51 protein-coding genes (2 of these 51 running past the window's edge) are annotated in these 57,004 nt (G+C 70.9%); 15 read left to right on the top strand and 36 right to left on the bottom strand.

Going from position 1 to position 57,004, the window contains the following annotated elements:
* Positions 1–1,185, bottom strand: partial view of a M14 family zinc carboxypeptidase gene (locus G569_RS0142605; protein WP_028067929.1) — the 5' end (the start) only. The gene continues 2,001 nt to the left of window position 1, outside the view; the window shows 1,185 of its 3,186 coding nt (coding positions 1–1,185); the start codon lies at positions 1,183–1,185; the stop codon falls past the left edge of the window.
* Positions 1,185–3,518, bottom strand: a complete 2,334-nt coding sequence (locus G569_RS0142600) for an Ig-like domain-containing protein (protein ID WP_157592697.1) — start codon at positions 3,516–3,518, stop codon at positions 1,185–1,187. Before G569_RS0142600 ends, G569_RS0142605 begins: the two co-directional genes overlap by 1 nt.
* Positions 3,519–3,701: 183 nt before the next feature.
* On the opposite strand from G569_RS0142600, the gene G569_RS0142595 reads away from it, so the two are divergent.
* Genes G569_RS0142595 through aceB form a run of 5 tightly spaced genes read left to right on the top strand, consistent with a single transcriptional unit; the run spans position 3,702 to position 10,588 of the window.
* Positions 3,702–5,369, top strand: a complete 1,668-nt coding sequence (locus G569_RS0142595) for an L-lactate permease (RefSeq protein WP_028067927.1) — start codon at positions 3,702–3,704, stop codon at positions 5,367–5,369.
* Positions 5,354–6,802 carry an FAD-linked oxidase C-terminal domain-containing protein gene (locus tag G569_RS0142590; protein ID WP_028067926.1) on the top strand — a complete coding sequence of 483 codons (1,449 nt, stop codon included), beginning with the start codon at positions 5,354–5,356 and terminating at the stop codon, positions 6,800–6,802. The genes G569_RS0142595 and G569_RS0142590 overlap by 16 nt, the downstream gene beginning before the upstream one ends.
* On the top strand, positions 6,799–7,824 hold the full coding sequence (locus G569_RS56410) for an FAD-binding oxidoreductase (protein ID WP_169542378.1): 1,026 nt from the start codon (positions 6,799–6,801) through the stop codon (positions 7,822–7,824). Before G569_RS0142590 ends, G569_RS56410 begins: the two co-directional genes overlap by 4 nt.
* Positions 7,821–9,047 (top strand): (Fe-S)-binding protein, encoded by a 1,227-nt coding sequence (locus G569_RS0142580; RefSeq protein ID WP_028067925.1) that lies wholly within the window; start codon positions 7,821–7,823, stop codon positions 9,045–9,047. Before G569_RS56410 ends, G569_RS0142580 begins: the two co-directional genes overlap by 4 nt.
* The gene (gene aceB / locus G569_RS0142575; protein ID WP_028067924.1) at positions 9,044–10,588 is read left to right on the top strand and encodes a malate synthase A; all 1,545 of its coding nucleotides are present in this window, start codon (positions 9,044–9,046) and stop codon (positions 10,586–10,588) included. The genes G569_RS0142580 and aceB overlap by 4 nt, the downstream gene beginning before the upstream one ends.
* Here the strand turns inward: aceB and G569_RS0142570 are convergent.
* Positions 10,570–13,857 (bottom strand): P-loop NTPase fold protein, encoded by a 3,288-nt coding sequence (locus G569_RS0142570; protein WP_028067923.1) that lies wholly within the window; start codon positions 13,855–13,857, stop codon positions 10,570–10,572. The two genes, aceB and G569_RS0142570, sit on opposite strands and share 19 nt — an antisense overlap.
* Positions 13,858–13,938: 81 nt before the next feature.
* Here G569_RS0142570 and G569_RS0142565 point away from each other — a divergent pair, with 81 nt between their 5' ends.
* Positions 13,939–15,372, top strand: a complete 1,434-nt coding sequence (locus G569_RS0142565) for an outer membrane protein assembly factor BamB family protein (protein ID WP_028067922.1) — start codon at positions 13,939–13,941, stop codon at positions 15,370–15,372.
* Between the two features lie 33 nt (positions 15,373–15,405).
* Here the strand turns inward: G569_RS0142565 and G569_RS0142560 are convergent, their stop codons facing one another.
* The 6 genes from G569_RS0142560 to G569_RS56400 all read right to left on the bottom strand — a co-directional run bounded on the left by G569_RS0142560 (position 15,406) and on the right by G569_RS56400 (position 19,040).
* Positions 15,406–15,747 (bottom strand): hypothetical protein, encoded by a 342-nt coding sequence (locus G569_RS0142560; protein WP_028067921.1) that lies wholly within the window; start codon positions 15,745–15,747, stop codon positions 15,406–15,408.
* A 276-nt stretch (positions 15,748–16,023) separates the two neighbouring features.
* On the bottom strand, positions 16,024–16,833 hold the full coding sequence (locus tag G569_RS0142550; RefSeq protein WP_028067920.1) for a hypothetical protein: 810 nt from the start codon (positions 16,831–16,833) through the stop codon (positions 16,024–16,026).
* Between the two features lie 2 nt (positions 16,834–16,835).
* A complete protein-coding gene (locus G569_RS0142545; RefSeq protein ID WP_028067919.1) occupies positions 16,836–17,261 on the bottom strand; it encodes an SRPBCC family protein in 426 nt (141 codons plus the stop codon).
* A gap of 11 nt (positions 17,262–17,272) precedes the next feature.
* Entirely contained in the window at positions 17,273–17,995 is a 723-nt protein-coding gene (gene cysE, locus G569_RS56405) for a serine O-acetyltransferase (protein WP_037503079.1), read from the bottom strand.
* The gene (locus tag G569_RS0142535) at positions 17,992–18,837 is read right to left on the bottom strand and encodes a HesA/MoeB/ThiF family protein (protein WP_084286323.1); all 846 of its coding nucleotides are present in this window, start codon (positions 18,835–18,837) and stop codon (positions 17,992–17,994) included. The genes cysE and G569_RS0142535 overlap by 4 nt, the downstream gene beginning before the upstream one ends.
* Positions 18,834–19,040, bottom strand: coding sequence for a sulfurtransferase TusA family protein (locus G569_RS56400; RefSeq protein ID WP_169542377.1), 207 nt, complete (start codon positions 19,038–19,040; stop codon positions 18,834–18,836). Before G569_RS56400 ends, G569_RS0142535 begins: the two co-directional genes overlap by 4 nt.
* A gap of 22 nt (positions 19,041–19,062) precedes the next feature.
* Here G569_RS56400 and G569_RS0142525 point away from each other — a divergent pair, with 22 nt between their 5' ends.
* Positions 19,063–19,605 carry an RBBP9/YdeN family alpha/beta hydrolase gene (locus tag G569_RS0142525; protein WP_028067917.1) on the top strand — a complete coding sequence of 181 codons (543 nt, stop codon included), beginning with the start codon at positions 19,063–19,065 and terminating at the stop codon, positions 19,603–19,605.
* Here G569_RS0142525 and G569_RS0142520 read toward each other — a convergent pair.
* Genes G569_RS0142520 through G569_RS0142500 form a run of 5 tightly spaced genes read right to left on the bottom strand, consistent with a single transcriptional unit; the run spans position 19,592 to position 24,088 of the window.
* Positions 19,592–20,629, bottom strand: a complete 1,038-nt coding sequence (locus tag G569_RS0142520) for an alpha/beta hydrolase (RefSeq protein WP_211233241.1) — start codon at positions 20,627–20,629, stop codon at positions 19,592–19,594. The two genes, G569_RS0142525 and G569_RS0142520, sit on opposite strands and share 14 nt — an antisense overlap.
* A gap of 8 nt (positions 20,630–20,637) precedes the next feature.
* On the bottom strand, positions 20,638–21,585 hold the full coding sequence (gene cysK, locus G569_RS0142515; protein ID WP_028067915.1) for a cysteine synthase A: 948 nt from the start codon (positions 21,583–21,585) through the stop codon (positions 20,638–20,640).
* A gap of 8 nt (positions 21,586–21,593) precedes the next feature.
* A complete protein-coding gene (locus G569_RS0142510) occupies positions 21,594–22,463 on the bottom strand; it encodes a GNAT family N-acetyltransferase (protein ID WP_028067914.1) in 870 nt (289 codons plus the stop codon).
* A complete protein-coding gene (locus G569_RS0142505) occupies positions 22,464–23,192 on the bottom strand; it encodes an ABC transporter permease (protein WP_028067913.1) in 729 nt (242 codons plus the stop codon). It lies immediately after the preceding gene.
* Positions 23,189–24,088, bottom strand: a complete 900-nt coding sequence (locus G569_RS0142500; RefSeq protein ID WP_028067912.1) for an ABC transporter ATP-binding protein — start codon at positions 24,086–24,088, stop codon at positions 23,189–23,191. Before G569_RS0142500 ends, G569_RS0142505 begins: the two co-directional genes overlap by 4 nt.
* 82 nt (positions 24,089–24,170) lie before the next feature.
* On the opposite strand from G569_RS0142500, the gene G569_RS65060 reads away from it, so the two are divergent.
* A complete protein-coding gene (locus tag G569_RS65060; protein WP_053227821.1) occupies positions 24,171–24,986 on the top strand; it encodes a collagen-like domain-containing protein in 816 nt (271 codons plus the stop codon).
* A gap of 6 nt (positions 24,987–24,992) precedes the next feature.
* Here the strand turns inward: G569_RS65060 and G569_RS0142490 are convergent, their stop codons facing one another.
* The 3 genes from G569_RS0142490 to acpA all read right to left on the bottom strand — a co-directional run bounded on the left by G569_RS0142490 (position 24,993) and on the right by acpA (position 27,726).
* On the bottom strand, positions 24,993–25,265 hold the full coding sequence (locus G569_RS0142490) for a hypothetical protein (RefSeq protein ID WP_028067911.1): 273 nt from the start codon (positions 25,263–25,265) through the stop codon (positions 24,993–24,995).
* Between the two features lie 118 nt (positions 25,266–25,383).
* Entirely contained in the window at positions 25,384–25,497 is a 114-nt protein-coding gene (locus G569_RS65830) for a glutaredoxin domain-containing protein (RefSeq protein WP_157592696.1), read from the bottom strand.
* A gap of 99 nt (positions 25,498–25,596) precedes the next feature.
* Positions 25,597–27,726 (bottom strand): acid phosphatase, encoded by a 2,130-nt coding sequence (gene acpA / locus G569_RS56390; protein ID WP_211233240.1) that lies wholly within the window; start codon positions 27,724–27,726, stop codon positions 25,597–25,599.
* A gap of 210 nt (positions 27,727–27,936) precedes the next feature.
* Here acpA and G569_RS63550 point away from each other — a divergent pair, with 210 nt between their 5' ends.
* Positions 27,937–28,146, top strand: a complete 210-nt coding sequence (locus G569_RS63550; RefSeq protein WP_157592695.1) for a hypothetical protein — start codon at positions 27,937–27,939, stop codon at positions 28,144–28,146.
* A gap of 518 nt (positions 28,147–28,664) precedes the next feature.
* Positions 28,665–29,903, top strand: a complete 1,239-nt coding sequence (locus G569_RS56385; protein WP_169542376.1) for a L,D-transpeptidase — start codon at positions 28,665–28,667, stop codon at positions 29,901–29,903.
* Between the two features lie 588 nt (positions 29,904–30,491).
* Here the strand turns inward: G569_RS56385 and G569_RS56380 are convergent.
* The 8 genes from G569_RS56380 to gltX form a co-directional block, all read right to left on the bottom strand.
* Entirely contained in the window at positions 30,492–32,063 is a 1,572-nt protein-coding gene (locus tag G569_RS56380) for an aldose epimerase family protein (RefSeq protein WP_084286320.1), read from the bottom strand.
* Between the two features lie 631 nt (positions 32,064–32,694).
* Entirely contained in the window at positions 32,695–32,844 is a 150-nt protein-coding gene (locus G569_RS63545) for a hypothetical protein (RefSeq protein WP_157592694.1), read from the bottom strand.
* A gap of 331 nt (positions 32,845–33,175) precedes the next feature.
* Positions 33,176–33,580: a PIN domain-containing protein gene (locus G569_RS0142445; protein ID WP_028067908.1), complete on the bottom strand. Its 405-nt coding sequence runs from the start codon at positions 33,578–33,580 to the stop codon at positions 33,176–33,178.
* The gene (locus tag G569_RS56370) at positions 33,568–33,825 is read right to left on the bottom strand and encodes a type II toxin-antitoxin system Phd/YefM family antitoxin (RefSeq protein ID WP_053227819.1); all 258 of its coding nucleotides are present in this window, start codon (positions 33,823–33,825) and stop codon (positions 33,568–33,570) included. Before G569_RS56370 ends, G569_RS0142445 begins: the two co-directional genes overlap by 13 nt.
* A gap of 39 nt (positions 33,826–33,864) precedes the next feature.
* Positions 33,865–34,026, bottom strand: a complete 162-nt coding sequence (locus tag G569_RS60285) for a hypothetical protein (protein WP_157592693.1) — start codon at positions 34,024–34,026, stop codon at positions 33,865–33,867.
* A 177-nt stretch (positions 34,027–34,203) separates the two neighbouring features.
* Positions 34,204–34,596 carry an RrF2 family transcriptional regulator gene (locus tag G569_RS0142430; RefSeq protein ID WP_028067906.1) on the bottom strand — a complete coding sequence of 131 codons (393 nt, stop codon included), beginning with the start codon at positions 34,594–34,596 and terminating at the stop codon, positions 34,204–34,206.
* 55 nt (positions 34,597–34,651) lie between these two features.
* The gene (locus G569_RS56360) at positions 34,652–35,749 is read right to left on the bottom strand and encodes an HDOD domain-containing protein (RefSeq protein ID WP_053227818.1); all 1,098 of its coding nucleotides are present in this window, start codon (positions 35,747–35,749) and stop codon (positions 34,652–34,654) included.
* Between the two features lie 132 nt (positions 35,750–35,881).
* Positions 35,882–37,210: a glutamate--tRNA ligase gene (gltX, locus tag G569_RS0142420; RefSeq protein ID WP_028067905.1), complete on the bottom strand. Its 1,329-nt coding sequence runs from the start codon at positions 37,208–37,210 to the stop codon at positions 35,882–35,884.
* Positions 37,211–37,225: 15 nt separating this feature from the next.
* Here gltX and G569_RS0142415 point away from each other — a divergent pair, with 15 nt between their 5' ends.
* Entirely contained in the window at positions 37,226–38,101 is an 876-nt protein-coding gene (locus G569_RS0142415; protein WP_028067904.1) for a deoxyribonuclease IV, read from the top strand.
* Between the two features lie 69 nt (positions 38,102–38,170).
* Here G569_RS0142415 and dnaE read toward each other — a convergent pair whose 3' ends face one another.
* Positions 38,171–41,692 (bottom strand): DNA polymerase III subunit alpha, encoded by a 3,522-nt coding sequence (dnaE, locus tag G569_RS0142410; protein ID WP_028067903.1) that lies wholly within the window; start codon positions 41,690–41,692, stop codon positions 38,171–38,173.
* A 75-nt stretch (positions 41,693–41,767) separates the two neighbouring features.
* On the opposite strand from dnaE, the gene G569_RS0142405 reads away from it, so the two are divergent.
* Together G569_RS0142405 and G569_RS56355 are read left to right on the top strand one after the other, a co-directional pair.
* The gene (locus G569_RS0142405; protein ID WP_157592692.1) at positions 41,768–42,847 is read left to right on the top strand and encodes a hypothetical protein; all 1,080 of its coding nucleotides are present in this window, start codon (positions 41,768–41,770) and stop codon (positions 42,845–42,847) included.
* Positions 42,848–43,096: 249 nt separating this feature from the next.
* Positions 43,097–43,753, top strand: a complete 657-nt coding sequence (locus tag G569_RS56355) for a GntR family transcriptional regulator (RefSeq protein ID WP_169542375.1) — start codon at positions 43,097–43,099, stop codon at positions 43,751–43,753.
* 190 nt (positions 43,754–43,943) lie between these two features.
* Here G569_RS56355 and G569_RS0142395 read toward each other — a convergent pair whose 3' ends face one another.
* Genes G569_RS0142395 through G569_RS0142385 form a run of 3 tightly spaced genes read right to left on the bottom strand, consistent with a single transcriptional unit; the run spans position 43,944 to position 46,924 of the window.
* A complete protein-coding gene (locus tag G569_RS0142395) occupies positions 43,944–46,157 on the bottom strand; it encodes a hypothetical protein (RefSeq protein ID WP_028067901.1) in 2,214 nt (737 codons plus the stop codon).
* Between the two features lie 52 nt (positions 46,158–46,209).
* On the bottom strand, positions 46,210–46,377 hold the full coding sequence (locus G569_RS63540) for a hypothetical protein (RefSeq protein ID WP_157592691.1): 168 nt from the start codon (positions 46,375–46,377) through the stop codon (positions 46,210–46,212).
* A 22-nt stretch (positions 46,378–46,399) separates the two neighbouring features.
* On the bottom strand, positions 46,400–46,924 hold the full coding sequence (locus tag G569_RS0142385; protein ID WP_157592690.1) for a hypothetical protein: 525 nt from the start codon (positions 46,922–46,924) through the stop codon (positions 46,400–46,402).
* 50 nt (positions 46,925–46,974) lie between these two features.
* On the opposite strand from G569_RS0142385, the gene G569_RS0142380 reads away from it, so the two are divergent.
* Positions 46,975–47,868: a hydroxymethylglutaryl-CoA lyase gene (locus G569_RS0142380; RefSeq protein ID WP_211233239.1), complete on the top strand. Its 894-nt coding sequence runs from the start codon at positions 46,975–46,977 to the stop codon at positions 47,866–47,868.
* Here G569_RS0142380 and G569_RS60280 read toward each other — a convergent pair.
* Positions 47,827–48,669: an AraC family transcriptional regulator gene (locus G569_RS60280; RefSeq protein WP_053227816.1), complete on the bottom strand. Its 843-nt coding sequence runs from the start codon at positions 48,667–48,669 to the stop codon at positions 47,827–47,829. The genes G569_RS0142380 and G569_RS60280 overlap by 42 nt on opposite strands.
* A gap of 43 nt (positions 48,670–48,712) precedes the next feature.
* On the opposite strand from G569_RS60280, the gene G569_RS56345 reads away from it, so the two are divergent.
* On the top strand, positions 48,713–50,011 hold the full coding sequence (locus G569_RS56345) for an MFS transporter (RefSeq protein ID WP_053227815.1): 1,299 nt from the start codon (positions 48,713–48,715) through the stop codon (positions 50,009–50,011).
* 15 nt (positions 50,012–50,026) lie between these two features.
* On the opposite strand, the gene G569_RS0142365 is transcribed toward G569_RS56345, so the two are convergent.
* The 6 genes from G569_RS0142365 to G569_RS60275 form a co-directional block, all read right to left on the bottom strand.
* Positions 50,027–50,698, bottom strand: a complete 672-nt coding sequence (locus G569_RS0142365) for an isochorismatase family protein (RefSeq protein ID WP_028067898.1) — start codon at positions 50,696–50,698, stop codon at positions 50,027–50,029.
* The gene (locus G569_RS56340; protein WP_037503065.1) at positions 50,691–52,580 is read right to left on the bottom strand and encodes a hydantoinase B/oxoprolinase family protein; all 1,890 of its coding nucleotides are present in this window, start codon (positions 52,578–52,580) and stop codon (positions 50,691–50,693) included. Before G569_RS56340 ends, G569_RS0142365 begins: the two co-directional genes overlap by 8 nt.
* Positions 52,580–54,553 carry a hydantoinase/oxoprolinase family protein gene (locus G569_RS0142355; protein ID WP_028067897.1) on the bottom strand — a complete coding sequence of 658 codons (1,974 nt, stop codon included), beginning with the start codon at positions 54,551–54,553 and terminating at the stop codon, positions 52,580–52,582. The genes G569_RS56340 and G569_RS0142355 overlap by 1 nt, the downstream gene beginning before the upstream one ends.
* Positions 54,554–54,563: 10 nt before the next feature.
* Positions 54,564–55,760 carry a CaiB/BaiF CoA transferase family protein gene (locus G569_RS0142350; protein WP_028067896.1) on the bottom strand — a complete coding sequence of 399 codons (1,197 nt, stop codon included), beginning with the start codon at positions 55,758–55,760 and terminating at the stop codon, positions 54,564–54,566.
* A complete protein-coding gene (locus G569_RS0142345; RefSeq protein ID WP_028067895.1) occupies positions 55,742–56,347 on the bottom strand; it encodes a GntR family transcriptional regulator in 606 nt (201 codons plus the stop codon). Before G569_RS0142345 ends, G569_RS0142350 begins: the two co-directional genes overlap by 19 nt.
* A gap of 63 nt (positions 56,348–56,410) precedes the next feature.
* Positions 56,411–57,004 carry the 3' portion of a sigma factor-like helix-turn-helix DNA-binding protein gene (locus G569_RS60275; RefSeq protein WP_028067894.1) on the bottom strand. Its footprint extends 807 nt past the window's final position, so only the last 594 of its 1,401 coding nucleotides appear in the window; its start codon lies beyond the right edge, outside the window; the stop codon is at positions 56,411–56,413.

Below are 57,004 nucleotides of genomic sequence, written 5' to 3'. Positions count from 1 at the left end.
GGTGTTGATCGTCGTGTCGATCGCCAGGTAGTGGTCGTAGATCTGGCGCGCGTAGATGTTCGCGTTGCCCTTCTCGTACGTCATGCCGGCCGCGCCCATCAGCAGCGACGGGACGGTGTCGCCGTACTCCGGCGTGAACAGGTCGTACTGGCTGTAGTTGGTGTAGTAGTCGCCCTGGGCGTTGAACGCGTTCTGCAGCGCCGGGCCGATCGTGTCCTGGATGAAGTTCAGCGCGAAGCGGCTGATCTCGTGGTGGACGGGGTCCTCGTTGGGCGGGAAGAAGTACGCCCGGCCGCCCTGCTGGTGGGCGTCGATGAAGAACACGCCCGGGTACTCGTTCATGAGCGGGACGAACAGCCCGTTCTCCTGCTGGTTCTGGGTCCCGAAGTCACGGTTGGGATCGAAGCCCCACGCCGTCGTGCGGGTGACCGCGTCGTGGCCGTCCGGGTTGCGGATCGGCATCAGGAACATGTCCAGGACCTGCATGCGGCGGGCGTTCTCGCAGTCGGTCCGCGAGAGCAGCTCGTAGACCTCGCGCGTGAGCGACTCGCCCGCTGCGGACTCGTCGCCGTGCGGGGTCGCCGTGCTCCACGTGAAGGCCGGCCGCGTGTAGGCGGCCTCGAGGCCGTCCGCGGTCGAGATGGTGCCCTCGCGCACGCCCCGCCAGAACGCGGCGTCGTTGGCGCCGGCATCGAGGTTGGCGATGTTCTGGCGCGTGCCGGCGACGTAGAAGTTGTACGGCTTGCCGTTGGCCGACGTGCCGATCGACTTCTTGATCACCTGGTACGGGAACTTGTAGCTGTACGACTTCCCGTCGCGCTTGATCGGGCCGTTCGGGTCCTCGATCTGCTCGTCGCTCGCCGTCAGGGCGACGAGGCCGTCCCAGTAGTTGTAGATGACGGCGGTCAGGTTGCGGCCCGCCGGGGGCGTGCCGGCGCCGTTGGTGCCCTGCGGCGCGCCGCCGCCGGCCCGCGCGATGCCCGCGCCGAACGGCAGCACCGCATCGGCGTTCGGGTGGGCGGCGAACCACTGCTCCCACGTGGGGATGGCGGAGTTGTAACCGATCGTGTCGGTACAGCCCTTGGGGTCGACGTCGGCGCGTGACACCGCGGGCGCCGCCGCGGCGGCGAGCGCCGCAAAGCCGACCGCGAGCGCGGCGCGCACCGCGTTACGACGGAGCGACATCAGGAGAACCTCCGGGTCTCGTTGGCGGTGGCCAAGACGGCGTTACCGCCGAACCGGGCGCTCGCCGAGAACGACTGGTTGCTCTTCGCGGCCGTGACCGAGGCAGAGAACGTGCAGGTCTTGGACACCTTGAGCTGCTGGTTGAGCAGCGAGCGGCCGTCGCGCGTGATGACGAGGTTGACCGAGCCGTTGCAGCCCTGGGCCGCGGTGACGCCGGACGGGAGCTTGAGCTTGCCCGAGACCGTCCGGCGGACCTTGCCGCCGCTCACCGACTTCTTGGCCACGCTGAGGCTGATGTCCGGCGTGAACTTCGCGACGGTCACGCTGCGCTGGACCTCGGCCGTCCGGCCGAGCACGTCCGTGACCACGGCGCGCAGCGCCTGGCCGCCGACGTCAGCGCCCGTGGCGTTGATCGTGCAGCTGTACGGCGCGGCGGTGATCGAGCACACCTGGCGCGAGCCGAGGAAGACCACGACCGACTTCAGGCCGGCCGGAGCCGTGACGGCGAACGCGACGTTGCCGGAGCCGCGGAGCGGGCTCGGCCACGACTGGAACGCGAGCGTCGGGGCGGCCGCGGGGTCGGGCGTGGGCGTCGGCCCGGGCGCCGGGCAGGAGACGGTCACCGACGTCGTGGCCGCCGCCGTCTGACCGAGCGAGTCGGTGGCGACCGCGCCATACGGACGCGTCGAGTTGCACGCGGCCTCGGCCGGGATGACGACGCTCTGCGTGTACGGCGGCAAGGACGCCGTGCCGAGCGTGGTGGTGCCGCTGGTGAAGCGCACGCGCTTGACGCCGAAGTCGTCAGCCGGGCTGGCGGTCAGGGTGATCGTCGCGCCGGGAGCGGCGCTCGCCGGGCTGCTCAGCGACACGGTCGGAGCGGCGTCGTTGACCGGGATCGGCGCGGAGAGCACCGGCCACTGGCCCGTGCTCGGGTTGGTCTGGTTGCCGTTGCGGTACGGGAAGAAGTCGACCGAGTTCGAGGTCGTCCCGCCCTGCGCCGGGTCGGCGGTCGACGTGCCCGTGACCGGGTTCTCGCCCGAGTTCGGGTTCGTCGTCGGGGCGATCGCGGGGCCCGGGTTCGTGGCGGCGGTGTCATACAGACCCCACCAGTTGTTCTCGGCGAACAGCAGGTTGCCGTAGCCGGGCGAGGTGTTGTTCGTCGTGACCGGGACGACGAGGCCGGTCTGCGGCGTGACGCCGTCGGCCTGCAGGTTCATCACGCCGTACGAGTTGTCGACGATGTTGCTGTTGGCGATCTTCGAGTAGATCACCGTGCTCGTCGCCGTCGAGAAGCTGGTCAGCTTCGCGCCGACGTAGCGCACGCCGGAGCCGAGCGACAGGTTGGCGTTGTTGGTCGCCGAGTTGCGGACCGGGGCGCCCGTGCCGAGCACGAGGTTCTGCGAGATCGTGGAGCTCTCGATCGTCGCGTAGGAGCCGGCGGTGATGCGGACGCCGTCCTGGCCGAACAGCGGGCCGGTGGTCAGCGTGTCCGGGCCCGGGAAACCGGCGCCGGTCAAACCGCAGTTGCCCGTGCCCTGGTAGTTGATGCACTGCGTGCGCCCGATGACCTGGCTGGCGGTGATGACGCCCCAGTCCACCGTGCCGGACGACGTGAACGGCGCCGCGTCGTTGATCGCGCCGTCGATCAGGATGCCGATCTTGTTGTACTTGTCCACCCGGGTGCGGGTGATCTCCAGGCGGCGGGCGCCGTCCACGGGCGCGTAGAGCGCGTTCGTGACCTGCGCGATGCCGATGCCCGGCTGGGTGCCGCGGTAGCCGCCGGCGCGGTTGTACGCCTCAGCGCCCTCGGAGGTGACGACGTTCGTGACGTGGCTGCGGTTGACCGAGCCCTTGGCGTCGAGGAAGACGATGCCCGCCTCGACGGCGACCGGCCGGCCCTGCGGGTCCCAGCCGTCGACCGTGACGCCGGAGACGTCGACGTCAACTGGTTGCGACGGGGTGCCGACGATCGCGATCACGTCGCCGAGGCCGTTGCGGATGTCCGGCGTGGCCTCCATGATCCGCCCGTACGCCGGGCCGGACGACTTCGGCGTGATCGTCACGAGATCCGCGCCCGCGCCTTTGAGCGTCAAACTCTTGGAGATCGTCAGCGCGTTCGTGCCGACCTCACCCGTGCCCTCGACGTACTGGCCGGGGCAGATGATGACCGTGTCGCCCGGAGCGGCCGCGTCGACCGCTGCCTGCACGGACGTGTAGCCCGCGGCCGGACAATCCGCATGATCGTCGTCAACCGTGACGGACCCTGCGTATGCGCTCTGCGCGAAGCAGAGCACACCCGCGCTGACGAGCACGGGCAGTACCCGATACCTCAAAATCAACCATCCCCCTTCGGACCCCACTTCAGCGGCGTACGCACAGTGCTACGCGTCGCGACCGTCTCAGATCGTGTGAATTCCGGCAACGCGTTGGGCGTTGAGATCTCTCAGCGCGCGGGTCGCTAACGGTTCCGGGGTGACACCCCGTGGGTAGGCCGCCTCCAGACCCGAGGAGGCGAGATGTACAAGCAGGTGCTGGACCCCGTCGGCGACTCGCTGTTCGTGAGTGCCCTGTTCGCGCTGGTTCCGTTGGCGATGCTGTTCCTGCTGCTGGGCGGGCTCAAGCTCAAGTCGCATTGGGCCGGGCTGCTGTCGCTGCTGGGGGCGATCCTCGTCGCGGTGATCGTCTACTCGATGCCGGTCGGTCAAGCGGTCGACGCGGGCTTGGAGGGCGCGGCGTTCGGGCTGTTCCCGATCATGTGGATCGTCTGGAACGCCATCTGGATCTTCCAGATGACCGAGGAGTCCGGGCACTTCGCGGTGCTGCGGCGCTCGTTCGGGTCGATCTCGGACGACCAGCGCATCCAGGCCGTGATCATCGCGTTCTCGTTCGGCGCGCTGCTGGAGGCGCTGGCCGGCTTCGGGACGCCGGTGGCGATCACCGCGACGATGCTGGTGGCGTTCGGCTTCAGGCCGATCAAGGCCGCCTCGGTGGCGCTGGTGGCCAACACCGCGCCGGTCGCGTTCGGCGCGATCGCGATCCCGATCGTCACGCTCGCGGGCCTGACGGACATCCCCAAGGAGGACCTGGGTGCGATGGTCGGCCGCCAGACGCCGCTGCTGGCGCTGTTCGTCCCGCTCATCCTGGTCGGCATGGTCGACGGCCGGCGCGGGATCAAGGCCGTGTGGCCGGCGGCGATGACGGGCGGTGTCGCGTTCGCGATCGGGCAGTTCGCGTGCTCGAACTACCTCTCGGTCGAGCTGACCGACATCGTGGCGTCGCTGCTGTCGGTGGGTGCGATGGTCGTCTTCCTGCGCGTCTGGCACCCGAGCACGCCGCTCGTTGGCGAGCGCGCTGGGCGAAGCGGACCGATGATCGCCGGCGCCGCGACCGCGGACGCCGCGCACGAGGCGGCGGTCAGGCGCCGCGAGGGCCGCGGGCCGGACTCACGCGCCGACGTGATCGCCGCGTACATGCCCTACGTCATCATCATCGTCGTCTTCGGTCTCGCCCAGTGGGGTCCGGTCAAGGACCTCATCGCCAAGGGCTCGACCGAGTTCGCGTGGCCCGGGCTGGACATCCTCAACGCCAAGGGCGAGGCACCGTCCGCGGTCACGTACAAGTTCAACTGGCTGCCCGCCGCCGGCACGCTGCTCTTGCTCTGCGGGCTGCTGACGATGCTCTACCTGCGCATCTCCCCCGCGGCCGCTGTGCGCGCCTACGGCCGCACGCTCGACCAGCTCAAGTGGGCGACGCTGACCGTCGCCGCCGTGCTCGGCCTCGCGTACGTGATGAACCTCAGCGCGCAGACGCTGACGATCGGCAACTGGATCGCGGGCGCGGGCGGGGTGCTGGCGTTCCTGTCGCCGATCATCGGCTGGCTGGGCACCGCGGTGACCGGCTCGGACACCTCGTCGAACTCGCTGTTCGGGGTGCTGCAGGTCAGCGCCGCCAAGGAGGCGGGCCTTGACCCGACGTTGTTGGCGAGCGCGAACTCGTCAGGCGGCGTGCTGGGCAAGATGATCTCGCCGCAGAACCTCGCGATCGGGGCGGCCGCCGTCGGTCTCGGTGGTCAAGAGGGCGACCTGTTCCGTAAGGTCATCGGGTGGAGCCTGCTGCTGCTCCTGATCATGTGCGTCCTGGTGTATCTGCAATCGACGGCGGTGTTGTCATGGATGGTCGTCTAATCGGCGAGCTCACGGAGATCGTCGGCGACGAGTGGATCTACACGGCTGAGCACCAGCTGCGTACCTATGAGTCCGACGGGCTGCTGCAGTACCACGCCTCGCCCGCCGCGGCGGTGCTGCCGAACAGCACCGAACAGGTCCAGGCCGTCGTGCGGGCGTGCGCGGCGGCGGGTGTGCCGTGGGTGGCGCGCGGGGCAGGATCCGGGCTGTCCGGCGGCGCGCTCCCCGTCAAGGACGGCGTTTTGGTCGTGCTCTCGCGGATGAAGCGCGTCCTCGAGATCGACCTCGACAACGGGCGGGTGTGCGTCGAGCCGGGCGTGACCAACGCGAACGTGTCGGCCGCGGTCGGGCCGGGGTTCTTCTATCCCCCGGACCCGTCGTCGCAGATCGTCTGCTCGATCGGCGGCAACGTCGCCGAGAACTCCGGCGGCGCGCACTGCTTCAAGTACGGGTTCACGACCAACTACGTCACCGGCCTCGAGATCGTGCTCGGCGACGGCGAGCTGATCCAGGTCGGCGGCTACGAGCTCGACGCGCCCGGCTACGACCTGCTCGGCGCGTTCGTGGGCAGCGAGGGGACGTTGGGCGTCGCGACCAAGATCTGGCTCCGCGTGGTTCCGTCGCCGGAGGCGGTGCGGACCCTGGTGGCGTTCTTCGACTCGACGCTCGCGGCGGGCGAGGCGGTGAGCGAGATCGTCGGCGGCGGTGTCGTCCCGGGCGCGATCGAGATGATGGACGCGCGGGCGATCGAGGCGTCCGAGCAGATGGCGCACGCCGGGTATCCGGTCGGCCGGGCCGCGTGTCTGCTGGTCGAGCTCGACGGATCGCAGCACGAGTGCGAGGCGCGCTTCGACGAGGTCGTGGCGATCTGCGAGCGCAACGGGTCCGACGACGTGCGCGTCGCGCGCGACGAGGCCGAGCGACAGCTCTTCTGGAAGACCCGCAAGGCCGCGTTCCCGGCGATGGGGCGCATCTCCCCCAACTACTTCGTCCAGGACGGCGTGATCCCGCGGACGAAGCTGCCGGAGGTGCTCGAGCGCATCGACGAGCTCGCCCGCGAGTACGACATGATCGTCGCCAACGTCTTCCACGCGGGCGACGGCAACCTGCACCCGCTGGTCTGTTACGACGGGCGCAAGGAGGGCGACGCGGAGAAGGCCGAGGAGCTGAGCGGCCTGATCATCGACGCGTGCCTGGACGCGGGCGGGTCGATCACCGGCGAGCACGGTGTCGGCGTCGACAAGAAGAAGCACATGCCGAAGATGTTCGCCGAGGAGGACCTGGACGCGTTCCAGCGGCTGCGCTGCGCGTTCGACCCCGCGGGGCTGGCGAACCCGGGCAAGCTGATGCCGACGCCGCGGCTGTGCGGCGAGGTGCCGGGTCCCTACCGGGAGCACCCGCTCGAGGCGGCCGGCCTGGCGGAGCGGTTTTGAGGCCGGCCACCGTCGCCGAGGCGGCTTTGCTGCTCAAAGGCCTCGAGCGTCCGATCCGTCCGGTGGGCGGCGGCACAAAGCCGTGGCTGCCCGCGGGTGATGAGGAGCCGCTCGAGACCGGCGGGCTGGACCGCATCCTCGAGCACAACGTGGGCGACTTCACCGCGGTGCTCGAGGCGGGGGTGCCGTTCGCCGACGCGCAGGCGACGTTCGCCGAGCACGGGCAGCGGCTCGCGTGGGACCCGCCGGACACCGGCGGCGCGACGATCGGCGGGATCGTCGCGACGGCCGACTCCGGCCCGCTGCGCCACCGCTACGGCGGCGTGCGCGACCTCGTCGTGGGGACGAGCGTGGTCTTGAGCGACGGCACCGTCGCCAAGTCCGGCGGCAAGGTGATCAAGAACGTCGCCGGCTATGACCTCGCGAAGCTGTTCGCCGGGTCCTTCGGCACGCTGGGCCTGATCGCCACGGTGAGTGTGCGCCTGCACCCGCTGCCGACGCGGACGGCCACCGTCGCGTTCGACTTCGACGACCCGGACGCGCTCGCGGCCAAGGCGATCGAGCTCGCGCGCCTGCCGCTCGAGGCCGACCGGTTCGACGCCGTTTGGCGGGACGGGCGCGGGCAGCTCCTGGTGGAGTTCTCGGGCGCCGCCGCCGAGGACGCCGCGCGGCGCATCGGCGAGCCCGCCGACGTCGACTGGGAGACCGTGCGCGCGCTGCAGCGCGGCACCGTCGTCGTGAAGGTCTCCGGCCGCCCGACGGACCTCGCGGACGTGATCCGCGCGGCCGGCGACGGGACCGTGATCTCGCGCGCCGCGCTCGGGCTGTCGTGGATCGCGCTGCCGGACGCCTCCCGCATCGCCGCGATCCGCCAGGCGCTCGCTCCGCGGCATTGCGTCGTCCTCGACGGTGTCACCGAGGTGGCCGAAGCGGTGCCCGGTCAGGCCGTCATGGAACGGCTCAAAGCGCGCTTCGACCCGGCCCGGATCTTCCGTCCCGGCACGTTCGTAGGAGGAATATGAGCACCGCCTGGGATCTCGAGCGCCAGCCGCCCGATCCGGAGCTGATCAAGGACTGCGTGCACTGCGGGTTCTGCCTGCCGACCTGCCCGTCCTACGCGGTCTTCGAGGAGGAGATGGACTCGCCGCGCGGGCGGATCGTGCTGATGCGGATCGGGCACGAGGAGGCGTCGGCGATCTCGCCCGAGATGGTCACCCACTTCGACCGCTGCCTGGGCTGCATGGCGTGTGTGACGGCGTGCCCGTCCGGCGTGCAGTACGACAAGCTGATCGAGCAAGTGCGGCCGCAGATCGAGCATTCCGAGGCGCGCTCCTGGCAGGAGCGCGCCTACCGGCGCGCGATCTTCGCCGTCTTCACCCACCCGGCCCGGCTGCGCGCGCTCGCGCCCGGGGCCAAGCTCGGCCCGAAGCTCGCGCCGCTGGTGCCGGTCGAGCGGCTGCGGGCGATGCTCGCGCTCGCGCCCGCGAAGGCCTCCTACCGCCCGCTGGCGAAGCACAAGACGTCGGCCGCTCCGGTCAAGCGCGGGACCGTCGCGTTCATGCAGGGCTGCATCCAGCGCGTGTTCTTCGGCGATGTCAACGCGGCCACGCTGCGGGTGTTGTCCGCCGAGGGCTGGGAGGTCCACGCGCCGCGCTCCCCGCGCTGCTGCGGCGCGCTGCAGATGCACGCGGGCGTCGACGAGGAGGCAATCCCGCTCGCCGAGGCGACGATCGCCGCCTACGAGGGCTATGACCGCATCGTCACCAACGTCGCCGGCTGCGGCTCGGTGATGAAGGACTACGGCCACATCCTCGACACCGACCGCGCGCGCGAGTTCTCCGCCAAGGTCGTCGACGTGCACGAGCTGCTGGCGAGCGAGGAGCCGCAGGCCGTGCGCAAGCCGATCGAGCTGCGCGCCGCCTACCACGACGCCTGTCACCTCGCGCACGCGCAGAAGGTCCGCCTGCAGCCGCGTGAGCTGCTGCGCGGCATCCCCGGCCTGGAGCTGCTCGAGCCCGCCGAGTGGGAGCTCTGCTGCGGGTCGGCCGGCATCTACAACCTCTTGCAGCCCGAGGCCGCGGCGAAGCTCGGCGCGCGCAAGGCCGAGAACCTGCGCGCGACCGGCGCCGAGGCGATCGCCGCCGCCAACCCGGGCTGCGCGCTGCAGATCGCCAAGCACCTCGACCTCCCCATCTATCACCCGATGACCCTGCTCGACATGTCACTGCGAGGAGTGAAGCCGTGAAGGTCCAGTCCGCAGCACCCCCCGACGAGTCGCTCGAGACGATCCTGTCCGCCGACGCGCTGGCCTTTGTGGGCGAGCTGCAGGAGCGCTTCGGCGCCCGCCGCGCCGAGCTGCTGCAGGCGCGCGCGGAGCGCGGCGCACCGTCCGGGTTCCTCGACGAGACCGAGGAGATCCGCCGCGGCGACTGGCAGGTCCCGCCGCCCCGCCCGGACTACGAGGACCGCCGCGCCGAGATCACCGGCCCGACCGACCGCAAGCTCGTCATCAACGCCCTCAACAGCGGCGCCAAGGGCTTCATGGCGGACTTCGAGGACGCGAACTCCCCCACCTGGCGCAACCAGGTCGAGGGTCACGTGAACCTGATCGACGCGATCGAGGGCACGATCACCTACGACGGCGCCGACGGCCGCCACTACGAGCTGATCGACAACCCTGCGACGCTGCTCGTGCGCCCGCGCGGGTGGCATCTCCCGGAGAAGCACATCACGGTCGGCGGTGAGCCCGTCGCCGGCGCGTTCATGGACTTCGGGTTGTACGCGTTCCACAGCGGGCCGCGGTTGGCGGAGCGAAACCGGGGTCTGTACCTCTACCTGCCGAAGATGGAGCACCACCTCGAGGCGGGGCTCTGGAACGACGTCTTCACGTTCACACGCGAAGCGCTCGGGTTGCCTGCCGGACTGATCCGCGCCACGGTGCTGATCGAGACGCTGCCCGCGGCGTTCCAGATGGCCGAGATCATCCACGCCCTCGGCGAGCACTCCTACGGGCTCAACGCCGGCCGCTGGGACTACATCTTCTCGATGATCAAGGTCTTCCGCGACGACCCGGACTTCGTGCTCCCGGACCGCAACGACGTCAAGATGACCGTCCCGTTCATGCGGGCCTACACCGAGCTGCTGGTCAAGACGTGCCACGAGCACGGCGCCTTCGCGATGGGCGGCATGGCGGCGCTCATCCCGTCAAGGAAGGACGCGGAGGCCAACCAGCGCGCGATCGAGGCCGTCAAGGCCGACAAGGAGCGCGAGGCCAAGGCCGGGTTCGACGGCACCTGGGTCGCGCACCCCGACGTCGTCGACGTCGCCCTGAAGGCGTTCGACGACGTGCTCGGCAACCGCCCGAACCAGATCGACAAGCAGCGCTACGACGTCGATGTCACACCGGAGCAGCTGCTCGACGCCGCCTCCACCCCGGGCGAGATCACCGAGGAGGGCCTGCGCTCGGACGTCAACGTCGGCTTCCAGTACATCTCGTTCTGGCTCGGCGGGCGCGGCGCGGCCGGCATCAACAACCTGATGGAGGACGCCGCCACGGCCGAGATCTCCCGCTCCCAGATCTGGCAGTGGGTGCGCCACGGTCGCTTCGACCGCGACCATGTGCGGCGGATCCTCGACGAGGAGATGGAGAAGATCCGCGCCGAGGTGGGCGACGAGACCTGGCAGAAGGGGCGCCCGGACGAGACGCGCGCCATCTTCGAGAAGGTCGCGCTCTCGGACGAGTTCCCGGACTTCCTGACGCTGCCCGCCTACGAGTACATCGATTGATGCCAGTGGAAGGTGAAGCGCACGACCTCCTCGGCGTATGGCTTCAGCGACGGCATCTGCACCGGCCAGGGGCTCGTCACCTCCCCCGGATCGTCTCTGAGGATCGCGTCCAGGAGCGCGCCCGCGGTCCTCGGTCGCCCGGTCGCGTGCGCGAGCAGGAGCAGCGTCGCCTTGTAGGGCGCGATCGGCTCGGCCTCGCGCATGAACTCGGCCGGGTCCTCGGCGCGCACCTTGATCAGCCGGTAGGTGTTCAGGAAGCGCTTGAGCGCGCGCGGTGAGCGGTTGAGCAGCCACGCGAGCTCGTCCATCGCGGCCAGCTCGTCGTCGGTGATCTCGAGGCCCGGCGGCTGCAGGTCGCGCGGCGCGGGCGGCGGCGGCCGGAGCGGCGCGGGTCGCTCGCCCGTGGTCGGCGTGGCTCCGTTGCCCTGCGACGTGTCCGCGCCGATCGTCCCGGTCCGCGCGGGCGTGGACGCCGGCCCGTCCGTCGCGGCGGCCACGTCCGGCGCCGCCGGTGCGGTGCCGCGGCGCGCGGTCGCGCCGAGCATCCCGCGCAGCATCGCCCGCGACGCGTCGGCGTCCAGCGGCTCGAGCCAGAACGGGATCTGGAAGATCTTCTCGAGGTAGTCACGCGGCTCGGCGCCGCCCTCGGGGTCGAGCAGGTGCTTGTGGTGCAGCCGCAGCGCCCGCTCGACCCAGCGCACGTCGACGCCGACGACGACCGTGAACAGCGGGAACGCCAGCAGCAGGTGCACGGCCTGCAGGACGGCGACGACCTGGTCGGGCTCGCAGCGGTCGAGGTCGTCGATGTAGAGCACGATCCGCCCGACCCGCGCGTCATCGTCGGCCTCCTCCTCCTCGAGCGTCTCGTAGGCCTCGATCTCCCCCGCGCCGATCCGCAGGTAGTCCGACATCGCCTCGAAGTCCTTGCGCACGAGCGCGAGCACCCCGAGGTGGCGTCGGTAGTCGTCGGACTCGACCCGATCGGCGATCAGGCGCGCGAGCATCCGCGACGGCGTCGTGACCTTCAGCTCGTGCTCGAGCGCGACGAGCTTGGCCTGCTCCTCCTGCGCCTTGCGCTCCGCGGCGTCGTACGCGAGCTGCTTGGCGCGGATCGCCTCCTCGTGGCGCTCGCGCGCCTCACGCAGCGGCGCCTCGAGCTGCTCCTTCGCCTGTTGGACGTCGTCGAGCCTCGCTTGCGTCCAGGCGGCCTGTCGCTGCAGCCACGCGGCGAGGCCGCCGAGCCCCGCGACGACCCCGGCCAGGCCGTCGATCTCGGGCGCGAACCGGGCCACGACCCAGGCGACCACCGGCGCGGCGAGCAGCGCCAGCGCGAGCCACGCGAGCCGCCGCTTGTGATCGGGGGCGCGGACGAGCGGGGTCAGCACCTCGGTGCCGCGGTCGAGCACGGCGCGGGTGTCGTCGAGCGCGGCCTCCAACTGCGCGAACGTGTCGCCCGCGACCGGCGTCAGGACCGCATCGGCGACCGCCTTGCGCACCGCGGGCGCCGCCACCTCGCGCAACGGGTCCGTGGCATCGAGCTCGGCCAGCTCCTCCTCGAGCGCCGCGCGTTCCTCATTGACATCGCGCAGTGTCTGCGCGACGTCGTCGCGCGCGTCGGCGACCACCTGCTGCTGGGTGACGATCTGCCGCTCGACCGCGTTCCGCCGCCGCTCCACGACGTCCTCGTCCTCGTCCTCGGACAGTCGCAGGTTGCCGAGGATGTGCTCGACCAGGCTCGCCCACAGGTTCCCCTCGGCGTAGTGCCAGGCGTTGAACTCGATCTGCACGATCCGCTTGTGCCACGCGACGTCCTTCTGCATCTGGCCGGAGTCGCGCGCGTCGCCGGCGAGCTCCGCCACCCGTCCCCGCAGCCGCCGCATGAAGAACGTCTTGCCGCTCCCCCAGTCGCCGAACAGACCCACCGAGAGCGGCGGGTCGACCGTGCGCGCGGCGAGCAGCGCCGCGAGCGCGTCGACGTCCGGGTCGATCGGCAACCGCTGCGTGCGGTCCTCGGCCACGCGGGTGTCATCGGCGCTGTACGCCGTCAGCTCGCGGCGGACGAGCGGCTGGAAGTCCCCCGCCCACGCCACCAGCAGGCCGCCCTCGGTGCCCGCTACGAGCTGCTCGCCGTCCTGCGCGTAGCGCAACGCCGTGACCGGCGAGGTCACCGCCAGCTGGGCGATCGCCATCCCTGTCTCGGGGTTGGCGACGTACACGCTGCCGTCCGCGCACCCCATCGCCAGGCGCGTCCCGTCGTCGGAGAACACGACGTGATCGACGCGTTCCGCGAGCTCCTGGACCCGCTCCCCCGTGGCGGCGTCCAAGAGCGTGCCGCGTGCGCCTGCGGCGGCGATCCGCGTCCCGTCGGGGCTGATCGCCAGCGGCGCCGCGCCGTCACACGGCACCGACCAGTACTGGCGCCCGGAGGCGACGTCCCACAGCGCGATGCGGGAGTCGTCGCGCGTGGCGATCGTCGCACCGTCGACGCTGAGCGCCACGTCCGTCGCCGTGCCGCCGATCTCGCCCAGCACCGCACCGGCCGGATCGACGACCCGGACGGAGCCATCACCCACCACCGTCTGGGAGCGCCCGTCGAGCCACGCCTGCGATACCCGGCCTCTCGGCGGCGGGCGCAGCGCATCGATCTCGATGATCCCCGAGCGTCCCACGAGGAGTTCGCGCCCGTCGGCCGTCCAGCCGACCCTGAAGACCGGGCTGGGGGTGTCGCGACGCCGTACCTGGCGGCGGTAGGAGCGCGTCACCAGCGTCCAACCGCGATCCGTTCCGACGAGGATCAGCTGGCCGCTCGGGTTGAACGCCAAGTCATTGATCCGCGCGTCGAGCTGCGCGGTGCCCATCGCGACGCCAGTGATCGCCGCCAGCAGCGGGATCGTCTCCAGCCGCTGCAGGCCGAGCGGCGTCAGACCCTCGACGAACCGCGCCGGAAGCTGCTCGGTCAGCCCGAACCAGAGGCCGGAGCGGACGATCTCACGCCCCGCGACCGGGTCCGCCAGCGCGAGAGCGAGGATCACGGCGCGGCCGTGCAGCTCGGGGTGGGCGGGCACGGTCAGCAGCTCGCGCGCCTCGGCCAGCCAGCGATCGACCGGTTCGACCCGCGACGCGGCGGGCCACTCGATCACCCGCACCGGGTAGTCGTGCGTGTGGCGCGACAGGATCGCGTCGACGACGCGCTGCGCGGGCACCGGCCCGGCGTTGCCGAGCTCGGAGGCGACCCCCTCGACCGTCGGCGTCGTCTTCAATGCGTCCACGCGCGAAAACCTAAAGGGGTCAGGCCCCTTTATCTACGGCCTCGTCGACTAGCGCGTGATCCGGGTGGGCATACCGCCCCGATGCGCCTGTTTTCCGTAGCGCTCGCCGTCGTGGGCGTCGTCGTCGGCGTCGTGCTGCCCGCCGCAGGCTTGGGGCTGATCCCGCTGCTCGTCGGTGCCGCGTGCCTCGCGGCCGCGGGCGTGATCGCGCGGCGCGGCCGACTCATCGCCGCGGCGGGGATCGCGGCGGCGCTCGCGCTGCTGCTCGCCCCGCTGGTCGTCGACCACATCCGCAACCGTCAGGGGATCGCGTGGGCGGTGCCGGAGGGCGAGGGGATCGTGCTGGCGGAGGCCGGCTACGCCGTCACGCGCGACGATGGCGGGCACGTGCTCACCGGGCGCGACCTCGCCACGGGGAAGCAGCGCTGGCGGGTGCGGCTGGCCGAGACGCCGAACGAGTCCTCGCAGTTCGGCGTCCAGCGCGTCGGCGGCGTGCTGATCGTGCACGATCGCGGCGGCCGGCTCTCCGGCGTGGACCTCGCCACGGGCAAGCAACGCTGGCGCGACCCGCGCGGCGACTCGGGCATCCCGGCGGTCGCGTCGTCCGACGTGTTCGCGCTCGAGCGCTGCGACGACGGCGACTGTGTCGTGGAGGCGCACGCGGTGCCCGACGGGACGCTGCGCTGGCGCGCGGACGCGGCGCGTTCCTCGGAGCCCTGGCTGGGCGCCCCGAGGACACAGGCGGGGACGACCGGGGCGCTGTGGCCGGCGAGCATCGTGGTCCTGCGCAGCGGGAAGCGGGGCGAGCACTACGAGGTGCGGGCATTGGAGGACGGTCGGGTGCTCGAGCGCGGCGAAGACGCGACGGCGGTGACGGGCTCGACGGTCGTGCACTCGGAGTTCGGCGGCGACCTGTGGGCCACCGACGCGTTCACGGGCCGTGAGCTGTGGCGCCGCGACGGCGACGGCGACCATGCGGTGCGCAGCGCGGAAGGGCTGTTGACCACGGTCGGGCTGCCGGACGGCAGCGTGCTGCTCACGCGCACCGTGTACCGGCTCCCGTTGCTGGTCTCGGGCGACCGGCTGCGCACCGTCGACCCGCGCACCGGCAAGCTGACCGAGACCCCGCGACGGCTGCAAGGAGCGGTCGACGTGGTGGATCCGCCGCCCGCGGCGGTGACCGCCGAGACGGCACGCGACGGTGTCCCTGCGCGGACTCCGGTCGTGGTCAAGACCGTCGACGGCGACGCGCTGCAGGCCGACGGACGCGTCTACGACACCGGTGACCTGGAGGTCTTCTCGGCCGCGGCCACCGCGGCCCAGGTCGGCTGGGAGAGCGACCAGCCGGCGTTCGGCCGCGGCGATCGCGACGGCGCCGAGGTCCACGACCGCCGCACCGGCAAACGGCTCGTGCGCTTCACCGGCGAGCACGTCGACATCCGGAGCGTCGGTGAGCGACTCGTGATCTCCACGGGCGACGAGGACCATCGCCGCGACTACGTCGTCGGAACCTAAAGGGGTCAGGCCCCTTTAGGTTCCGACTGTGGATCAGCCGACGACCACGCGGATGGTCTTGGACGCCGTCGCGCCGTCCGCGTCGCCGTGGTTGTGCAGGAACCAGCGGCCGTCCCAATAGGCGGGCCAGCGGCGCGAGTCGTCGCTCGAGCCCACGTCGTAGCGGTAGAGCGGGCCGTCCACGATCGTCGCGCCGTTGGCGGTCGCGTACGGGCACAGCTGGCGCGGTGTGGCGCCATAGTTCGGGGCGCCGTCCGCGCCCCGCTCGCGCGGGAACTCGGGGCAGCCGTTGCCCAGGTTGCCGCGGCTGTACCAGACGTTGGACCCGCGGGCCTTGCCGGCGTCCATGCCGGTGCCGGTCTGGTGCGGGAGCACGGTCAGGCCTTGCCCTGTGCGTGCGCGGGCATCGGCGCCGCCGCGAGGGCAGCGGTGAGCAACGTCGCGGCGAGCACGCCGCGACCGAAGCGCGTGGACATGTGTGCCTCCCTTGTGCGGCCGGAAGGTCAGATGAGGCGGGGCGTGCCCTTTTCACGCCGCGGATCCGGCCAAGATCTTTCGCTGCCTCTGCCTACAAAAGTCGAAACCGGCCTTGCTAATGAGCACCGCGTTAGGGTGCGCGCACGGACCTAACGTCGCGCACCGTTGACAGATTCAGCGGCGGCCGGCGAGCCGTTCGCGCGCGGAGGCGATCGCGGCGAGGCCCTCGTCGAGGGCCCGGTCGGCGGCGGTGGTGGCGCCCTTGGCGTTGTACTCGTTGGCGCGGGCGTAGGCCTCGACGGCGCGGTCGTAGTCGGCCTTGGCGGCGGGGTTCGGATCGCCGAGGGTGACGTCGAGCTCGAGCGCGCGGATGCTGTCGCCGAGCCGGACGAACTCGTCGTTCTGTTCGATGTGGCCGACCTCGGACACGCCGTCCTCCCCGCCCTCGCCGCGGGCTCGTCTGCGGCTGATGACCAGCGCCGCGCCGCCGCCGACCACGACGAGCAGCAGCACGACGGCGATCAGCGCCCCGGCACCGCTCCCGCCCGCGCCCGCGTCGTCTTGCGCCTTGCCGGCCGCGTCGATGAACTGCTCCAGGGTCGCTTGGAGGTCGTTCGGGTGGGCGCTGCGCGCGGTCTGGCCCGCGGCGGCGGCGTTGAAGCCATCGCCGAGGGTGCGGAAGTCGTTGCCGACCGCCAGCGCGTAGGTGCCCTTGCGCCCGGTCGCCTGGCGCAGCGCGATCAGCGTCCGGCCCGCGCTGCCGGTCTGATCGCTCGCCGGCAGCACCGCGATGTACAGCGGCGCGGCGCCCGCGGACTTGATCCGCGCCCGCAGCGCGTCGGCGTCGACCTGGTCGGCCAGCTCCGCGCTCGGGTCGACGTAGACCGGGTCGCCGGCGAGCGCGTCGGCCGCGCTCTTGACGTCGGCGCGCGCGGGAGCGGCGAGCGCGAGCAGGGCGAAGAGCAGGACGGCGAGCGCGCGCATCGTCAGCCTTCCAAGACCCCGCGCAGGCGCTCGAGGTCGGCGGTCAGCTTCTGCTCGAGGCGGCCTTGGACGACCGGGATCAGCATCCGCCCGGTCAGCCCGCTCGCCTTGGCCTCGAGCGTCTGCGTGAGCCGGGTGCCGACGCCATTGGCCTCGAGCACGTAGGCGCTGGTCACCTTCACGCCGTTGGTCTCGAAGCGCGTCTCGGCGCCGCGCGGCGGGTCGTAGCGGACGATCTCCATCGTCACCCGCAGGCCGCCGGCCAGGTTCAGGCTCTGGCGCACCTGGGCGCCCTGACCGAGCTGGCCTTCGACCGAGTAGCTCTGCAGGTCGCTGGTCCATTGCGGGACCTTGTCCTCTTCGAGCAGCCACGGGAAGACGGCCTCAGGCGGCTGGGAGAGCTCAACTGAATGAGAGAAGGAGGGCACGAGGCCCCAGGCTACCCGCCCGCGGGGCTCGGGCCACGCGCGGGGCGCAGTGGAACCACCTCGGCGGGTGCGCCGGGCTCCTCGCCGCGCAGCATCGCGACCTCGCGCTCCAGCGCCGCGATCCGGGTCGCCATCTGCTTCAAGGCATCCGCGATCGGGTCGGGCAGGTGCACCCAGTCGGCGTCCGGGCCCTCCGGCTTGCGGCCTTCGATCCGCACCGGATGTCCCGGATTGCCGACCACGGTCGAGTTCGGCGGAACCTCGTGGATGACGACCGTGTTGGCGCCGATCTTGGCGCCGTGGCCGATCGTGATCGGACCCAGCAGCTTCGCGCCCGAGCCGATCGTGACGTTGTCCTGCACCGTGGGATGGCGCTTGCCGGTCTCGAAGCCGGTGCCGCCGAGCGTCACGCCCTGGTACATCGTCACGTTGGCGCCGATCTCGGCCGTCTCCCCGATCACGACGCCCATCCCGTGGTCGATGAACAGCCCGTCGCCGATCAGCGCGCGCGGGTGGATCTCGATCCCGGTCAGCGCGCGCGAGACGTAGGAGATCGCGCGCGGGAGGAACGGGACGTTCGCGGCGTCCAACGCGTGCGCGACGCGGTAGGCGAGCAGCGCGTGCAGGCCGGGGTAGGCGGTGAGGATGCCGAACGTCGAGACGCCTTCGGCGGCGGGATCGCGCTCGCGCACCGAGGCGATGTCCAGCCGCAGCTTGCGCAGTGTGCTCGTCACTCGCCGCAGTCCGGGCAATCGGGATTGCGTGTCACGGTGACACGCGTCGTCTCCATCGTCGCCAGGTCGACGTTGAGGAAGGCATCGACCAGCGGCGGTTGCGCGCCGGTCAGGAACTTGAGCGCCTCGAGCGCCTGCAGCGAGCCGATCACCCCCGCGACGGGGCCCGTGATGCCCGCCTGCGCGCAGGTCAGCGAGCCCTCAGGCGCGGTCGGGAACGCGCAGCGATAGCAGGCGGTGCGCTTGGGGACGATCGTCATCACCAGACCGGCCCACCCCACCGCGCCGCCCTCGACCAGGTCGATGCCGAGGTCGCAGCAGGCCTTGTTGATCGCGTAGCGGGTGGCGAACGTGTCACTGCAGTCGACGACCAGGTCCTGACCCTCGATCAGCCCGGCGGCGTTGGTCTCGTCGACCCGCATCCGGTAGGACTCGACGACGATGTCGGGGTTCAGGAACCGGAGCTTGGCGGCGGCGGACTCGGCCTTCGGCTCGCCGACGTCGGGCGTGAAGTGCAGCGGCTGGCGGTGCAGGTTGGAGATCTCGACGTCGTCGTCGTCGACGATGCCGAGCCGCCCGACGCCCGCGCCCGCCAGGTACAGCGCAACCGGCGAGCCGAGCGCCCCGGCGCCGACCACGAGCACGCTCGCGTCACGCAGCGCGATCTGCGACAGCTCCGTCCACTCGGGCAGGAGCAGCTGGCGGCTGTAGCGCTCCATCTCGCCCTCGTTGAGCAGCGGCGGCTTGGGCTTCGGTGCCTTGGGCTCGTCGGGAATGGCGGCCCGCGCCGCGGCGGCGGCCAGCTCGCGGAACAGGCCGCGTCGTGAGGAACCCGAGCTCATGAGCGGGTGATTCGGATGGTGTCGCCGCGGAGTTCGACGGTGTGGCCGGCCTCGCGAGCCGAGGCCGGGACGTTCGTCATCGCCTCGCCGGGCGGAAGCCTGACGTCAAGCGTTTGACCGGATTCGAGACGTTCGAGCTCCAGCTTGGTGCGCACCCATGTCATCGGGCAGCGGAGGGCGCTGACGTCGAGTGAGTGGACCATCTCGGGTACGGTAGCGGCCGGCATGAGGCGCCCTTGTTACCTGATCTTGCACGGCTATCAAGGTTCCGGCCCCGGGCACTGGCAGACCTGGCTGGCCGGACGACTGCGCAGCGGTGACGCCGCGGTCCACTACCCCGATCTTCCCGACGCCGACCACCCGCAGCTGCGGGCCTGGCTGGACGCGCTCGACGCGGAGCTGGGGGCGATCGGCGAGCCACCGATCGTCATCTGCCACTCGCTCGCCTGCATCCTCTGGCTGCACCACGTCGCCGCCGGGGGCCACCCGGCCGAGCGGGTGCTGCTGGTCGCGCCGCCGTCGCTGGCGGGCGTCCCGGAGGAGCTCGCCGGGTTCTTCCCGGTGCCGCGGGTCGAGCTGCTCGGCAACGCGCGGCTGGTCTGCTCCGACAACGACCCGTACTGCCCGGAGGGCGCGGCGAACCTCTACAGCGGGCCGACGGACGTGCTTCCCGGCCAGGGCCACATCAACCCGGACGCCGGCTACGGAGCGTGGCCGGCGGTCGAGAGCTGGGCGCGCGAAGACGCCGTGCCGCTCACGGGGCGATAGCCAGCACCAGCTCGCGGATCGCGCCGGGGTACCGGTAGGTCAGGCGGGCGTGGGTGCCCTCGAAGAGCTCGATCGTGTGGGGGACGTGGAGCTTGTCGAGCTCGGCCGCGAAGGCCTGCGCGCCGAGGTCGAGGAAGTACTCGTCGCTCTTGCCCGCGTCGAGGTAGATGCGGCGCATCGAGCGCAGCGCGTCGGCGTGGGCGGGCGCCAGCCGCACCGGGTCCCACGCGAGCCACTGCTGCCAGACATCCTCGACCAGCCGGCCGTGGGCGTCGAACGGCAGCAGCGCCTTGCCCGGGTTCAGCGGATCAGGCGAGTAACAGGCGGCGTAGCCGTAGGCCTCGATCAGGTCCATCCACTCGTTCCTGGGCGGATCGGTGGAGCGCGCGGCGGCGAAGAAGACGTCCCAGTCGCCGTCGAAGTGATCGCGCAACGCTCTCGCCACGCGCGGGAACTCAGGGACGTAGCACGCCTCGAAGAGCGCGTCGCCGGCGTGGCTGGCGAGCGCGCCGAAGACGTCGGGGCGCAGCATCGGCACGACCATCGCGCCGTAGCCGCCGCTGGACTTGCCCGTCAGGCCGCGGTGGTCGCGGTCGGCGAGCGTCGGGTACGTGGTGTCGATGAACTCGACCACCTCGTCGGTGAGGTAGTCCATGTAGCGGCCGGTGCCCGTCGAGTTGATGAACTGCGAGCCGCCGTAGGACGTCCAGGCATCGACGAAGACGACGATCGCGTCGGGGCAGCCGCCGCCGGTGAACATCGCGTCCACGCGCTCGATCATCGTCGGCTCGAACGGCTGGCGCATGAACCACATGTCGAGCTGCCCGGTGAAGCCCTGGATCACGTAGACGCTCGGCAGCGCCTTCGGGTGGTCGTGCTCGACGCCGGGCGGGCGGTAGACGTACAGCGGCCGGCGGCTCGGGTCACCCAGCGGGTTCCCCGCGAGCGCCTCCGACTCGATCACCAGGCGGTCGAGCGTGCCGTGCAGCGGCCGTTCCCACGGCGCCCCGGCGGGTCCTTCCACCTCGCGGATCATGCTGAAACCGGCGTCGGTTCCGGGGCGAAGAACGGCGTGGAGACGTAGCGCTCGCCCGAGTCGGGCAGGATCACGGCGATCCGCTTGCCCTTCGCCTCGGGCCGGGCGGCGATCTCCAACGCCGCGTGCAGCGCCGCGCCGCACGAGATCCCGCACAGCACGCCTTCACGGCGCGCGGCGAGGCGGGCGGCCTCGATCGCGTCCTCGTCGTCGACCGCGATGATCTCGTCGAGCAGGTCGCGCTGGAGCACGGGCGGGATGAACCCCGCGCCGATCCCCTGGATCTTGTGCGGGCCGGGCCGCCTCCCCGACAGGACCGCCGACGTCGCCGGCTCGACCGCGACGACCTGGATGTCCTTGTTCTGCTCCTTCAGGAACGAGCCGGCGCCGGTGATCGTCCCGCCGGTCCCGACGCCCGCCACGAGGTAGTCGACGTCGCCGTCGAGCGCCTCCCACAGCTCCGGGCCGGTCGTGCGGCGATGGACCTCCGGGTTGGCCGGGTTCGAGAACTGGTCGGGCAGGAAGACGTCGTTCTCACGGGCCATCGCACGCGCCGCGGCGACCGCCTCGTTCATCCCACCCATCGACTCGGTGATGTGCACCTGCGCGCCGTACAGGCGCAGCAGCCCCTCGCGCTCGCGGCTCATGCCCTGCGGGAGCGTGAGGATCAGCTCGTAGCCCTTGGCCGCGCACACGAAGGCGAGCGCGATGCCGGTGTTGCCGCTCGTCGCCTCGACGACCGTGGTGCGGCCCGGCTCGATCCGGCCCTCCTTCTCCGCGGCCTCGATCATCGCCACGCCGATCCGGTCCTTGACCGACCCGCCGGGGTTGAACATCTCGAGCTTGCCGAAGACCTCGGCGCCGCCTTCGGGCGCGAGGCGGGCGAACTGGACCATCGGCGTGCGGCCGACGTGGTCGGCAATGTTGATCGGGATGGAGCCCATTGGATGACCTAGTCTGGCAGCGCTTTCTGGTAGTCGTCGACGCGCCACGCCTGCCGCATCCCCACCCGCTCGTAGAGCTTGACCGCGTTCGGGTTGTCGGAGGCGACATTCAGGCGGACCTGGCGCTGGCCGGCGGCCGCGCTCGCGGCGAACACCGCGCACAGCAGCCGCGTGCCGACCCCCCGGCCCTGCGCGTCCGGATGCACGGCCAACAGCGGGATGTAGATCGTGTCGTGTTCCCACCGGCGCGCGAGCGCGAAGCCGATGGGCGCGTCGCGCTCGACGGCCACGCGGGTGAGCGCATGGTCGACGTCGTGGCCGTGGAACTCGCTGCGCATCCACGCGTCCAGTGTCTTGGGCTCGTACGTGTCGTCGCGGGCGAAGGCCAGATTGGCGATCGCGTGCAGCCGCTCCCCGTCGGCGGGTTGCGCGGCGCGCAGACCGTGCTCGTCGGCGGTCTCCCCCGGGACGGTGTCGCGTTCCATCCGCCAGAAGCTGCGGACCTTGGTGTAGCCGTGGGCCTCGAGCAGCGCGCGGCTCGCGTGGCCGCGGTCCCCCACGCCCTGGCGGATCTTCGTGGCGCCGCGTCGGGTCGCGCGCGCGTGCGCCCAAGTGAGGATCGCGGTGCCGAAGCCCTCGCCGTTGCGGGTCGGGTCGACCTGGCCGAACAGGTCGCCGCCGCGGAAGTGGGCCGCCCCGACGATCGTGCCCTCGTCGTCCTCGACGATCAGGGTGTCCTCGGCCAGGTCGAGCTCACCCCACTCGTCCCGGAGGTCGCCGAGGCTGTAGTCCACCTCGCCGACCTCCTCGACGTCGCCCGCGATGAAGAGCTCCGTCGCCGCCCGGGCGTCCTCGTGGGTGGCGGCGCGCAGGCGCATCTACGCGGTGATGTCCCGTTCGCGCATCAGCGCGATGCCGGCGATCAGGAAGACCAGGACGTACCCCGCGAACAGCAGACCGCCTGGCACCTGGCCGAGCATGTCGCCGCTGTCGGAGTCGACGCCGAACAGCGCGCCCGACACGCCGCCGAGACCGTACTTGGCGAGCTGGTCGCCGAACTTCGGGATGATCTGGAGCAGGTTCTCGAGCACGAAGATGTAGACCAGCGAACCGACGATCGCGCCCACCTGGTTGCGCACGAGCGCGCCGAGCCCGACGCCGAGCGCGCCCCACAGCCCGACCGCGAGCGTCGCGCCGATGACCTTCGACCCGACGTCCCCGGACGTGTCGAGGTCGCGCGCGGAGCCGATCCCCTTCACGATCCCGACCACCAGCACGACCGTCACCAGCCCGAGCGCGAGACAGATCAGCAGCGTCGCCACGAGCTTTGCGAGCGTGAGCTTCACCCGGTCCGGCGTGACCAGCAGGCTCGGCGTGATCGTTCCGTGGCGGAACTCGCTGGTGACGGCCAGGATGCCGAGCACCAGCGCGAACGGCTGGACGAACCCGGCCACGTTGAGCATGTCCTCCAGCGGCTTGTCGGACGGGCTGAAGTTCACGAGCGCGGTGACCAGGATCACGATCACCAGCACCAGGCCCAGCGAGGCGCCGACGAGCCCATAGAACGTGCGCGTCGTGCGCAGCTTGAAGATCTCCGCGGCGATCATGACGGTCCTCCGGTCGATCCGGTGAGCTCGAGATAGACCTCTTCGAGGCTGGACCCGACCGGCGTCAGCTCCGCGATCACGAGTTGGTGCTCGGCGACCACGCGGCCGATCTGCTCCCCCGTTCGGTCGCGGACGAGGATCTCGGCGCTGTCGCCGGTGACGTCCGCGCCCTGCTGGAAGAGGATGTCGCCGAGCTTGCGCACGTCCGGGCCGGCGACCTTCATCCCGCCGCCGCTGCGCGACATGAGCTCATTGAGCGGCGCCTGCGCGATCGACTTGCCGTGGTTGATCACCACCACGTCATCCGCGGTCTGCGAGACCTCGGCGAGCACGTGGCTGGAGACGAGGATCGCCCGTCCCTCTTTGGCGAGGGTCCTCAGGAAGTCCCGCAGCCACCGGATCCCCTGCGGGTCCAGGCCGTTGGCCGGTTCGTCGAGGATCAGCACCTTCGGGTCGCCCAACAGCGCCGCCGCCAGGCCGAGCCGCTGGCGCATGCCGAGCGAGTACCCACCCGCCCGTCGGTTGGCCGCGTCGGAGAGCGCCACGAGTTGCAGCAGTTCGTCCACCCGCTGGTCGGGGACCTTTGCCGCGCGTGCGAGCGCGCGCAGGTGGTTCCGGCCGCTGCGCCCCGGATGCAGCATCCCGCCGTCCAGCACCGCGCCCACCGTGTGCACCGGGTCGCTGAGCTCGACGTAGTTCGTCCCCTGCACCGTCGCGCTGCCCGCCGTCGGATTCACCAGCCCGAGCAGCATCCGCAGGGTCGTCGTCTTCCCCGCTCCGTTCGGTCCGAGAAATCCGACCACTCGGCCCTCGTCTGCCGTGAACGACAGATTGTCCACGGCCAGCACCTCTCCGAACCGTTTCGTCAGCCCAGAGACCTCGATCGCGTGCGCCATTGCCCTGATGTGTAGCGGATCGTCACACCAATCCGACTCCGCCTATACGGTCCCCCGGTACCCGAATCGGAGGGAAGGGACTATGAAGCTGCACGGGGTCAAAGCGGGCGTGAGCATCGCACTGGTCGGCATGCTCGCGGGCGGCGGAGGGGCCTACGCCGCGGGCCAGATCACCAGCGCGCAGATCAAGGACGGCACGATCACGTCCAAGGACATCAAGGCCGGCACGATCTCCACCGCCAACCTGTCCGCCTCGGCGCGGAATGGGATGACCGGGCCCGCCGGCCCCGCGGGCGCCACCGGCCCGGCCGGCCCCGCCGGCCCGAAGGGCGACCCGGGCACGAACGTCCTCGGCTCCCCCGGTGCGGGGGCCAAGGGCGACAAGGGCGATCCGGGCGAACAGGGTCCCAAGGGCGACACGGGCGCGGCAGGCGCTGCGGGTGCGAAGGGCGACAAGGGCGATCCGGGTGCGAAGGGCGACAAGGGTGACCCGGGCGTCCAGGGGCCGAAGGGCGACCCGGGAGCAGGCGGCGTCGCGAACGTCACTCGCGTCGTGGGCGACGTCGTGCCGAACGGCTCCTCGGACGACGAGTGGCTCGCCGACGCCGAGGCCGTGTGCCCGGACGGCCAGACCGTCGTCTCAGGTGGCTTCTTCCAGAACGTCGTCTCTCTCGGCGAGGTCTACTACAACGCCCCGGATCAGGAGAACGGCGCGTGGCTCGTCTCAGGCGTCAACTGGGCGGACCCGGACAACCCCGAGCTCGCCGACGGCTCGCTGCTGGCGATCGCCTACTGCGTTCCCTCCCCCGACGCGCCTAAGGCGCCGTACGCCGAACGCCTCGCCAACGCCAAGCGCAAGCTCGCCGCGATCTCCAAGCAGGCCGACAAGCGCCGGTAGACGCCTCTAATCGATGCCGACAGCGGTGACGCCGGTGACGCGGTTCGATGCGTCGAATCGGACGACAAGGGTCGGCATGGCAGAGAGGAAGTTGCCGAACAGGCTCGCGTCGACGGTGCCGAGGTCGTAGATCCAGTCGTCGATCCCGCGATCGTCGTCGGCGGCGCCGAGCAGGGCCTTCACCTGGGCCTGCGAGCGGCCGTCGAGGATCTGCGGGCACTCGACGAGCGGGGTCGCCGGCCAGTGTGGGCGGCGGCGAGTTCGACCCGCGTCGAGCACGGCGCGACGATATCCGCACTTCACGACGGCGGCGCGCTGACCGGTTCGGCGGGGGTGGACAGGAAAACCGTCCTCTGGGTGAGGTTTTCCTTGCCACCCCCCACCGCTGGCGGAGTTCTCAGCAGTGGATCTCGTGGATCGTGACGCCGTGACGACGCAAGCGCCGCTTGGCGCGGAAGCCGTGCCGGCACATCGGCTTGGTGTAGAGGGTCACGTCCGCCACCGGACTCATTGGTAGCGCATCCGAAGAGCGAGTCGACAGTCCGCCGCCGGGCAGCGGGCAGGGGACCGGCGCCGGCCGCCGCGCGGGGGCGGCGGCCGGCGCGCACGCTCACGGGTTCGTCGTCGAGAGGGTGAAGGTCAGGGTCTTGCTGTAGGTGCCGGTGCGGAGCGGGTCGCCCGAGTTGATGAGCTGGCTGAACTGCAGCGTCACCGCGTCGTTGGACACGGGGCCGCTGTAGGTGAGGAGGTTCAGCGGCGACGCGCTGGAGCCGACGTTGTTGTACGCGGTGCCGGTGTTCGCGGCGTTGCGGGCGCGGGCCTGCAGCGGCTGTGGCAGGGAGAACGTGCCGTTGACGAGGTGGCCGGTGGCGTTTGTGCTGGGGTCGGCGACGGAGAGCGTGGCGTCGCCCGCCGTCGAGGTGACGGTGGCGCTCGTCGAGGCCTCGTAGGTCTTCGTGACACCCGGCGTGAACGGCCCGAAGCTCGCGGGCACGCCGAGGGCGAGGCTGAGCGTCGCCGGGACCGTGCCGCTGACGCCGCCGTCGACGGGCGTGCTGTCGCCGTTGACGCCGTGCTGGTCGAACACGTTGGCGAGGCTGTTGACCTGCGCGTCGCGCGTCGCCACGGCGTCGAGCCCGAAGCGCTGCTCGATCGTCGTCAGGATCGAGGTCGTGTCATAGCTCGTGTGGTCGACCACGAAGTCACCGCGCAGCTGGGGCGCGACGACGAGCGCGGGGATGCGCGTTCCCGGCCCCCACTGGTCGTGCGGGCCCGGCGCGCCGCCCTGCCCGGGCGGCGGGACGTGATCCCACTGCCCGCCGAACTCGTCGTAGGTGACGATGACCATCGTGTCCTTGGCGCAGGCGCTGCCGTTGATCGCCTTGAGCAGGCTGACCAGGTGGTCGCCGCCCTGCGTGACGCTGGCATAGCCCGGATGCTCGTTCTCGGCGCCCTGGGGCTTGATGAAGCTGACGGGCTTCAGCGCACAGCTCGTCCGGGAGCCGTTCGCGGCGGCGATGAACTCCTGCTCGTCGCGCAGGTGCGCGGTGCGCGCGGCGGTCCCGGGCGCGAAGCTGGCGAAGTAGTTGAACGGCTGGTGGTGGTACTGGAACAGCTTGCCCGGGCAGTTGGGGAAGACGGCGCCGGTGGCGGTGTCCGGGTCGGTGCAGGTCGTGCCGGTGCCGTTCGTCCAGCCGGGGCCGCCGACGTCGCCGTTGGCGTTCGACCAGCCGCCCGAGTACCACGCCCAGTCGACGCCCTTGGCGCTCAGGCGGTCGCCGATCGTCGGCGTCGTCTGCGGCGGTAGCCGCCGGGCCGGCGCCGTCCCCGGCGCGTAGGGCTGATACGGCGGCTGCGTCGTGTTGACGGCGAAGTCACCGCACGTGTAGGCCGGCTGCAGCGGGGCGCGGTTGGCGGGTGGGGCGCAGGACTGCGTCAGCGCGCGATCGCCGTTGACCGTCGAGGTGTACAGCGGCGTGCTGGTCGGCATCCCGCTGGCGTCCAGCACGGAGTGCAGGTCGTCGGCGCTGCCGTCGTTGAGCGCGTTCGGCCACCCGGGCGTGCGCGCCGCGATCAGCCACTGATGGTTGAGGAACGAGCCGCCGAACGCCGACTGGAAGAACATGTCGGCGATCGCGTAGCGCGGATGGCCCGCGGCGTGCAGATAGGTGTAGATGGGAAGTTTCTGGGTGTCGTAGTAGCCCATCGTGAGCCCGACGGCGTCGCTGGCGGTGACGTAGCGGTCCTGCTTGCCGTTGTCGAGCTGGTACGGCTCCTGGTAGTAGCGGTGGACCAGGTCGCGCGTGCACCCGCCCGGCAGGCCGGTGCCGTTCAGGACGCCATTGGGCGCGAAGACGCCCGGTGCCGGACAGGTCGTCGCGGTCGCGCCGATGAAGCTGTCGATCGCGAACGGCGCGTTCGTGAAGTGGCTCGCGAACGACGTGCCGGTGGTCGTGTCCGTGCACGTCTGGGACTGCGGCGGCACGGCGAGATTGACATCGTTCTGCAGCAGGCACGTGTACGGCGTCCCGGCCTGGTTGACCTGGACGGTGTGGGCCGCATCCGCCGCGCCGCGACCGCGCACAGCCTCCCAGCCGCCGTAGAGGTTGTCGAAGCTGTGGTTCTCCTGGTAGATCACCACGACGTGGTTGACCTGCGCCAACCGGTCCGCTCCCGGACCGTCGGCCGCCGACGCGACCGCCGCCATCCCGGCTCCCAGCGCCGCCGCAGCAGCGAGCACGCCCAACGAACGTGTGCCGAACACTCCTACACCTCCGTCATGATCCAACCCGCGGCAGCCGCGCCGCCGCCCACGATCACGCGCGCTCAGCGAACGCTACTCGGAGGACGATCGCGAGGCAACCGGGGCGGTCGGCCAGTCGTCAGGGATCACGCGATGATCGACGGCCAGGAGGCCGCGTGGTGGCGGGCGACGTCGATGTCGAAGGCGATGACGTCGATCGCGTCGACGGTCGCCGCGCGAGCTGGTCGGCGCTGCGCGTCGGCGACCTCGACGCCGACGAGCAGCTCAGAGGCGGTGATCGCGGCGATCGCGATGTCGGCGTCGTCGGGGTCCGAAGTCGATCACCACGTTGATGCCGAGATCGAGGACGCGCAGCCCAATCTCGATCAGGCGTCTGCCGGCCGTAGAGCGCTTTGACCCATTCGTCCTTGGTGAGCCGCATGCCCCGCGCTCGGCTTCTATGCGTCGAGCGGCCGTCGTCTTGCCGGTCCCCGGCAGTCCTACGGTCAAGAACGGCGTCGGTCGCCTCACCGTCATCCCGGGTCACACGGCATTGAACAGGTTGCCCACGCGCGAGCCGACAACCCGCGTCAAGACGGGTGCCGAGTCCGTCGCGAAGGAGCACTGTCCCTTCTCGTCCGTTGCGACAGCCGGGGCCGGTCACCGGCGCCGGGCCAGCGTGCCGGAACCGTCGAGGAGCGCATCTTTGCGGGCGCCGTCGAGCCGGTTGTCCCGCTGCGTCGATGGGAGAAGGATCTGCCATATCGCTCGGCGTCGGGTCAGTCTGGGATTCCCACGACGTGGAGGTCCCGAAGCGCGGGGCGCGAACTAGGCTGCGTGTCCGAGCATGCCGTGTTGCGCACGTCGTCGCCGCCAACGCAGGCGACCGCGTGATCGGCGGAGCTCGGGCCGTGACGCCGCGTAAGCTGCGGCCCGTGCGCGCGTCCACCCTTCCGGTTGTGCTCGCACTCGGCGCGGTGCTGGCCGGCTGCTCGAGCGGCCGTGCGCAGACGGCCGCTCCCGCCGGGAAACCGTCGCACCGGGCCGCTGCTGCCGAGGCGTCGGCGAGTCCCACGCCTCGCCCGTCCCTTGTGCGGGTGTCGATCTCCCCCAGCCGTGGCGGCGTCGACGTGCGGCCGGATCGCGGGATCATCGTGCGGGCAACCGGTGGCACGCTTGCGAAGGTCACCGTGCGCAGCGGCGGAGACGCGGTGGCTGGAACGCTGAACGCGGCCAAGACCGTCTGGCGCAGCCGGTGGGCGCTCGGCGTCTCCCGGTCCTACCGCGTCACCGCGACGGCCACCGGGCCGGACGGCCGGCACGTCACACGCCGCCGCGCCTTTCGGACCCTGACGCCCAAGCGCACGTTCGCGCCGCGCACGATCCTGGTCAACGACGGTACCTACGGCGTAGGGATGCCGCTGATCTTCTACTTCGACGAGCCGGTGACCAATCGCAAGGCGGTAGAGCGGTCGCTGGAGATCCGGACGTCGCGACGCGTTGTCGGATCGTGGTTCTGGGATGACTCGTGCGGCATCGTGCCGCTGTGTCTGTACTTCCGACCACGGCGGTACTGGCGCCCGCACACGCGTGTGCGCTTCACCGCACACGTCAACGGAGTGCAAGCCGCGCCGGGCGTCTTCGGCGCCCGGGATCTCAGCGGGACGATCCGCATCGGCCGATCGTTGAAGGTCTTCGCCAGCACCGCCAAACATTCCATGACCGTGTATCGCGACGGCAAGCGCTACGCCCGCTGGCCGATCAGCACGGGACGGCCGGGCGACGATACGCCCAACGGCACCTACCTCTCGATCGAGAAGGGCAACCCGGTCCGGATGATCGGCGAGGACTACGACATGCAGGTCCCCTACGCCGTGCGGATCACTTGGAGCGGCGTCTACCTGCACGCCGCGTCGTGGTCGGTGGGCTCGCAGGGGTCGACCAACGTGTCGCACGGCTGCATCAACATGTCGCCCGAAGCCGCCGCCAGCTACTACGCGATGTCCATCCCCGGCGACCCGGTCACCGTCACCGGTAGCTCGCGCGCAGGCACGTTCGATAACGGCTGGACTATGTGGTTCAAGTCCTGGAAGCAGTGGCGGCGCGGCAGCGCTCTGCACCGGGTCGTCCGTGCCGGCCCGGACGGCAGCAGCTTCGAAAGCTACTCGACGTAGAACCGCCGGGCGCAGCTGGCCACCACGCGTTCTCGCGCTCGTCCGATAGCGACGAGACATGGAGTAGTTCGCGCCTCAGCGAGCGGCGACGGCCGCAAGTCCTTCCAATCGCTCGAGCGACCGGGCGTTCGCCAGCGGTCCGGCTACCCAGACATAACCGGACATTCCGAGGCTGCGCAGGCGGTCGCGCGCCCCGAACGTCGGAACGGTCCCCAAAGAAACGAGAAATCGAACGAGGCCCCCGCGGCCGGCCAACTGCCCATGGCCTGCTGCACATCGATTTTCCCTGCCATCCACTTCGGATACGCCTCCGGGTCCTCCAGCACCGCCCAGACCGACTCTGGAGCAACATCGACGGCACGCTGAAAAGACGCCACGTAGTCGCAGTACCCGCAGATCAGGTTCGACGTCTACTGTCGCGAGAAGGGATGGCTGGACCCGATGGGCTTCCTCGATCGGCGCGAGACCGACGTGGACGACGCGTCGGCACACCGCAGCGGTGCGCGGCTCGTTCTCTGCGCTGCTCGGCGACGAGGATGACCTGGACGGCCGCAACGCGCTGAACCAGCGCGTCGCGGCCGCCGGCGATCACGGTGTCGTGGTCGACAGCGTGAGGGTCAGCGTCTTGCTGTAGGTACCGGTGCGCAGTGCGTCGGTCGCATTGATCAGCTGGCTGAAGTTGAGCGTGACCGGGTCGTTGGATACCGGGCCGTTCCACGTCAGCAGGGTCAGTGGCGAGGCCGAGGAGCCGACGTCGGCGTACGTCGTGCCGGTGTTGGCGGCGTTGCGGGCCCGGGTCTGGAGCGGCTCGGGCAGTGAGAAGGCGCCGTTGACCAGGTGGCCGTTGGCGACTGAACTCGGGTCGGCGATGCTCAGCGTCGCGTCGCCGGCGGTGCTGATGACGTTGGCGGTCGTCGAGGACTCGTAGGTGTTCGTCGCGCCGGGCGTGAACGGGCCGAAGGTCGCGGGAGTCCCGAGCGTGAGCGCAAGCGTCGCCGGGACGGTGCCGCCGGCGTCGTCGTAGGCACGGGTGACGTTATCGGTCCCGAAGCTGAAGACCGTGGTGCTCTTGTACGTCTCCCCGGGGCGCAGGACTGTCGAGGGGAAGTCCGGGCGGTTGGGCGAATCCGGGAAGTGCTGGGTCTCGAGCGCCACCCCGTTGCCGTTGTTCGAGTAGAACTGGATCCCCGGCTGATCGGTGGAGACCGTCAGCTTGCGGCCGCTGGCCGGATCGCGCAGCGTGGCTGCCTCGACCAGGCTGGTGCTATCGCCGGGAAGCCGGTTGAGCACCCAGTTGTGGTCGTAGCCGCGGAAGTTCGCGTTGATCCGCTCGCCGATCGAGTGGACGTCGCGGAAGTCCATCGGAGTGCCGGCCACCGGGTCAAGCGCGCCGGTCGGGATCGAGGTGCTGTCGATCGGTGTGTAGCGGTCGGCGTTGAGCTTGAGCTGGTAATTGTTGGTCGTTCCCGACCCTGCGCCGCCGAGGATCCAGTAGGAGTGGTTGGTGAGGTTGAGAACGGTCGGCGCGTCGGTCGTCGCCGAGTAGTCGATCCGCAGGTTGTCGCGGGCGTCCAGCGAGTACACGACGGTGACGGGCACGGTGCCCGGGAAGCCCGTCGAGCAGGGCGGGTTACTGGTTCGACCGGGCGTGCACCCCTCGCCGGCGGGCGACGTGTACGTCAGCTTGACGCCGACCGAATCCGGCGTCTGGACCGGCGTGGCCGCCCACACCTTGGTGTTGAAGCCGCTGTAGCCGCCGTGGAGGGTGTTCGGGTTGTTGTTGATGTCCAGCGAGTACTGCGTGCCGTCGAGCGTGAAGCGGCCCTTGGCGATGCGGTTGGCGTAGCGCCCGGCGATCGAGCCCCGGTAATCGCCGTTCCTCGTGTAGTTGGCGATAGCGGCAAAGTTGAGCGCGACGTTGGCCACCTGCCCGCTCCGGTCGGGCACGTTGACGGCCTGCACGATCGCGCCGTAGGTGATGATCGAGACCGACATGTTGCGGTTGGCGAGCGTGTAGCGGTCGATCGGCTGGGTGCCGACCGTGCCGAAGCTCGCCTTCGTGATCGACAAGTCTCCCGCCCCGGGATCTTGGGCCGCCGCAGGCGCGGCCATCACCCCCGTGAGCAGCACGACGGCTACGCCGCAACTCAGTGCACGCATAATTTCTCCTCTCGCCCAACTAAACCGAGCTGGAAGAGTTAGTGCTCACACGCACCGCTGTCAAGGCCCACGGATGTGGTGGGTGACCGTCGCTCAGGGCTCGCCGTAGAGCACGGTGGCGCAGCATGAGGGGGGCAGCCCTCGGGAAAGGTCTCGGTGACGACCCGCTTAGTCCCCACCGAGACCGCCGCCTCGGTGTGCGCCGGAACGACACGTAGCGCCGGTCGCCACCCTCGAGGTCGACGCGCCAGAGTCGCCACGGTCCGCGCCGCTGTCGGAGGTCAGCTCTTCGGCGTTGGACACGCGCTCGCGAAACTGCTGACGCGCGAAGCTCTCGAACACGCTGACCACCGACTTGAGCACGTCGACCGCGAGGCGCTCGAACACGCCCGCCCGCAGGGCGCTCGCGCTCGTCCTCTTCGATCCGGTCTTCCGCTGCCGGCATGTCCCGTGAGGCTGGATCAGTTCCAGCCCGATGTCGGTCGTTGGCCGCAGCCCACACACCGGGCAGAACGTCGCCGCGCTGTAGACGGCATGCCGGTTCGCATACGACGAGCAGGTGTGATCACGCGCCGGTCCGGTCCTCGACAGTCTCGGGCCGCGCGCGGATCGGCGGCGGCGTGCTTGGCGTCTAGGTGATGGTCACCGTCGAGTTGCGTGACCGCGGCCGACTGGACCGCCCGAAGGTGTTCCCGAGGATGTCGCCGAGCAGGTCGTGGGCGTACTGTTCGGCGAGGCCTTCCAGGGTTGCCATCGCGCGTTCGCGCTGCGCGGCGGTCATGAACTCGCTCGGCTCGTCGCATGGCCCGCAGTACCGAAGAACCCGTCCTCTTCGACCGGGAGCGAGACGCTGCCGGTGAAGCCATCCCCGTTCCGCTCGATGTCTCCGACTCCGTCCGGTATCTGGTTCTGCCAGGCTCACCCGAGCGAGTGAAGCACCTCGACAGGACAGGATCTGGCGCGCTCAAGAGTTCGAATCCGCGTGGTGCGGAGCGCTCGTCGCCGCCCCGTGGGACGCGCACCGGTGGGTTCCCGTGACGGGACCGGAGGGGACGCAGTGTGCTCCTCTTGTGGATTTCCGAGTCTCTGGGACTCCTCCTCCGTGATGATCGCTAGCGGGGCGGGATTACGCGGTGGTCGACCGCGGGGAGATCGTCGAACGCCTGCGCGTCGGTTGTGATCAGCACGCGGCGCGTTGCGCGCGCGGTTGCTGCGATCTGGAGGTCGTGCGCTCCCCGCGGGCGGCCCGTGCGGCGCGCGTGAGCCAGTAGGGCGGCGTGGTGGCGGGCGACGTCGATGTCGAAGGCGATGACGTCGAACGTGGCGAGGATCGCGCCGACGGTGGCCTTGCGCGCCGGCTGGCGCTGGGCGTCGGCGAGTTCGACGCGGACCATCAGCTCAGACGCGGTGATCGCGGCGATCGCGATGTCCGCGTCGTCGGGGAGCAGGCTCTCGTCGATCTGGCGGCCGCGCTCGATCGCGATCAGCACGCCCGTGTCGACGATCAGTCGTTCCACGGGTCGGTGGTCGGGGCCTCGCCGGCGAAGCGGCGCAGATCCTCGAGGTCATCGGCCCAGCGGTCGTCGGGCGGGTGCTCGGCGAGGATGCGGCGCAGGTCAGCTCCGGTTCCGCGGCGGGCCGGGGCGATGGTCGCGACCACGCGGCCGCGGCGCACGACCGTGAACGTCTCGCCGCGGTGCTCGACCGCGTCGAGGAGGTCGGCGAAGCGCTTGGAAGCTTCGGTAGCGCTGATCTCGCTCACGAATCTGATTATCGGATTTAGGACGCCGAAGTTCAAGGGTCAGGCCAGGAACGCTCGGTCGAGGAAGGCGTCGAGGAGGGCGGCGGACTCGGACTCGTTGCCTGGGAAGAGGTGGCCGTAGAGGTCGAAGGTGACGGCGATGGAGCTGTGGCCCATGTAGCGGCAGAGGGCGTGGGCGTTGACGCCGGCCGCGATCGACATCGAGGCGTAGGTCGAACGGGTCAACGAACGGGTGGCCGGATCCGTGGTCGAACCCCCACGAGCGCCGACGCGCCACTCCCACGGGACAGTCCACCCCGGATTCGGCCGGATTCGACCGGACCCAGCCGGGTCACATCGTGCCCGCAGAGCCAAAAGGCCCTGCAAACGGCGATCTAACTAGATGTAGTACATCGTCGCGCCCGCGGCCTGGTTCTCGCGGTCGACGACGTCGAGGATGGTCGTCTTGGCGAGGACGGCGCGGGCTGCGGCGGCGGCTTCGGCGAAGATGCCTTCGGCTTCGGCGCCGAGGCGGCCGTCGAGGAGCTCGACGACCTCGAGCACGGTCACCTCGCCCGGTTCGCGGGCGAAGGCGTAGCCGCCCTTGACGCCGCGTTGGGAGCGGAGGATGCCTGCGCGGCGGAGGACGGCGAAGAGCTGCTCGAGGAACTGGACCGGGACGTCGCGGCGGCGGGCGAGCTCGCCGATCGGGACCGGGCCGGCGCCGCCGGTGCGGGCGAGTTCGGCCAGCGCGCGGATCGCGTAGGGCGATTTGGTCGTGATCGAGAGCACGGGCCAATCCTGACATGCGACCCGGCGCGCGAGCGCGCGAGGCCGCGACGAAGGACTAGAGCCAGCCGCGTTCCGTCGCGTGCAACACGGCCTGGGCGCGGTCGACGGCGCCGAGCTTGCCGTAGATGTTGTGGAGGTGGGTGCGGACCGTGCTGGTGCTCAACGAGAGCTCGAGCGCGATCTGCTTGTAGACCATGCCCTGGGCGAGGCGCTTGAGGACGTCCAGCTCGCGGGTGGAGAGCGGGCAGGGCTCGACGGCGCGCGGGCGGTCGTTGGACGGGTACGGCAGGTCGTAGAGCACGGCGCGGAGCTCGCTGGGGCCGAAGCCGACGGTGCGGGCCGCACGCAGGAGCTCGGTGGAGCTCACGGGCGAGCCCTGGGAGTAGTGGGCGAGCATGTCGGCCAGGCGGACGAAGGCCGCGTCGCCCTGGGCGTCGTCGGAGTGATGGCGCTCGATGGCGGAAGCCACCGCGTTCGGGAGGTTCCAGCGGCGAGCCAACACGCCGCCGACCAGCGCGTGGTCGACGCCGAGCTCGCGACGCTCGTAGTGCAGGCGCTCCTCGGGCGTGCGGGCGGGCCCGTGGACCTGCTTCGGGTAGCCCGGGTAGGCGTGCATGAGCACGAGCTTGCCGACGTCGTGCAGGAGGGCGGTGACGAGCAGACGATCGCGGTAGGCGTAGCCGGCGGCCGACGCGAGGCGGTCGGCGGCGCGCTGGACGGCGACGGCGTGCAGGCGGAAGCGCTCGGGGGCGGCGTCCCAGGTCTTGCCCCGCTCGAAGAACTCGAAGGTCTCGGCGTTGGCGGCGAGGCGCTGGACGGCCTCGGGCGAGAGCACTTCGACGGAGCCGACGACCGACTCGACCTGGCCGCGACGCGGGGAGTCGAGGCCGTTGGCCAGACGCATGACGGAGATGACGAGCGCGACGTCGGACTCGATCGCGCGGACGACGTCGGCGGTCGACGGCTTGTCCTCGGAGATGAGGGCAAGCAGGCGGTTCCGCGACTCGGCGAGCGCCGGGAAGACCTCGAGGGCCTCGAACGCAGCGGTCAGTCGCTTGCCGTGACCCTCATTACGAGGACGGCCGACGACGGCGTACGGCGCGTCGCCGCGGGGGCGGGGCCGGACGGCGGCCGGTGCGGTTGCGGTGCTCATGAGTGAGTCATCGGCCGCAGCGAGTGGTTCTGGAGTTTGGCCAGGCGTCATCACAAAGTCACCTTGACCCTGTATCGGCACCGCTGGACCAATGGTTGAGGCCCCCGCCATTTACCCCTCCTATCCCGCCGACTACGCCTCAAGCGCGCGCCCCACTCTGCCGAGTGTCTCATCGCGCCCCAGCAGCGCGACGGTCTCGAAGATACCGGGTGAGACGGTCGTTCCTGTCAATGCAACGCGTAGAGGCTGGAAGAGTTGCTTCGGTTTGCGCTCCGTCCGCTCGGCGACGCCGCGCAGCGCCTCCTCGACACTCCCCTCGGTCCAGGGCTCCGCCAGCTCCACGAGCGCGTCGCGCACGTCCGCCAAGGCCTCCTTGGACTCGCGCGGCTCGAGGAACTTCTCGCGCGCCTTGGGGTCGTCCACCGGCCCGTCGTAGAAGGACGCGGCGAGCTTCCAGAACTCGTCGAGCGTGGAGATCTTCTCCTGGGTGATCGCGACCGCGCCGGCCAGACCCGTCCGACCCGTGAAGTCCTCGAGCCGGTGCGTGAGATCGTCCTGCGAGAGCTCGCGCACGTAGCGGCCGTTGATCCACCGCAGCTTCTGCTCGTCGAAGACCGCCGGGTTCTTCGAGACGCGCTCGAGCGAGAACAGCTGCTGGAGCTCCTCGATGCTGAAGAACGTCGTCGTCTCGTCGTAGCCCCAGCCCAGGAGCGCGAGGTAGTTGATCACCGCCTCGCGTAGATACCCCGAATTGCGCAGATCTTGAACCGAAGCTGCGCCGTGTCGCTTCGAAAGCTTCTTCCCATCCGGCCCATGGAGCAGCGGAAGGTGGGCGAACGTCGGCAGTTCCGCGCCCATCGCCTCGTAGATCCGGATGTGCTTGGGGGTGTTGGAGTAGTGGTCCGCCCCGCGCACGACGTGCGTGATCCCGGCGTCGTGGTCGTCGACGACCACCGCGAGGTGGTAGATCGGCGTCCCGTCCGCGCGGGCGATCACGAGATCGTCCTGGAGGACGTTCTCGAACGCGCTCTCGCCGCGGATCACGTCCCGGACCAGCGTCACGCCCTCGTCGGGCATCCGCAGGCGCACGGCGCCCGTGCCCTCGTCGGAGCCGCGGAAGCCGCGATTGCCATTGGCCTCCTTGAAGGCCTTGACCTCCTCCGCGCCGGCGGTGGATCGATAGGCCTGCCCGGAGTCGAGCAGCTGCTGAACGACCTCGGCATGCCGGGGCGCGTTGGACGTCTGGTAGATCGGCCCCTCGTCCCAGTCGATGCCGAGCCATTCGAGGCTGTCGAAGATCAGCTGGACGTTCTCAGCCGTGGAACGTTCGCGATCGGTGTCCTCGATCCGCAGGACGAGCTCGCCGCCCGAGCCCCGCGCGAGAAGCCAGTTGTACAGTGCCGTCCTCGCGTTGCCGATGTGCAACGCGCCGGTCGGCGATGGAGGAAAACGCACCCGCATGGTTCACATCATCCTATGTTGATCGGCGCCCACGTCTCCCCCAGCGGCGGCCCGGCCAAGGCCGTGGAGCGGGGCGAGGAGCGCGGCTGCCGCTCGATCCAGATCTTCAATCAGAATCCGCGGCAGTGGAAGGGGCGCGTCTACCACGACGAAGAGGTCGCCGCGTTCCACGAGGCGATGGACGGCTCCAACGTTGAGCAGGTCGTGATCCATGCGGTCTATCTGCTCAATTGCGCGTCCGAGGACCCGGAGATTCGTGACAAGTCACTCACTGCTCTCACTGTGGCGTTGAACGCTGGAGCGCAGCTAAAGGCCACGGGCGTCGTCCTGCATCCGGGATCGGCGTTGAAAAACGGCGGTTCCGCGAAAGATGCGGTCAAACGCGCCGGCGTCGTGATCAAAGAGGCGCTGGCCGAGTCCGAGGAGTGCCCGCTGCTGCTCGAGGACACGGCCGGAGCGGGTGGGACGCTCGGGCGCTCCTTCGAGGAGCTCGCTGGGCTCCTGGAGGCCGCGGGCGGCCAGAAGCGCCTCGGCGTGTGCCTGGACTCGTGCCACCTGTTCGCCTCCGGCTACGACGTCCGCACGCGCGAGTCGCTGGCGGGCGTGATCGACGAGTTCGACAAGGTGGTCGGCTGCGAGCGCCTGCAGGCCCTGCACGTCAACGACTCGATGACCCCGCTGGGTTCGAACCGCGACCGCCACGTCAACCCGGGCGACGGCGAGATCGGGCTCGACGGGATGATCGCGTTCCTCTCGGAGGCGCGCTTCGAGGGCCTTCCGGCGATCCTGGAAGGCCCCGGGCGGTCCGGCAAGGAGATCGAGCCGGTCGACGTCGCGTGGGCGTATGACCTGCGCGCGCGCGGGCTGGCCGAGCGCCTCGGCAGCGCCTAAGCCCGCGAGGGTTCGCGCGTTAAGGTCGGATGATCGGGGTGGGGCGGAAGGGCTGCACCGCCTTCAACATCAGGCGGCCGCCGACACCGCCATCGCCGGGAGCAGGCCGTTGAGCTCGGCCTTGAACCCGGCGTCGCCGCCCTTGACCTTGTAGGCGTCACCGAACTTCAGCCGCCGCTCGCCCGTCCGGGTCTGCATGATCAGCACGAACTCCATGTCGCCCGGATAGCGCTCGAAGAGCTCGCGGAGGTCGTCGATCACCGTCGCCGGCAACTGGGCCGCGTTCACGCGGCGCTTGAAGGCGCTCGGGCGCTGCGCGGCGATCTTCGCCACCTGCGCCTTGGCCTTCTCGATCTCCGCGTCGGACGGGTCGAACTTGTCCACGTCCTGGACGATGATGCAGACCTTGCCGGCCTCTTTGTGATCCACGCGGCCGCGCACGAGCACGATCGCGTCGTCGGCGATCACGCCCTCGGCAGCGGCCAGCGCCTTCTCGAAGACCACGATCTCGACCGAGCCCTCGAGGTCGTCCAGCGTCGCGAACATCATCGTCGAGCCCGACCGCGTGCGGATCTTCTTGGACTCGGTGATCATGCCGCCGACCTTGACCCAGTCGCCGTCCTTCTGATCGATCACCTTGTCGGTCGAGCAATCCGACTTCATCCTCAGCGCCTCGCGGACCCGCTTGAGCGGGTGCTCGGAGATGAAGATGCCGATCGACTCCTTCTCCATCGCGAGCAGCTCGGTGCGGTCGAACTCCTCGATCGGGATCGGCGGGTAGGTGGGCGCGTTGAACGGCGAAGCGTTGTCGGCGGGACCGCTGTCGAACAGGTCGAAGATCGAGCCCTGACCCATCTGCGCGTCCTGCTGGGCGCGCTGGCCGGCCGCCTGCGCGGAGTCCAGCACCTCGAGCATGCCCTTGCGCGTCGCCCCCGTGGAGTCGAACGCGCCGCACTTGATCAGCGCTTCGATCGAGCGCTTGTTGACCGCCCGGCCGTCCACCCGCTCGCAGAACTCCCACAGCGACGTGAAGTCACCGTCCTCGGCGCGCGCGGTCTTGATCGCCTCGACCGCCGCGTAGCCGACGCCCTTCACGGCGTCCAGCCCGAAGCGGATGTTGCCCTCGACGACCATGAACTCGTGGTCTGAGAGGTTCACGTCCGGCGGCAGCAGCTCGATGCCCATCGACTCGGCCTGGTTGACGAAGAACGGGACCTTGTCCTTCGTGTCCATGACCGACGAGATCAGCGCCGCCATGTACTCGGCCGGGTAGTTGGCCTTCAGCCAGCCCGTCCGGTAGGAGATCAGCGCGTAACAGGCCGCGTGCGACTTGTTGAACGAGTAGTCGGCGGACTTCTCGTTGGTCGCCCACAGCGACTCCATCACGTCGCGCGCGACGCCGTTCTTCGTGCAGCCCTCGAAGAAGAGCGGCTGCAGCTCGGCCATCGCGGCACGGTTCTTCTTGCCGATCGCCTTGCGGAGGTCGTCGGCCTTCGGGCCGCTGAACCCTGCCAGCTGCTTGGCGATCTGCATCGCCTGCTCCTGGTAGAGGATCACGCCCTTGGTCGACTCGGTGATCGGGCGCAGCCGGTCGTCGATGTAGGTGATGTTCTCCGGGTTGCGCTTCCCGCGCGCGTACGCGGGGATCTGGTCCATGGCGCCCGGGCGGTAGAGCGCCACGAGCGCCACGAGGTCCTCGAACTCGGTCGGGTTGACCTTGCGCAGTGCCTCGCGCATGCCCTCGGACTCAAACTGGAACACGCCCACCGAGTCGCCCCGGGCCATCATCTCGTAGGTCTTCTTGTCGTCGAGCGGCAGCGTCGCCATGTCCGGCCGCTGGCCCGTCGAACGCCCGATGATGTCCAGCGCGTCCTCGATCACGTCGAGGTTGCGCAGGCCCAGGAAATCCATCTTCAGCAGGCCGATCTCCTCGATCGGCTTCATGCTGAACTGCGTGACCGTCCGGTAGACCTTCGCGCCGTCCTCGCCCGTGCCGGCGTCGGCCAGCTGCAGCGGCACGATGTCCGTCAGGTCGCGGTCGGAGATCACGACCGCGGCCGCGTGGATCGACGCGTTGCGCACGATCCCCTCCAGCCCCTGCGCGACGTCCACGATCTGCTTGGCGATCGGGTCCCGCGCGTACTCGTTCGCCAGGTCCTCCCCCGGCTGCAGGCAGTCGGCGAAGCTGGGCGAGCGGCCCATGATCGGGTCCGGGATCAGCTTCGCGAGCTTGTCCCCCGCGCCGTAGTCGTGCCCCAGCACGCGCGCGGCGTCGCGCGTCGCCGCGCGCGGGAACATCTTGCCGAAGGTGATGATCTGCGCCACGCGCTCGGTGCCGTACTTCTCCTTCACGTACTGCATGACGCGCTCGCGCCCGCGCACGGAGAAGTCGATATCGATATCCGGCATGGACACGCGCTCGGCGTTGAGGAAGCGCTCGAACAGCAGGTCGTAGCGCAGCGGGTCCACATCGGTGATGCGCAGCGAGTAGGCGATGATCGAGCCCGCCGCCGAGCCACGGCCCGGGCCCACGGCGACGCCGTTGTTCTTCGCCCAGTTGACGAAGTCCCAGACGATCAGGAAGTAGGCGTTGAAGCCCATCTTGTCGATGACGCCGAGCTCCATCTCCATGCGCTCGACGGCGTCCGCGGGCAGCGGGTCGCCGTAGCGCTCCTGCATGCCGGCGAGCACCAGGCTGCGCAGGTACTCCTTCTCCCCCAGCCCGTCCGGGCACGGGAAGGACGGGATCAGCTGCCCGCCCAGCGCGATCTCCACCTCGCACCGGTCGGCGATCTCGAGCGTCGACTCGATCGCGCCCGGGAACTCCTTGAACGACTCCACCATCTCGTCGGTGGACTTCAAATAGAACTCGTTCGTGGAGAACGACATCTTCGGCGCGGCCAGCGTCGACTTGGTCTGCACGCACAGCAGCGCCGCGTGGTGGTGGAAGTCCTCCTTGCGCAGGTAGTGGACGTCCGCCGTGCCGACGAGGCTCTGACCCGTCTCGGCCGCGAAGCGCTTCATCGCCTCGTTGACCTGGTCCTGCTCGGTCAGCCCGTTCTTCTGGACCTCGAGGTAGACGTCCTCCGGCCCGAAGATCTGGATCAGCTCGTCCAGGTGCTCGCGCGCCTCGTCGAGCTTGCCCTCCATGATCCGCTGGCTCGTCCGCGACGCCAGGCAGCCGGAGAGCGCGATGACGCCCTCCGAGTGCATCGAGAGCAGCTCCAGGTCCACGCCCGGCTTGCCGCGGTGCAGGCCCTCGAGGAAGCCCTTGCTCGAGAGCGTCGTGAGGTTCTTGAAGCCCTCGTTGTTGGCCGCCAGCAGCGTCAGGTGGTTGCGCTCGACCTTGCGGTCGCGCACATGGCGGTCGTCGACGAAGTAGGCCTCCAGGCCCAGCAACGGCTTGACGTTGTGCTTCTTGGCGGCCTTGTACAGCTCGACCGCGCCGTTCATGACGCCGTGGTCGGTCAGGCCGATCGCCGGTTGATCGAAGGCGGCCGCGCGCTCGGCGAGCTTGCCGATATTGCACGCGCCGTCGAGCAGCGAGTACTCGGAGTGGACGTGCAGGTGGGCGACGGTCGTGGAGCTCATCGGGGTGGGAACCTTAGGCGTCGCGGCGGACGCCACCCGCGGATCCCGCGCCCGCTCCCTGCAAAATGCGTGGGCATGTTGGGCGTACGGCGTGTCGTCAACGCGTGTGGGATCTATACGGACCTCGGTGGGTCCGTGCTGTCGGAGCGGGTGTGGGCGGCGGCGGGCGCCGCCAACCGGGTCTGGATGTCGATGCCGGAGCTGCTCGACGCCTCGGGGATGCGGATCGCGTCCGTGTGCGGCGCGCCGGCCGCGCGGGTGGTCCCGGGGGCGTCGGCGGGGATCGCGCTGAGCGTGGGGGCGTCGATCGCCCGCGGGAACGGCCGGGTCGGCGAGGCGCTCCCGCTGGTCGACGCGGTCGTCCTGATGCAGCGCGGGCATGAATACAAGTACGCCCGCTGCGCGGGGTTGGCGGGGGCGCGAGTGGAGTTCGTGGACGAGATCGAGGCGGCGCTGGCCCGCGGCGGCGCGTGTGCGGTGCTGCATCCGGCGCATCTGGACGAGGTCGCGGTGGGGATCGACGTCGTCGCGCCGTTGGCGCGGCTCGCCCGCGTCCCGGTCGTCATCGACGCCGCGTACCTGAGCTACCCGTTGTCCGCGCTGCGACGTTGGTCAACGGCCGGTGACGTGGCGTGTTTCTCGGCCAAGTACTTCTGGGGACCGAACGGCGGTGGGTTCGTGGCGGGCTCTGAAGCGCTGGTGGCGGACGTCGCCGCGCTCGACTTCACCGAGTACGAGAGCGGCGAGTGGCGCACGTTCGGGCGGGCGTTCAAGCTCGACCGCGCGTGTGTCGTCGCCACGGTCGCGGCGTTGGAGGACTGGGCCGCGATGGATCACGAGGCGCGGCTCGCCGGCTACGCGTCGCTGGCGGGGCAGCTGGCGTCCAGGTGTGCGGCGTTGGACGGCGCGCGCGTTTCGCTCGGGGCGTTCACGCTGGACGAGCGCTGGGTGGGCGACGGCCCGGTCAACGCCTTGTTGTTGCGCGGGCGCGATGCCGTTGCGCTGTGCGACGGATTGGCGCGCCGGGATCCCAGCGTGCGGGCGATGGTCCTCGACGGCGCGGTGATGTTCTGCACCGAGGCGCTCCGTGCCGAGGAGCTGGACGAGATCGGCGACGCGGTGGGCGCGATCTGGCCGACCCTGGCCGATGGTTGAGCCTTTGACCGCAATGCCCCGATCAGACCCTGGTCCGTTGACACTGTGTTACTTGACAGTTCCGCGCGATCCTCAGAGCATCGTGGTTGTGTCGTATGAAGTCGCCCCTAGGGCGCACCGTTTGGCGGAGGGGCTGACTGGGTGCGCATCTTCCGTTCGCAGCGCACTGGAACCCCCATTGGTCCGTGCGCGGACCTGCCCTGACCGGGGCGTGTCCGCGCGACGACGCACCGCTTGCAGGAGTGGGACGTGACGCTGCTCCCGCTGACTCGGACCGGCCCCGCCGACGACGTCGCCGAGACGCTTCGTCAAGAAGTGCTGTCGGGCTTCTACCCGCCCGGGACCCCACTGGACGACGCCGACGTGATGGCTCGTCTCGGCGTTCCCCGCGAGGTCGCTCGTGGCGCGTTGGCGTCCTTGGAGCGCGAAGGCCTGCTCGTCCACTCCCTGCATCGCGGGTTGGAGGTCGTGCGCCTGTCGGTGGACGACGTGCGGGACCTCTTCGCGACGCGCCGCACGCTGGAGCTCGCGGGCCTGGAGGCGATGGTCCGCGGCCGCCCTGCCGACGACGTGTGGCTGCAGGCCGCGGTCGTGTCCATGACCGAGGCCGCGAAGGCGCAGGACGGCCGCGCCGCCGTCGCCGCCGACGCCGCGTTCCACCTGGCGATCGTCGCCGCCACGTCCTCCCGCCGCCTGCGCACGGCCGCCGAGGCGGCGCTGCGCGAGCTGCGGATCGTGCTCGCGGTCGCCGACCGCGTCGCCTCGGACCTCGACGACCTCGCCGCCGACCACGCGGGCCTGATGGACGCCCTGGTCCACGCGCCGCCCCCGTCTGCCCGCGCCGCGCTGCTCGACCACCTGCGCCGCGGCGAGTCCCGCGCGCTCGCGGTCACGCACGGCGCCTAGGGCGCGCCGCCCGCCCCGCCCCGGACTCGCCCCACCGCGTCCTGCTCGCCGCCGCGGACTCGCCCGCAGCGGCGCCGTGAACTCGCCCCGCCGCACCGTGCTCGCCTCCGCGCCGCTCGCGGGGCCTCCGTCCCGCGATCGAGTGTCGACTTAGTCGCGGTGTGCGCGAGAAACTCGACGGTCGTGCGCGTCAGGCGCCCCGGGCGATGTCCGTCCAGCGCTTCAGGGCGGCCACGGCCGCACGGTCGCCGCGGATCTGCGGGCGGTCGCCGTCGGCCGGAGGTTCGTTGCGGAGCATGCGCTCGAAGGCGGCGCGGCTCATCGTCACGAACGCGTCGGCGCGGGCCTCGGTCCGGCGTTCGACGACGCGCAGCGGTTGGCCGTCACGCACGCTGATGTGCCAGGTCTGCGGGTCGAACTCGGCGATCCGCTGGGCGACGGTGAACGTGTGCCCGCGGGTCCATTCCGGATCGATCGCGTGCGGGAGCGCGCGGTAGACGAGCGCGGGCTCGAGCCGCGCACCCGCCCTGGCCGCGTCGGCGAGCGAGAGCCGCGCGTCCTTGAGCGGAGCGAGCTCGTTGAAGCCCCTGCGGCGCCCTGAGACCTTCGCGTTGCGGCGGAAGCGGCGGATCTTGTCGCGCTCGCCGGCCAGCAGCTCCGCCAGCACGAGCGGCTCGGCCGAGAGGTGGAACAGCGCCTCGCCGCGTGGGCGGCGCCGCGACAGCCGCACGACCCGCGCCGACCCACCCTCGACGAACACCGCAAAGGTCCCGACGCCGCGGACGGTGATGTCGTAGCTGAGCACCCCGGTCAGCACCGCGCCCTGGGCCGGCAGGAGACCGACGAGGAGCGCACCGGCCGCGACGCCGTCCACGCGGGCGAGCGCGACCAGCGCCTGCCGCAACCGCCGGCCGCCGTCGGCGACGACGAGGTCGGTCGACGACGCGGCGACGATGCGCGCGCTCGACGACGCGACGTCGGGGGCGGGCGCACGGCCTGCGCCGCCGGTCGGCACTGCGATCGCCGCCGCGGCCGTGGGCGGGTCGTCGGGCGCACCGCTCGCGTCCCGCAGCGGGGACGCGATGCCAGGGACGGCGTCGCCGGGCGTCGCCGCGCCGGGCGCGGAGACGGCGTCGCCGGACGTCGGCGCCGCGTTCGGACCGGGCGCGCGGGCGGCATCGCCGGTCGTCGGCTCGCCCGGCGCACGGCTTCCGTTCTCTAGCGGCGCCGCAGTGTCGGCGGGCGCTCGGTCCGTGTCGTTCGCGGGTTCGCCGACGCGGGGTGCGGAGGCGCGCAGGGCGGCGGCTGCCGCGTCGAGGTTCGCGAGGAGTTGCGCGGAGTCGCCGGGGGCGCGACGCGCGGCTCCGGCGGCGGCCGCGGCCTGCTCGCGTGCGCGGCGCTCGAGGTCGGACTTGCCGGATGTCACCGGCGGGCGGGCGTCGAGCGCTTCACGCAAGGAGGTGAGCTCGGCGCGTGTGCGGGTGAGGTCGCGACGGGCGTCGGCGAGCTCGGCGGCGCCGGTCGCGCGGGCGGCTTCGAGCTCCGCGCGGGCCGCTTCTGCGCGCGTCTTGTGGGCGGCGATCTCCGCCCGCGCGGCGGCGAGCGCGTCGGCCAAGGTGCCCACGCTCCCGCGCGTGACGGCGTGGGCGGCACGTTCGGCCTCGAGCTCGCCGGACACGGCGGCCAGGGTGGATGCCTCCGCCTCGCGCGCCGCGCGTGACGCGCGCAGGTCCGCGCGGACGGCAGCGAGCGCGGTGAGGACGGCATCGCGGGCCGTGCGCTCGCCCTCGCGGGCGCGGGCGATCGTGTCGGCGGCCTCGGCGAGCTCGCGGCGGAGGTCGTCGCGCCGCGCACGCCAGGCCGCTTCGGCCGCCTCGGTCGTGTCGGCGAGCTGCGGGGGCGTCGTCCACGAGCCGCCGGGGTCGCTCGCCGGCGCGGCGGAACCTTGATCCCGCGGCTGTGCCGTGGGCGCGTCATCGAGTCGCGGCACGGCCGGCGCGCTTGGCGTCACGCCTTGATCCAGCGGCGGCACGGCCGCGTCGGCCGCCCCTGCGGGGTCGAGCTGCGACTCCGCCGCTGCGCCGCGCTCGAGCGGCTCGGTGGTGTCCCGCGCGAAGCGGCGCGGGTGCAATTGGATGACCTCGGCGTGCACGCCGTGCGGCATGGGCAGCGCGGCTCGCGTGCCGTCCGGCCACTGCAGCCACGCGGCGCTCCAGTCGAGCTCGCGCGGGATCACGTACTCGGACGCGCCGGCGTCGATGCGCCGCTCTCCCCCGGCCGACAGGCGCAGGATCAGCGCCGGCGGCTCGCTACCCGAAGGGTGGATGCGGAGCAGGCGCGTGCCGCCTGGCCCGGGCAGCCATTCGACGTCGCCGGGCAGGGCGGGTGAGGACGACTCGGCCATGTTGCGCCCGCATCCTGGCAGGCGCGCCGGATGTGAACGGGGACTTGCGGGTTCAGGACTCGTCGGAGCGGGCGCGCAGCACCGCGACTCCCACGCCCACGGCGACCGCGACCGTCGCACCGGCGAGCAGCGACTTCGGCACGTAGGTCTGGCCGTACTTGCGGCGCAGGAAGAGCTTCAAGCCGAACCAGACCGTGCGGCCGAGCAGCGAATAGAACATGTCGTGACCCTACCCGCGCGGGTCAGTAGCGATGCCGCGGCTGGCGCGCGACGGCTCGCTCGTACCGGAAGCCCTCGCCGTCGTCGGCCTCTTCGTAGCCGACGTCCTCGGGGCTCTCGTCGGCGTCGCGGACGTCGCGCAGCCAGTGGGCGCCGGAGAGGTCGGTCCGGCCGGCGGCCTCGTCGAACAACCGCACGGTGTCCAGGCCGAGGATCTCGGCCGAGCGCCGGTGCAACGCGGGGACCGCGAGTGCCTCGCGCGGGTCGCCCTCCTGCGCCAGCGACGCGGCGATCAGACCCTGCACGACCGGCTGCGCGCTCTCCATCCGCACGGCCAGCGCGGCCATCCGCTCGCTGAAGACGAGCAGCAGCCCGGCGCGGACGCCGTCCACGGCCTCGCGGAAGACGGCCTGTCGGCCGGGCGACGACTCGCTGAAGGCGCGCACCACGCGGGCGACGCGTTCGTCGTCCGGGCACGGAATCCGGCTGCGGTAGTAGCCCTCGCCCGGCGGCATGTCCAGCATCCCTAGGAGCTCTCGGAGATCCATCGAGGTGATCAGTCTATGCACGCCGCGCGGCGCGACGGAAGGAACTCGCCGTGCGGAACAATCCACGGGTGCAGATCAGCGTGTGCGACGTCGGGCCGCGGGACGGCCTGCAGAACGACAAGGTGACCCTCGAACCCGCGGTTCGTGCCGAGTTGTGCACGCGGATCGCGGCCGCGGGCGTGAGGCGGGTCGAGGCCGCCAGCTTCGTCCATCCGAAGCTCGTCCCGCAGATGGCGGGCGCGGAAGAGGTGTTCGCGGCGCTGCCGGACGACGATGGCGTCAACTACGCGAGCCTCGTCCTCAATCGCAAAGGTCTCGACCGGGCCTTGGAGACGTCCACGAACGAGATCCACGTCGCCTATCCGGTGACGGACACGTTCGCGCGGCGCAACCAGAACACCACCGTCGAGGAGGCCGCGCGCACCGCCGAGGAGATCATCGCCGCCACCGACCTCAAGGTCACGGCGACGATCAGCGTCGCGTTCGGCTGCCCGTTCGAGGGCCATGTCGACCCGGGCCTCGTGATCGAGCACGCGCTGCGGATGGCGGAGGCGGGCGCGGATGAGGTGATCCTCGCCGACACCATCGGGGTCGCGGTTCCGCGCCAGGTGCGCGAGCTCGTCCCGCGCGCGCTCGAGGGCGGCAAGCCGGTCGGTCTGCACATGCACAACACGCGCAACACGGGCTACGCGTGCGCGCTGGCGGGTGTGGAGGTCGGCGCGACGGTGCTCGACGCGTCGGTCGGCGGGCTCGGCGGCTGTCCGTTCGCGCCGCGGGCGACGGGCAACATCGCCACCGAGGACCTCGTCTACCTGCTGGAGAACGAGGGCCTGTCCACCGGCATCGACCTCGATGCGCTGATCGGTGTCGCCGAGTGGCTCGCGGGCGTGATGGGGCGCGACCTACCCGGACTGGTGCAGCGGGCCGGCAATTTCGCGCTGTAGCGCGGAGGGCGTCGTGCCGAGCAGTGCGCGCACCTCGCGCGTGAAGTGGGCGTGGTCGGCGAACCCCGCGTCGGCCGCGACGCGGGCGAGCCCGCCCTCGTCGATCCGCTCGAGCGCTGCTCTGAGCCGAAGCCGTCGTCGGTAGGTCGTGATCGAGACGCCGAGCTCGGCCTTGAAGACGCGGCTGAGGTGGTGGGGCGAGACCGCGACGGCCTGCGCAAGGGCGAGCAGGCCGAGGCTGGGGTCCGCGGCGAGGGCCTCGCGGGCGTCGGAGGCGGCGCGGCGGCGGGCCTGAGCGGTGGAGGGCCGATTGGCGGCCGCGCGCTTCGGGACGGCGGCGGCGAGGACGCTCGCGACGAGGCCGATGACGCGCTCCTCGTGACGGGTGGGGTCACCAACCGTCCCGTGGCAAAGCTCAGCGACCTCACCCGTCACGCCGAGCGTGCGCACGACGAGGTCGTCGTGCGGGGTCGTCGCGACGAGCCGGCCCGGGAGCGTCGGGTCGCCGCCGAGGAGCTGCGCGATGAGCCGGTCGCTCAGGCCGACGGACGTGCACCGATCGCCGCCGTCGTGCGGGTGCGCGAACTCCTCTTCCTCCCCCGCCCGCTGGAAGTACGCGACGCCGGGCTCGATGACCTCGTCGCCGTGGGCGCCGCGGCGCCGGAAGGAGCCGCGGCGCGGGAAGATGATCGCCGCACGGTTCGAGATCTCGGTCTCGCACCAGCCGCCGCGGGCGTGGGCGCAGTGCAGGTCGCGGACGCGTAGGTCGGGCGTGGTGAGGAGCGCGGCCGAACTGAGCATCTCCGTTCAAGCGTTGCACGTCGGCGGGCTCGACCTTGGAGGCATGCCGTGGCGCCTTCTGACCCTGTTGTTGATCGGCCAGCTGCTGGCCTCGATGGACGCGTCGATCCTCACCGTCGCGACCCCGGTGCTGCAACGCGAGCTGGACGCCTCCCCCACGATGCTGCAGGCGATCTTCGCCGCGTACACGTTCACGTTCGGCGTGCTCGTGGTGACGGGGGCGCGGTTGGGTGACGATCGCGGGCACGGGAACATGTTCCTGGCCGGCCTCGCCGGGTTCACCGTCTCCTCGTTGGTCTGCGGGCTGGCACCGAGTGCGCCCGTGCTGCTCTGCGGGCGGCTGCTGCAGGGCGCGTGCGGGGCGCTGATGACACCGCAGACGTTGCAGGTGATCCAGCGGCGCTTCTCGGGCGGCGCGCGCGTTCGGGCCGTGGGTCTCTACTCGATGATCCTGTCGGTGGGTGTGCTGTTCGGGCAGCTCGTCGGCGGCGTCGTCGTGACGACCGCCGGTTGGCGCTGGGCGCTGCTGATCAACGTGCCTTTGGGCACCGTGCTGTTCCTGGCCGCGTTCGGGATGCTCCGGGGCGAGCCGCCGGGGCGCGGTCGCCGGCTCGACGTACTCGGCGTCGCATTGCTGTCGGGGGCGATGGCGCTGCTGCTGGTCCCGCTGCTGCTGGGCCGCGAGCAGGGGTGGCCGTGGTGGGTGTGGCCGAGCCTGCTCGCCGGAGCCGCGCTGCTGGCCGTGTTCGCGCGGGTGGAGCGTCGTCGTCCGGCGCCGCTGCTGGACCTGACCGTGCTGCCGTCTGTGTCACGTGGGCTCGTGACGGTCGCGGGCGTGATGGGTTCCTACGGCGCGCTCTTGTTCGCGTTGACGCTGCACCTCCAGGACGACCTCGGGTACACGCCGTTGCGTGCCGGGCTGGCGTTCGCGCCGTACGCGGCGGGCTTCGCGGCGATGAGCCTGAGCCGGTGGAGGCCGCCGGGCGCGGTCGGGCCGCTCGCGCTGGGGTGCGGCGCGCTGCTCGTCGCGGCGCTGGGCTGGTCGGCATGGTCCGAGGTGGTGCTGTTCGTCGCGGGCGCGGGCCACGCCGCCGGGTTCAGCCCGGTCGTGGCGGCGACGGTCGCGCGGGTGCGGCCCGAACATGCGCCGGAGGCGACCGCACTGCTCACGACAGGCGCGTTGCTCGCGCAGGCGGTGGCGATCGCGACGCTCGGCTCCGTCTATCTCACGTGGGGCCTGACGGCGACGGCCGTGGGGATCGCGGGCGTGTGCGGCGTCGCGGCGCTGGCGTCGTCACCGTTGCGCCGCCCGCTTGCCGGGCCGGTCGTCGCGTCGAGGTGAGGGGCGGGCGGGAGTTCATCTCTTGAGCGCCTCGAGGGCGGCGATCACCTCGTCGACGCTACGCACGTCTCCGTATCTGCCTTCGATGTCGGAGAGGGCCTGGTCATGAGCACGAGATGAGCGATCCCCGACGCACTCTCGTGGCACGATCGGGGCGAATCCGTGCTGCATCGCGTCGACGACCGTCGCGCGGACGCAGCCGGAGGTCGAGGCACCGCAGACGATCAGCGTGTCGCGGCCGGCGAGCATCGTGGCGAACGGGACGCCGAAGAACGCCGAGGCGTGCGCCTTGCCGATGACCGGCTCCGAGCAGAGGCGGCCGAGCCGCGGGTCGATCTCGACCCACCGCGTCCCCGGCCGGCACAGCTTGAGCGCGGGCACTTTGCGCAGGAATACCGCGGCCGCGACCTCCCCCAGCTCGTCGTAGACGACGGTCGTGAAGTAGATCGGCACGTCGATACGCCGCGCGACGTCGAGCAACGCACGCGTGCGTATGAGCACGTCGTCGAGGTCGCACGCGAGCGGCGACCGCGGGTCGGTGAAGCCGAGGTTGAGGTCGACGACGACCACGGCGGGCCGCGCCCCGAACCCCGCGCCGCCGCCGAAGTGCCCGCCGCCCGCGGCGGCGGTGCCCGCCGCGGTGGCGCCGCCCGGCGAGCCGGGCGGCGTGGTCCGGTCGTCAGCCACGGCGGGCGCGTTCGAGGGCGGATTCGCGGGACTCGAGCGGCGACCAGCGAAGCGGGACCGCCTTGGTCGGGGCCGGGAGGCCCGTCTCCTCGAGGCAGTGTTCGAGGACCTCGTCGATCGGCGGGCCGAAGTCGAACGCGGCGGCGTCGCCGCGTTCGGCGCGTTGGCGGGCGCGTTCGGCCTCGGTCGCCGCGGGGTCGCCGACGACCACGCCGTACGCGCGTAGCGCCTTCTCCGCCGAGACCAACCCGAACGCGACGTCGCGTTCGACGGCTTCGATCGGGCGGTCGAGGCGGTCCTTCCAACCGCCGCCGCCCGCGGTGCGGTAGATGAGCATGTCGCCGGGCGAGACCTCGATCTCGTCGCACTTGGCCGGCAGGACCTGCTCACTGCCGTCGGCGCGGCGCAACAGCTTCGTCGAGCGCTCGCCGGGCTGGCCGCCCAACACGCCCCAGGGGCGGGTGAGCCAGCGGTCGTCGTGGATCGAGACGTGGCCCGGCTCCAGGTAGACGTAGCGCTTCTCGACGCCGTTGCCGCCACGGTGCAGGCCCGCGCCGCCGGAGTCGATCACGGTCGTGTAGCCGTCGACGCGCAGCGGGTAGTAGGCCTCGAGGTACTCGGTCGGGATGTTCTCGAACAGCGGCCACCACGAGTGGCCGTCCATGCCGTCGCCGATCGGGCGGCCCGGAATTCCGCCGTACAGGATTTCCATCGCGTAAAAGAACTCGCCGGAGTCCTTCCAACCGGAATACAGCATGTAGGGCGAGGTGCCGTAGCCGGCGGCGGTGTTGAGCTCCGGCGCCTGCTTGGTCAGGGCTCCTCCGAGCACGTCGAACAGCCGCGCCAGCCCGTGTGTGCGGCACCCCAGCGCCGCGGGGTGGCGCGGCGAGAGCAGGCATCCCTCGGGCATGACGACGTGCAGCAGCGGATAGAAGCCGTCGTTGAACAGGATGTCGGGGTCGTTGACCATGATCAGGTAGACCCCGATGAACATCTTGAACATGCCCTCGGAGAGGTAGAAGTTGATCGGGCCGAGCGACTGGGGGTCGGTGCCGGACCAGTCGAACCAGGCCTCCTCCCCCTCGCGCCAGATCGTCAACTTCATCTTGTAGGGGCCGTTGCCGAGCCCGTCGTCGTCGATCCAGTCCTCGAAGGTCTGCGGTTCCTCGGGGATCGCGAGCTGGATCAGCTTGCGCATCGCCTCGTGGGTGCGGTCCAGCAGCGCTTGCAAGGTGGCGAGGTAGACGTCCTTGCCGAAGCGCTCGCAGAGGCCCATCACGCGCCGCTCGCCGGCGTGGCAGGCGGCGACGATCGCGAACAGGTCCGCCCGGTTCATCTCGGGCAGGCGGACGTTGTTGAGGATCAGCCGGAGGACGTCCTCCTGCACCTCGCCGCGCTCGACGATCTTCAGCGGCGGGATGATGATCCCCTCCTCGAAGATCGTCGTCGCGCCCGTCGGCAGCGAGCCGGGGAGCCGGCCGCCGGCGTCCATCTGGTGGCCGAACTGCGAGGACCAGCCGACGAGCTCGTCCTCGAAGAAGATCGGCACCAGCACGAGCCAGTCGTTGGTGTGCGAGATCGAGGCGCTGCACTTGTACGGGTCGCTCGTGAGGATCACGTCGCCCGGATAGATGCCACGGTCCCAGTCGGCCATCATCTCCGAGATGTAGGCCCCGAACTGGCCCACGACCATGCGGCCCTGGGGGTCGGTGAGCATCGGGAACTCGTCGTGCTGCTCGCGGATGACGGGTGACATCGCGCTGCGGAACAGCACCGCGTCCATCTCGAAACGCGCGTGGCGGAGCGCGTTCTCGATGATGTCGAGCGTGATCGGGTCGACCTCGATGTCAGGGATCTCGGCGATCTTCGGCAGGGCGGCCATCACGAAGCCTCCGGACGGATCAGCAGGTTGAAGTAGCGGTCGATCTCGGCGGTGTAGCCCTCGAGGATCACCGTGGTGGAGTCGAACTCGGTGACGATCGACGGGCCGGCGATCGTCGTGCCGGGCTTGAGCTCGGCGCGGGCGTACGTGCCCGCCGCGAGCTGAGATGCGACGGGCTCGGCCTCGGGCAGCTCGGGCGCCGGCCGGTCCCCGGTGCCGACGGCGCGCAGGTTGACGATCTCCGACGCCGTGTTGGGCATGCGAAAGCCGTAGAGCTGCTCGTGCAGCGCGTTGAATCGCTCGTCGAGGTCCTCGCCCCACCCAACCGGGATCTCGTAGCCCTGGCCGCGGTACCGCATGTCGGCGAGGAACTCGATGTTCTGCGCCTCCGCCGCGATGCCCTGCGCCTCCATCCAAGCCCTCGCGCGGGTTTCGAGCTCGGCGAGGATCGCGGACGCGTCGCCGACCTCCGAGGTGAGACGGATCAATGTCTGCGCGAACTCGTTGCGGAATCCCGCGACGAGGTCGCCCAATGCGCACAAAAGACCCGGTGACGGCGGCACGATCACGGGGAACGAGCCCATCAGCTCGGCCACCGCGTTGGCGTGCAGCGGGCCGGCGCCGCCGAACGCGACAAGCGCGAACTCGCGCGGATCGTGTCCTCTTTGCACCGAGATCACGCGGAGCGCACCCGCCATGTTCTCGTTGACGATCCGGAGGATGCCGTCCGCCGCGGCCTCGACGGAGAGTCCCATCGCGTCGGCGATCGTGCCCACGGCGGTGCGCGCGGCCTCGACGTCGAGCGCCATCTCCCCACCGATCAGGTCGGCCGGGAGATGGCCGAGGACCACGTTGGCGTCGGTCACGGTCGGCTCGGTGCCGCCCTGGCCGTACGCGGCCGGGCCTGGCTCCGCGCCCGCCGACTGCGGGCCGACCCGCAGCGCCCCGGTGAGTTGGGGGACGTGCGCGATCGAGCCGCCGCCGGCGCCGACGGTGTGCACGTCGACGCTCGGCACTTTGATACGAAACTGCCCGATCGTCGTCTCTCTGCCGATCGTCGGCTCACCGGACTGACACAGACTCACATCCGTCGAGGTGCCGCCCATGTCGAACGTGAGCACGTTCGGGAAGCCCGCCCGCGCGGCGACGTACAACGCGCCCGCGACGCCGCCCGACGGCCCGGACAGCACGCCGTAGACCGGGTTCCGCGCCGCCTCGACCGGCGTCATCACGCCCGCGTCCGAGCGCAGGATGTCGACCTCCGACTTCACGCCGAGCTCGTGCAGCGAACCCTGGAGCCGGTCGACATACGCGGCAACACGCGGTCGCACGTATGAGTTCATGCACGCCGTCAGCGTCCGCTCGTACTCGCGGAACTCCGGCAGGACCGCGGACGAGATCGTCACCGGGAACGCGGGGTGCAGGCGCTCGACGATGTCGGCGATCTGCTGCTCGTGACGCCCGTCCACGTAGGAGTTGATGAGCGAGATCGTCAACGATTCGACACCGGATGCAACGAGATCGTCAACGATCTCCGCGATCTGGTGCTCATCTACGGGGACGAGCGTATTTCCGCGCGCGTCCATACGCTCTACGGCCTCGCGCGTATCCACGAGCGACGCCGGCGGGTCGGGCTTGACCATGATGATCCAGCCGGCGAGCGGGCCCGGCGTCTGCGAGCGGGCCAGGTGCAGGATCTGGCCGAAGCCCTGGGTCGTGATCAGGCCGACGCGGGCGCCCTTGGACTCGAGCACGGCGTTGGTCGCGACGGTCGTCCCGTGGACGACGTTGGCGAGCTCCGCGGGGGCGATCCCGGCCGCGTCACAGATCCGCGCGACCCCGGTGAGCACGCCCTGCGAGGGATCCGAGGGCGTCGACGGCGTCTTCACCCGCCACTGTCGATGGTCGCCGTCATCCACGAGGAACAGGTCGGTGAACGTCCCTCCGACGTCCACGCCCAGCCGATACGCCATGTGGCTCCCTTCAGATCACGCCGTTTTCGGCAAGGCGCTTGCGCTCCGCCGCGTCCACTCCGAGCTCCTCCAGCACTGCGTCCGTGTCGGCGCCCACCGTCCAGCGGGCGGCCTGGCGGATCGAGCCGGGCGTCCGGCTCAGCTTCGGCACGACCCCCGGAACGGTCACGTGCCCATGCACCTCGTCCTCATGCTCCACGAGCAGCTCGCGCTCACGGAAGTACGGGTCTTCGAAGACGTCCTTGGCGGTGTAGACCGGTGCGCACACCACGCCGCCGTCGTTGATGATCCGGTCGAGCTCGTCCGCCGTGTGCTGCGCGGCGAACGCGCCGATGATCTCGTCGAGCAGGTCCTCGTGCTCGCCGCGCGCGTGGTGGGTGGCGAAGCGCTCGTCCTCCCCCAGCTCGGGCTTGCCCATGATCTTCGCCAGCCGTCGCCACAGCGTGTCGTGGTTGGCGGCGATCACGACCCATTTCTTGTCGGCGCTGAGGTAGACGTTCGACGGGGCGATCCGCGGCAGCCGCGGCCCGGTCGGCTCGCGCACGAAGCCGGTCTTCTCGTACTCGAGCGTCGACGACTCGCTGAGCGCGAAGCAGGCGTCGACGATCCCGGCGTCGACCACCTGGCCCTCGGCCCCGCGCTCACGCGCGAAGAGCGCGAGCAGGATGCCCTGGAACGCGGACTGCGCGGCGAGCGTGTCGCCGAGCGAGATCCCAGACCGCGGCGGCGCCTGCCCGGGGTAGCCGTTGATGTGGCGCAGGCCGCTGATCGCCTCGGCCGCGGAGGCGAAGCCGGCTCGCTGCGCGTACCGGCCGGTCTGCCCGTAGCCGGACACGCGGGCGTAGATCGCGCGCGGGTTGCGGGCGTGCACGTCCTCCGGGCCGAGGCCCCACTTCTCCATCGTGCCGGGCCGGAAGTTCTCGACGACGATGTCCGCGCTCGCGGCCAGGTCGGCGGCGATCTTCTGGCCTTCCGGCTCGCGCAGGTTCAACGCCACCGACCGCTTGTTGCGCGCCAGGATCGTCCACCACAGGCTGCGGTCGTTGTGGCGCAGGCGGCCCCAGTCGCGCATCGCGTCGCCGGCGCCGGGCGCCTCGATCTTGATCACGTCGGCGCCGAAGTCGCCCAGCAGCGTGCCCGTGAACGGCCCGGCCAGCAGCTGCCCGAACTCGATCGCCCGCAGGCCTTTCAGTGGTTCGTCGGCCATGTCTCCTCCAGGAACGCGACGGCACCGAGGATGTGCATGCGCATCACGGCCTCGGCCAGCTGGGCGTCTTGCGCCTCGAACGCGGTCACGAGCCGCCGATGACACATCAGCGACTCCGCACGCTGGCGCTCGTCGTGCCAGAACGCCGTGCGGAAGCTGCGTGGGATGCCGGTCGCCGCGCGCATCGCGACCACGAGCCGCGGGCTCTGGGCCGCCTCGAGGATGATGCGGTGGAAGGCCTCGTTGGCGACGAGCTGGTCCTCGGCGTCGCACAGCGTGGCGAGCTCCGCGATCTGCTGCGCCGTGATGCGCGTGGCGGCGCGCGCGGCCGCGTGCGGCTCGATCAGCGCGCGGATCTCGTAGAGGTCGAGGACATCGCCCCGGTCGAACGAGCGCACGACCGCTCCGCGGTTGGGCTCGACCTCGACCAGCCCCTGGCCTTCGAGCTGCAACAGCGCCTCGCGGATCGGCGTCCGCGAGGTCCCGAACCGCTGCGCGAGCGCCTCCGCGCGCAAGCGCTCACCGGGCTTCAGCTCGCCTCCGAGGATCGCCTCCTCGAGCAGATCGCGTACACGCGGCTGCGGCATCTTGCATACGAAATCACGATTCGACGGCTCGTGCAACGCCGATCGAGGCGATTTTGCATGCAGTCAGCGTCGGTGGGAAGGACTCCGCCGCGTCGGTGGCATCCACTCGTCGAGCGGCGCGGGCTCGGGCTCCGGCGCGGACGACCATTCCTCGGACCGGTCCGACGACGGGCGCGGGTCGTTCCAGCCCGGGCCCTGCATCGTCGAGCGATGCCACGGGATCCAGACCGGCCGCCTCTCCTCCGGTTCAGGCGAGGCGACGCCCCGCGTCGCCTCGCGCCGGAGCGCGCGGGCGGCGAGGACGGCGACCACCGCGAGCAGGAGCAGGATCGCCGGCAGGGTGAGGTCGAGCCCACCGCCCCGATGCGTTTGCGTGACGCCGGCGACCGAGCCGGTCGATGGCACGTTGAGGCTGCCGATGCCGCCGGGTGACGGCTTCGGCTCGCGGCCGCGGTCGCGCGTGGTCGGATCGGAGGCGGGCCGCGACGATCCGGACCCGGCCGGCGTCGCGGCGGCGAGCGCCGGGCTCGCGACGACGTCACCCTCGACCTGGGTGGGAGCGGGCGGCGCGCACGCGCCGGCACGCTCGAGCGTGCGCAGCCGCCGCAGGCCGGTGCGTTCGAGCCGGCTGACACGCCGCTCGGAGATCCGGAGCCG

This window comes from Solirubrobacter soli DSM 22325, assembly GCF_000423665.1.
GTDB lineage: Bacteria > Actinomycetota > Thermoleophilia > Solirubrobacterales > Solirubrobacteraceae > Solirubrobacter > Solirubrobacter soli.
The sequence above is the reverse complement of the archived record's forward strand: the minus strand, read 5'-3'. Positions and strand labels throughout refer to the sequence as shown.

Excerpts from the sequence above, each read along its gene's own strand:
- G569_RS60285 (WP_157592693.1), bottom strand. The coding sequence starts at position 34,026 with ATGTCGATCGCGGCCGGCGTCAACGCCCACGCCCTCTGCCGCTACATG.
- G569_RS65060 (WP_053227821.1), top strand. The coding sequence starts at position 24,171 with ATGAAGCTGCACGGGGTCAAAGCGGGCGTGAGCATCGCACTGGTCGGC.
- G569_RS0142415 (WP_028067904.1), top strand. The coding sequence starts at position 37,226 with ATGTTGATCGGCGCCCACGTCTCCCCCAGCGGCGGCCCGGCCAAGGCC.
- G569_RS0142355 (WP_028067897.1), bottom strand. The coding sequence starts at position 54,553 with ATGGCGTATCGGCTGGGCGTGGACGTCGGAGGGACGTTCACCGACCTG.
- G569_RS63550 (WP_157592695.1), top strand. The coding sequence starts at position 27,937 with ATGACGTCGATCGCGTCGACGGTCGCCGCGCGAGCTGGTCGGCGCTGC.
- G569_RS56345 (WP_053227815.1), top strand. The coding sequence starts at position 48,713 with ATGCCGTGGCGCCTTCTGACCCTGTTGTTGATCGGCCAGCTGCTGGCC.
- G569_RS0142510 (WP_028067914.1), bottom strand. The coding sequence starts at position 22,463 with ATGCGCCTGCGCGCCGCCACCCACGAGGACGCCCGGGCGGCGACGGAG.
- G569_RS0142580 (WP_028067925.1), top strand. The coding sequence starts at position 7,821 with ATGAGCACCGCCTGGGATCTCGAGCGCCAGCCGCCCGATCCGGAGCTG.
- G569_RS0142500 (WP_028067912.1), bottom strand. The coding sequence starts at position 24,088 with ATGGCGCACGCGATCGAGGTCTCTGGGCTGACGAAACGGTTCGGAGAG.
- G569_RS56400 (WP_169542377.1), bottom strand. The coding sequence starts at position 19,040 with ATGGTCCACTCACTCGACGTCAGCGCCCTCCGCTGCCCGATGACATGG.
- G569_RS56360 (WP_053227818.1), bottom strand. The coding sequence starts at position 35,749 with ATGAGCACCGCAACCGCACCGGCCGCCGTCCGGCCCCGCCCCCGCGGC.
- G569_RS0142550 (WP_028067920.1), bottom strand. The coding sequence starts at position 16,833 with ATGCGCGCGCTCGCCGTCCTGCTCTTCGCCCTGCTCGCGCTCGCCGCT.
- G569_RS0142385 (WP_157592690.1), bottom strand. The coding sequence starts at position 46,924 with ATGGATCTCCGAGAGCTCCTAGGGATGCTGGACATGCCGCCGGGCGAG.
- G569_RS56380 (WP_084286320.1), bottom strand. The coding sequence starts at position 32,063 with ATGCGTGCACTGAGTTGCGGCGTAGCCGTCGTGCTGCTCACGGGGGTG.
- gltX (WP_028067905.1), bottom strand. The coding sequence starts at position 37,210 with ATGCGGGTGCGTTTTCCTCCATCGCCGACCGGCGCGTTGCACATCGGC.
- G569_RS0142395 (WP_028067901.1), bottom strand. The coding sequence starts at position 46,157 with ATGGCCGAGTCGTCCTCACCCGCCCTGCCCGGCGACGTCGAATGGCTG.
- G569_RS60280 (WP_053227816.1), bottom strand. The coding sequence starts at position 48,669 with ATGCTCAGTTCGGCCGCGCTCCTCACCACGCCCGACCTACGCGTCCGC.
- G569_RS0142595 (WP_028067927.1), top strand. The coding sequence starts at position 3,702 with ATGTACAAGCAGGTGCTGGACCCCGTCGGCGACTCGCTGTTCGTGAGT.
- G569_RS56340 (WP_037503065.1), bottom strand. The coding sequence starts at position 52,580 with ATGGCCGCCCTGCCGAAGATCGCCGAGATCCCTGACATCGAGGTCGAC.
- G569_RS0142590 (WP_028067926.1), top strand. The coding sequence starts at position 5,354 with ATGGATGGTCGTCTAATCGGCGAGCTCACGGAGATCGTCGGCGACGAG.
- cysK (WP_028067915.1), bottom strand. The coding sequence starts at position 21,585 with ATGGGCTCCATCCCGATCAACATTGCCGACCACGTCGGCCGCACGCCG.
- G569_RS65830 (WP_157592696.1), bottom strand. The coding sequence starts at position 25,497 with ATGAGTCCGGTGGCGGACGTGACCCTCTACACCAAGCCGATGTGCCGG.
- G569_RS63540 (WP_157592691.1), bottom strand. The coding sequence starts at position 46,377 with ATGTTCTATTCGCTGCTCGGCCGCACGGTCTGGTTCGGCTTGAAGCTC.
- G569_RS0142345 (WP_028067895.1), bottom strand. The coding sequence starts at position 56,347 with ATGCCGCAGCCGCGTGTACGCGATCTGCTCGAGGAGGCGATCCTCGGA.
- G569_RS0142565 (WP_028067922.1), top strand. The coding sequence starts at position 13,939 with ATGCGCCTGTTTTCCGTAGCGCTCGCCGTCGTGGGCGTCGTCGTCGGC.
- G569_RS63545 (WP_157592694.1), bottom strand. The coding sequence starts at position 32,844 with ATGACCGCCGCGCAGCGCGAACGCGCGATGGCAACCCTGGAAGGCCTC.
- G569_RS0142535 (WP_084286323.1), bottom strand. The coding sequence starts at position 18,837 with ATGAGCTCGGGTTCCTCACGACGCGGCCTGTTCCGCGAGCTGGCCGCC.
- G569_RS0142505 (WP_028067913.1), bottom strand. The coding sequence starts at position 23,192 with ATGATCGCCGCGGAGATCTTCAAGCTGCGCACGACGCGCACGTTCTAT.
- G569_RS0142350 (WP_028067896.1), bottom strand. The coding sequence starts at position 55,760 with ATGGCCGACGAACCACTGAAAGGCCTGCGGGCGATCGAGTTCGGGCAG.
- G569_RS0142525 (WP_028067917.1), top strand. The coding sequence starts at position 19,063 with ATGAGGCGCCCTTGTTACCTGATCTTGCACGGCTATCAAGGTTCCGGC.
- G569_RS0142405 (WP_157592692.1), top strand. The coding sequence starts at position 41,768 with ATGTTGGGCGTACGGCGTGTCGTCAACGCGTGTGGGATCTATACGGAC.
- dnaE (WP_028067903.1), bottom strand. The coding sequence starts at position 41,692 with ATGAGCTCCACGACCGTCGCCCACCTGCACGTCCACTCCGAGTACTCG.